The sequence below is a fragment of the Niabella yanshanensis genome, from assembly GCF_034424215.1.
GTDB classification, from domain to species: Bacteria; Bacteroidota; Bacteroidia; order Chitinophagales; family Chitinophagaceae; genus Niabella; species Niabella yanshanensis.
Genome location: NZ_CP139960.1, coordinates 2,076,170 through 2,133,840 on the forward strand (window position 1 = coordinate 2,076,170; position 57,671 = coordinate 2,133,840).

The 57,671-nt window shown below is 42.4% G+C and carries 55 protein-coding genes (2 of these 55 running past the window's edge); 20 read left to right on the forward strand and 35 right to left on the reverse strand.

Annotated elements, in window-relative coordinates; all coding sequences use genetic code 11:
• The 3 genes from accD to U0035_RS08320 form a co-directional block, all read left to right on the forward strand.
• Positions 1-448, forward strand: partial view of an acetyl-CoA carboxylase, carboxyltransferase subunit beta gene (gene accD, locus U0035_RS08310; protein ID WP_114789529.1) — the 3' portion only. The gene continues 461 nt to the left of window position 1, outside the view; only the last 448 of its 909 coding nucleotides appear in the window; its start codon lies beyond the left edge, outside the window; it ends in the stop codon at positions 446-448.
• Between the two features lie 84 nt (positions 449-532).
• Complete coding sequence (gene smpB, locus U0035_RS08315) at positions 533-979, forward strand: SsrA-binding protein SmpB (protein WP_114789530.1); 447 nt, start codon at positions 533-535, stop codon at positions 977-979.
• Between the two features lie 95 nt (positions 980-1,074).
• Positions 1,075-1,806, forward strand: a complete 732-nt coding sequence (locus tag U0035_RS08320) for a DUF481 domain-containing protein (RefSeq protein ID WP_162817761.1) — start codon at positions 1,075-1,077, stop codon at positions 1,804-1,806.
• A 14-nt stretch (positions 1,807-1,820) separates the two neighbouring features.
• Here the strand turns inward: U0035_RS08320 and U0035_RS08325 are convergent, their stop codons facing one another.
• The 8 genes from U0035_RS08325 to U0035_RS08355 form a co-directional block, all read right to left on the reverse strand.
• Positions 1,821-2,474: an MgtC/SapB family protein gene (locus U0035_RS08325; protein WP_114789532.1), complete on the reverse strand. Its 654-nt coding sequence runs from the start codon at positions 2,472-2,474 to the stop codon at positions 1,821-1,823.
• 39 nt (positions 2,475-2,513) lie between these two features.
• Complete coding sequence (locus tag U0035_RS08330) at positions 2,514-5,048, reverse strand: DNA gyrase/topoisomerase IV subunit A (RefSeq protein ID WP_114789533.1); 2,535 nt, start codon at positions 5,046-5,048, stop codon at positions 2,514-2,516.
• Positions 5,049-5,071: 23 nt separating this feature from the next.
• Positions 5,072-5,533, reverse strand: a complete 462-nt coding sequence (gene tnpA / locus U0035_RS08335) for an IS200/IS605 family transposase (protein WP_114789534.1) — start codon at positions 5,531-5,533, stop codon at positions 5,072-5,074.
• A 294-nt stretch (positions 5,534-5,827) separates the two neighbouring features.
• Positions 5,828-6,202, reverse strand: coding sequence for a DUF4260 domain-containing protein (locus U0035_RS08340; protein WP_114789535.1), 375 nt, complete (start codon positions 6,200-6,202; stop codon positions 5,828-5,830).
• On the reverse strand, positions 6,202-7,056 hold the full coding sequence (locus U0035_RS08345) for a DUF1835 domain-containing protein (protein WP_114789536.1): 855 nt from the start codon (positions 7,054-7,056) through the stop codon (positions 6,202-6,204). The genes U0035_RS08340 and U0035_RS08345 overlap by 1 nt, the downstream gene beginning before the upstream one ends.
• 121 nt (positions 7,057-7,177) lie before the next feature.
• The gene (locus tag U0035_RS22935; RefSeq protein WP_211316345.1) at positions 7,178-7,372 is read right to left on the reverse strand and encodes a four helix bundle protein; all 195 of its coding nucleotides are present in this window, start codon (positions 7,370-7,372) and stop codon (positions 7,178-7,180) included.
• Positions 7,373-7,394: 22 nt separating this feature from the next.
• The gene (locus U0035_RS08350) at positions 7,395-9,308 is read right to left on the reverse strand and encodes a DNA topoisomerase IV subunit B (RefSeq protein ID WP_114789537.1); all 1,914 of its coding nucleotides are present in this window, start codon (positions 9,306-9,308) and stop codon (positions 7,395-7,397) included.
• A gap of 315 nt (positions 9,309-9,623) precedes the next feature.
• The gene (locus U0035_RS08355) at positions 9,624-10,112 is read right to left on the reverse strand and encodes a hypothetical protein (protein ID WP_114789538.1); all 489 of its coding nucleotides are present in this window, start codon (positions 10,110-10,112) and stop codon (positions 9,624-9,626) included.
• Between the two features lie 101 nt (positions 10,113-10,213).
• Between U0035_RS08355 and U0035_RS08360 the strand changes: the two genes are divergently transcribed.
• A complete protein-coding gene (locus tag U0035_RS08360; RefSeq protein ID WP_114789539.1) occupies positions 10,214-11,197 on the forward strand; it encodes a bestrophin family protein in 984 nt (327 codons plus the stop codon).
• 4 nt (positions 11,198-11,201) lie between these two features.
• Here the strand turns inward: U0035_RS08360 and U0035_RS08365 are convergent, their stop codons facing one another.
• A complete protein-coding gene (locus U0035_RS08365) occupies positions 11,202-11,621 on the reverse strand; it encodes a type II toxin-antitoxin system VapC family toxin (RefSeq protein WP_114789540.1) in 420 nt (139 codons plus the stop codon).
• 9 nt (positions 11,622-11,630) lie between these two features.
• Positions 11,631-11,888: a DUF6364 family protein gene (locus tag U0035_RS08370; protein ID WP_114789541.1), complete on the reverse strand. Its 258-nt coding sequence runs from the start codon at positions 11,886-11,888 to the stop codon at positions 11,631-11,633.
• Positions 11,889-12,196: 308 nt separating this feature from the next.
• Between U0035_RS08370 and U0035_RS08375 the strand changes: the two genes are divergently transcribed.
• The 4 genes from U0035_RS08375 (at position 12,197) to U0035_RS08390 (ending at position 17,118) form a co-directional block, all read left to right on the forward strand.
• On the forward strand, positions 12,197-14,551 hold the full coding sequence (locus U0035_RS08375) for a 3-hydroxyacyl-CoA dehydrogenase/enoyl-CoA hydratase family protein (RefSeq protein ID WP_114789542.1): 2,355 nt from the start codon (positions 12,197-12,199) through the stop codon (positions 14,549-14,551).
• 184 nt (positions 14,552-14,735) lie between these two features.
• Complete coding sequence (locus tag U0035_RS08380) at positions 14,736-15,320, forward strand: MBL fold metallo-hydrolase (protein ID WP_114789543.1); 585 nt, start codon at positions 14,736-14,738, stop codon at positions 15,318-15,320.
• 123 nt (positions 15,321-15,443) lie between these two features.
• Complete coding sequence (locus U0035_RS08385; protein ID WP_114789544.1) at positions 15,444-16,724, forward strand: hypothetical protein; 1,281 nt, start codon at positions 15,444-15,446, stop codon at positions 16,722-16,724.
• Between the two features lie 10 nt (positions 16,725-16,734).
• The gene (locus U0035_RS08390) at positions 16,735-17,118 is read left to right on the forward strand and encodes a ribosomal maturation YjgA family protein (RefSeq protein ID WP_114789545.1); all 384 of its coding nucleotides are present in this window, start codon (positions 16,735-16,737) and stop codon (positions 17,116-17,118) included.
• A gap of 6 nt (positions 17,119-17,124) precedes the next feature.
• Here the strand turns inward: U0035_RS08390 and U0035_RS08395 are convergent, their stop codons facing one another.
• Complete coding sequence (locus U0035_RS08395) at positions 17,125-18,030, reverse strand: bestrophin family protein (protein WP_327138740.1); 906 nt, start codon at positions 18,028-18,030, stop codon at positions 17,125-17,127.
• Positions 18,031-18,084: 54 nt separating this feature from the next.
• Between U0035_RS08395 and U0035_RS08400 the strand changes: the two genes are divergently transcribed.
• A complete protein-coding gene (locus tag U0035_RS08400) occupies positions 18,085-18,750 on the forward strand; it encodes a peptidase M10 (protein ID WP_114789546.1) in 666 nt (221 codons plus the stop codon).
• A gap of 37 nt (positions 18,751-18,787) precedes the next feature.
• Here the strand turns inward: U0035_RS08400 and U0035_RS08405 are convergent, their stop codons facing one another.
• From U0035_RS08405 to mraZ, 14 genes are all read right to left on the reverse strand, one after another.
• On the reverse strand, positions 18,788-19,711 hold the full coding sequence (locus U0035_RS08405) for a TIGR01777 family oxidoreductase (RefSeq protein WP_114789547.1): 924 nt from the start codon (positions 19,709-19,711) through the stop codon (positions 18,788-18,790).
• A 188-nt stretch (positions 19,712-19,899) separates the two neighbouring features.
• Positions 19,900-21,888: a cell division protein FtsZ gene (gene ftsZ / locus U0035_RS08410; RefSeq protein ID WP_114789548.1), complete on the reverse strand. Its 1,989-nt coding sequence runs from the start codon at positions 21,886-21,888 to the stop codon at positions 19,900-19,902.
• A 189-nt stretch (positions 21,889-22,077) separates the two neighbouring features.
• Entirely contained in the window at positions 22,078-23,466 is a 1,389-nt protein-coding gene (gene ftsA, locus U0035_RS08415) for a cell division protein FtsA (RefSeq protein ID WP_114789549.1), read from the reverse strand.
• Positions 23,467-23,513: 47 nt separating this feature from the next.
• Complete coding sequence (locus tag U0035_RS08420; protein ID WP_245957613.1) at positions 23,514-24,908, reverse strand: cell division protein FtsQ/DivIB; 1,395 nt, start codon at positions 24,906-24,908, stop codon at positions 23,514-23,516.
• Between the two features lies 1 nt (position 24,909).
• Positions 24,910-26,298: a UDP-N-acetylmuramate--L-alanine ligase gene (gene murC / locus U0035_RS08425; protein WP_114789551.1), complete on the reverse strand. Its 1,389-nt coding sequence runs from the start codon at positions 26,296-26,298 to the stop codon at positions 24,910-24,912.
• A gap of 1 nt (position 26,299) precedes the next feature.
• Entirely contained in the window at positions 26,300-27,391 is a 1,092-nt protein-coding gene (gene murG, locus U0035_RS08430) for an undecaprenyldiphospho-muramoylpentapeptide beta-N-acetylglucosaminyltransferase (protein WP_114789552.1), read from the reverse strand.
• The gene (locus U0035_RS08435) at positions 27,384-28,700 is read right to left on the reverse strand and encodes an FtsW/RodA/SpoVE family cell cycle protein (protein ID WP_114789553.1); all 1,317 of its coding nucleotides are present in this window, start codon (positions 28,698-28,700) and stop codon (positions 27,384-27,386) included. The genes murG and U0035_RS08435 overlap by 8 nt, the downstream gene beginning before the upstream one ends.
• A 66-nt stretch (positions 28,701-28,766) precedes the next feature.
• Positions 28,767-30,104: a UDP-N-acetylmuramoyl-L-alanine--D-glutamate ligase gene (murD, locus tag U0035_RS08440; protein WP_114789554.1), complete on the reverse strand. Its 1,338-nt coding sequence runs from the start codon at positions 30,102-30,104 to the stop codon at positions 28,767-28,769.
• 2 nt (positions 30,105-30,106) lie between these two features.
• Positions 30,107-31,378 (reverse strand): phospho-N-acetylmuramoyl-pentapeptide-transferase, encoded by a 1,272-nt coding sequence (mraY, locus tag U0035_RS08445; RefSeq protein ID WP_114789555.1) that lies wholly within the window; start codon positions 31,376-31,378, stop codon positions 30,107-30,109.
• A 77-nt stretch (positions 31,379-31,455) separates the two neighbouring features.
• Positions 31,456-32,919: a UDP-N-acetylmuramoyl-L-alanyl-D-glutamate--2,6-diaminopimelate ligase gene (locus U0035_RS08450; protein ID WP_114789556.1), complete on the reverse strand. Its 1,464-nt coding sequence runs from the start codon at positions 32,917-32,919 to the stop codon at positions 31,456-31,458.
• 42 nt (positions 32,920-32,961) lie between these two features.
• Positions 32,962-35,094: a penicillin-binding protein gene (locus U0035_RS08455; RefSeq protein WP_114789557.1), complete on the reverse strand. Its 2,133-nt coding sequence runs from the start codon at positions 35,092-35,094 to the stop codon at positions 32,962-32,964.
• Positions 35,095-35,132: 38 nt separating this feature from the next.
• On the reverse strand, positions 35,133-35,471 hold the full coding sequence (locus U0035_RS08460) for an FtsL-like putative cell division protein (RefSeq protein ID WP_114789558.1): 339 nt from the start codon (positions 35,469-35,471) through the stop codon (positions 35,133-35,135).
• 57 nt (positions 35,472-35,528) lie between these two features.
• Complete coding sequence (rsmH, locus tag U0035_RS08465) at positions 35,529-36,500, reverse strand: 16S rRNA (cytosine(1402)-N(4))-methyltransferase RsmH (RefSeq protein ID WP_114789559.1); 972 nt, start codon at positions 36,498-36,500, stop codon at positions 35,529-35,531.
• A 69-nt stretch (positions 36,501-36,569) separates the two neighbouring features.
• Complete coding sequence (gene mraZ, locus U0035_RS08470; RefSeq protein WP_114789560.1) at positions 36,570-37,022, reverse strand: division/cell wall cluster transcriptional repressor MraZ; 453 nt, start codon at positions 37,020-37,022, stop codon at positions 36,570-36,572.
• A 611-nt stretch (positions 37,023-37,633) separates the two neighbouring features.
• Between mraZ and U0035_RS08475 the strand changes: the two genes are divergently transcribed.
• Positions 37,634-38,857, forward strand: a complete 1,224-nt coding sequence (locus U0035_RS08475) for an S-adenosylmethionine:tRNA ribosyltransferase-isomerase (protein ID WP_114789561.1) — start codon at positions 37,634-37,636, stop codon at positions 38,855-38,857.
• A 57-nt stretch (positions 38,858-38,914) separates the two neighbouring features.
• On the opposite strand, the gene trxA is transcribed toward U0035_RS08475, so the two are convergent.
• Entirely contained in the window at positions 38,915-39,235 is a 321-nt protein-coding gene (trxA, locus tag U0035_RS08480; protein ID WP_114789562.1) for a thioredoxin, read from the reverse strand.
• 154 nt (positions 39,236-39,389) lie between these two features.
• A complete protein-coding gene (locus U0035_RS08485; RefSeq protein ID WP_114789563.1) occupies positions 39,390-40,769 on the reverse strand; it encodes a nucleoside permease in 1,380 nt (459 codons plus the stop codon).
• Positions 40,770-40,957: 188 nt separating this feature from the next.
• Between U0035_RS08485 and U0035_RS08490 the strand changes: the two genes are divergently transcribed.
• From U0035_RS08490 to U0035_RS08505, 4 genes are all read left to right on the forward strand, one after another.
• On the forward strand, positions 40,958-41,671 hold the full coding sequence (locus tag U0035_RS08490) for a hypothetical protein (protein WP_114789564.1): 714 nt from the start codon (positions 40,958-40,960) through the stop codon (positions 41,669-41,671).
• 10 nt (positions 41,672-41,681) lie between these two features.
• On the forward strand, positions 41,682-42,026 hold the full coding sequence (locus tag U0035_RS08495) for an avidin-fold protein (RefSeq protein ID WP_114789565.1): 345 nt from the start codon (positions 41,682-41,684) through the stop codon (positions 42,024-42,026).
• 634 nt (positions 42,027-42,660) lie between these two features.
• A complete protein-coding gene (gene mqnE, locus U0035_RS08500) occupies positions 42,661-43,800 on the forward strand; it encodes an aminofutalosine synthase MqnE (protein ID WP_114789567.1) in 1,140 nt (379 codons plus the stop codon).
• A 72-nt stretch (positions 43,801-43,872) separates the two neighbouring features.
• Positions 43,873-44,304, forward strand: a complete 432-nt coding sequence (locus U0035_RS08505) for a CBS domain-containing protein (protein ID WP_114789568.1) — start codon at positions 43,873-43,875, stop codon at positions 44,302-44,304.
• Here the strand turns inward: U0035_RS08505 and U0035_RS08510 are convergent.
• The 4 genes from U0035_RS08510 to U0035_RS08525 form a co-directional block, all read right to left on the reverse strand.
• Positions 44,301-45,452 carry a carboxypeptidase-like regulatory domain-containing protein gene (locus U0035_RS08510; RefSeq protein ID WP_114789569.1) on the reverse strand — a complete coding sequence of 384 codons (1,152 nt, stop codon included), beginning with the start codon at positions 45,450-45,452 and terminating at the stop codon, positions 44,301-44,303. The two genes, U0035_RS08505 and U0035_RS08510, sit on opposite strands and share 4 nt — an antisense overlap.
• Positions 45,453-45,542: 90 nt before the next feature.
• Complete coding sequence (locus U0035_RS08515; protein WP_245957615.1) at positions 45,543-46,256, reverse strand: alpha/beta fold hydrolase; 714 nt, start codon at positions 46,254-46,256, stop codon at positions 45,543-45,545.
• Between the two features lie 102 nt (positions 46,257-46,358).
• Positions 46,359-47,681 carry an aspartate kinase gene (locus tag U0035_RS08520; protein WP_114789571.1) on the reverse strand — a complete coding sequence of 441 codons (1,323 nt, stop codon included), beginning with the start codon at positions 47,679-47,681 and terminating at the stop codon, positions 46,359-46,361.
• A gap of 280 nt (positions 47,682-47,961) precedes the next feature.
• Positions 47,962-49,047 carry an Ldh family oxidoreductase gene (locus tag U0035_RS08525; RefSeq protein WP_114789572.1) on the reverse strand — a complete coding sequence of 362 codons (1,086 nt, stop codon included), beginning with the start codon at positions 49,045-49,047 and terminating at the stop codon, positions 47,962-47,964.
• 167 nt (positions 49,048-49,214) lie between these two features.
• Between U0035_RS08525 and U0035_RS08530 the strand changes: the two genes are divergently transcribed.
• A complete protein-coding gene (locus U0035_RS08530) occupies positions 49,215-49,385 on the forward strand; it encodes a lmo0937 family membrane protein (protein ID WP_114789573.1) in 171 nt (56 codons plus the stop codon).
• Between the two features lie 103 nt (positions 49,386-49,488).
• On the opposite strand, the gene U0035_RS08535 is transcribed toward U0035_RS08530, so the two are convergent.
• On the reverse strand, positions 49,489-49,929 hold the full coding sequence (locus U0035_RS08535; protein WP_114789574.1) for a single-stranded DNA-binding protein: 441 nt from the start codon (positions 49,927-49,929) through the stop codon (positions 49,489-49,491).
• 226 nt (positions 49,930-50,155) lie between these two features.
• Here U0035_RS08535 and mnmA point away from each other — a divergent pair, with 226 nt between their 5' ends.
• Positions 50,156-51,259, forward strand: coding sequence for a tRNA 2-thiouridine(34) synthase MnmA (gene mnmA / locus U0035_RS08540; protein ID WP_114789575.1), 1,104 nt, complete (start codon positions 50,156-50,158; stop codon positions 51,257-51,259).
• A 201-nt stretch (positions 51,260-51,460) separates the two neighbouring features.
• A complete protein-coding gene (locus U0035_RS08545) occupies positions 51,461-52,201 on the forward strand; it encodes a hypothetical protein (protein WP_114789576.1) in 741 nt (246 codons plus the stop codon).
• A 49-nt stretch (positions 52,202-52,250) separates the two neighbouring features.
• On the opposite strand, the gene U0035_RS08550 is transcribed toward U0035_RS08545, so the two are convergent.
• The gene (locus U0035_RS08550) at positions 52,251-53,156 is read right to left on the reverse strand and encodes a ribonuclease Z (protein ID WP_114789577.1); all 906 of its coding nucleotides are present in this window, start codon (positions 53,154-53,156) and stop codon (positions 52,251-52,253) included.
• A gap of 30 nt (positions 53,157-53,186) precedes the next feature.
• On the reverse strand, positions 53,187-53,570 hold the full coding sequence (locus tag U0035_RS08555) for an STAS domain-containing protein (RefSeq protein WP_114789578.1): 384 nt from the start codon (positions 53,568-53,570) through the stop codon (positions 53,187-53,189).
• 178 nt (positions 53,571-53,748) lie between these two features.
• On the opposite strand from U0035_RS08555, the gene U0035_RS08560 reads away from it, so the two are divergent.
• The 3 genes from U0035_RS08560 to U0035_RS08570 all read left to right on the forward strand — a co-directional run bounded on the left by U0035_RS08560 (position 53,749) and on the right by U0035_RS08570 (position 57,471).
• Positions 53,749-56,277 (forward strand): ATP-dependent Clp protease ATP-binding subunit, encoded by a 2,529-nt coding sequence (locus tag U0035_RS08560; RefSeq protein ID WP_114789579.1) that lies wholly within the window; start codon positions 53,749-53,751, stop codon positions 56,275-56,277.
• Positions 56,278-56,447: 170 nt separating this feature from the next.
• A complete protein-coding gene (locus U0035_RS08565; protein WP_114789580.1) occupies positions 56,448-56,978 on the forward strand; it encodes a hypothetical protein in 531 nt (176 codons plus the stop codon).
• Between the two features lie 148 nt (positions 56,979-57,126).
• Positions 57,127-57,471, forward strand: coding sequence for a hypothetical protein (locus U0035_RS08570; RefSeq protein ID WP_162817762.1), 345 nt, complete (start codon positions 57,127-57,129; stop codon positions 57,469-57,471).
• A gap of 11 nt (positions 57,472-57,482) precedes the next feature.
• Here the strand turns inward: U0035_RS08570 and U0035_RS08575 are convergent, their stop codons facing one another.
• A protein-coding gene (locus U0035_RS08575; protein WP_211316346.1) for a M20/M25/M40 family metallo-hydrolase crosses the window boundary here: on the reverse strand, positions 57,483-57,671 show its end. Its footprint extends 1,392 nt past the window's final position; the window shows 189 of its 1,581 coding nt (coding positions 1,393-1,581); its start codon lies beyond the right edge, outside the window; the stop codon is at positions 57,483-57,485.

Below are 57,671 nucleotides of genomic sequence, written 5' to 3' on the forward strand. Positions count from 1 at the left end.
TGGGTCGCTGGGTAGCGTTATGGGAGAAAAATTCGCCCGTGCGGTAGACTATTGTATCAAACACAAGCTACCTTATATGGTCATTAATAAAAGCGGAGGCGCCCGTATGATGGAAAGTGCTTTTTCGCTGATGCAAATGGCTAAAACCAGCGGTAAGCTGTCTCAGTTAAGCGATGCCCAGTTACCTTATATTTCCTTATTAACCGACCCTACATTTGGTGGCGTATCTGCCTCCTTTGCTATGTTGGGAGATCTGAATATAGCGGAACCCGGAGCGCTGATAGGCTTCGCAGGTCCACGCGTTATTAAAGAAACCATCAAAAAAGATCTTCCGGAAGGTTTTCAGCGAAGCGAATTCCTTTTAGAACATGGATTCCTTGACTTTATTGTAAACCGTAAAGTTTTAAAAGAAAAGATAGGAACCGTTATCCGGCTTTTCAGAAATTAAAACGAGTTAACAGGTTGATAGGTTTACGGGGTAACAGGTTTTCCATCCTTCAACTTGTAAACTTTAAACGCTTAAACTTACCCCTTGGCTTCACCCATTTCCATAAAGAACCGTTCTGCATTTCATGAGTATTTTATTGATGATACTTATGTGGCGGGAATGGTATTGCTGGGGACAGAGGTTAAATCCCTGCGCGAAGGCAGAGCCAGTTTTAATGACAGCTATTGTATTATTCACAAAGGTGAAATATGGATCAAGAGCCTGCACATCTCCCCCTATTCACATGGCACGGTCAACAACCATGATGCAGACAGAGATAAAAAGCTCCTGCTTCAAAAGAGGGAGATCAGGAAAATACAGGCCAAGTTAAAAGAAAAAGGCTATACCCTTGTACCGCTTAAGATATTTATGAACGACCGGAACTTTATTAAAATAGAGTTGGGTTTAGGTAAAGGCAAAAAGCTGTACGATAAAAGAGAAAGCATTAAACAAAAAGATGTGGAGCGTGAAATGAAGCGCTTCTTAAAATAGTATTCCCTACCTTAGCGATATATCCGCAACAGTACAGTTGTATTCCTTTTTATTAGTCCCCGGTCATATCTTACCGGATCACCCTCAACATGTACATGAAAAAACTTTATATCCTATTCATCGTAATAGCTATCCAGTTTAAGCTGCAGGCACAATTTACTGATAGTACTACCAGGCTTGTAAAACTCACATCCGGAGGTTCGATTAATAAAACAAAAGATGGATCCAATTATCTCTTTAATAACAATGCACAGTTCAATGTTCGAAAAAGACGTACGGTTTTAAATTCTTCAGCTTCCTGGATTTATGGTATGAACCCCGAAAAGCTTACCAATAATGATTTTACCTTATCCAGTAATGTAAACCTGTATCGCCATTTTACTGACTTCTATTACTGGGGATTGGTCAATTATACAACCAGCTACTCACTTAATATTAAAGCACAGGGACAAGCGGGGATTGGTATTGCCTATAACTTTATCAATAAGCCTAACCTATGGCTCAACGTAAGCAATGGTATGATCGGAGAAACCAGCCGCATTATACAGGGCGACACTGCTGTTATCAATTATCAAACCATACGAAATTCTTTAAGGGTTCAGTTTATGTTCAAGCTGGGCGATCGATTAACCTTCCGTACCGGTAATTTTTTCCAGCCGTCATTAGAATACATCAGTGATCATATTATTTCCAGTGATACAGAATTTACTTACCAGCTCTGGAAAGGACTCAACCTCAATACCCGGTTGTTGTATAACAAGATCAGCAGAACAGAGAAAGAGAACCTGATATTTACTTACGGATTCGGATATCAGAAATATTTTTAAACCACACAGGCAGCTTACATTTCAAACTCAAGGATATTGGTTTCGTTAAGTAAAAAATCTTCCAACATCTTCATCTTCCGGCTTTTTACAGTGATGTCAAAATAAATACAAAGCTTATCGCCTTTTACCGATAATTTCCTTTCTTCAATTTTCACCAACATCGTTCTCATCCGGGCTATCAGCTCTTTACGATTCTCCGCATTTGACTTATGAAGAGAGATCATCAGCATACGGCTTACCTTATAGCTGGGAAAAAACCTGTTAGCGGTACTTCCGAAGTAGATAAATACGAGAGATACTCCCAGGAAAATTAACGCCAGGTATACTTCCCCAAAACCAATGGCCATACCCACTGCACTGGCCAGCCATATTACGCTGGCAGTAGTAAGTCCGCTTACGTTTACGCCATCTTTGAAAATGACACCGGCTCCCAAGAAACCAATGCCACTAACTATATAAGATGCAATACGGGTAGCCTCACTGTTGGGCTGCCCTACATTATAGGAGATAATAGCGAATAAAGCAGATCCAAGCGTAATGAGGGTAATGGTTTTAAGCCCGGCTGCTTTATCCTTCATCTCACGTTCCAGTCCGAGCACAATACCTGCGGCAAGTGCTATCAACGCTTTGTACAAATCGCTAATGTCCCAGAACTCAAACATGCGCATTCCTATTTATTTAATATGCTACTTCAAAAATGATACCTTTTAATCTGTAAAGAGCTCTTGCTGGGGCGACTCACTCTCTTTGGTCTCGATCCATTCCATTGATACGCTTTTGTTATAGTCGGTCAATTTCGCACCAATTGCTTTCCATCCCATCACATCTGTCACCTTAGCCAGTTTGAATTTGGCCTGACGCACCTGCTCGCCCCTACCGCTTTGCACCTGCAGCACCGGTTCAGCTGCCGTTGTCACGCATTCCAGGTAATTCCCATCACCTTCTTTAATAAACAGGAATTTATTCCGTAGCGTAGTTGTTTCAATTTTAAAGCGCTTTACGTTGAACTGCAACTGTTTCATATCCGCATAAACAGCAGTAATCGTGCTTTCCGGATTATAACGTTCAATCAGCAATACTTTTTCAGGATCGAACTTTTGCGTCATTTCCTGATCTGTTAATTCGTAGTGCCCGTCTGAGTAAATAACCAGTAACTGATCTGCAGGTTCAAACATTCCCAGGTACAGTCCTTTATCGTCTGTATTTAAGCGACCAAATTTATCATCAAACCAGAGCTTTTTCCCACTCAATGTAGCTCTCCCTGCTTCTTTAAATTTAACCGATTTAATGGCATACTTGGTAACCTGGTTCCCCATGCTGCTCCGCCCTTTAATGGCCAGTTCTTCAAAGTAAAAATCAAGATCCTTAATTCGGGCAGAACTATTGGGACTCAAAACAATCTTAACGATCTCCGCCTCTCCATTAGGATTAACCGTAAAATAATGAACTTTGCTTTTTTCATCGCCCTTTGTGAGATCGTATACCTTATCACGGGTAACACCTGTTACATTAAATCTTTTGGCAAAGCTAACCCCGGTTTTACCATCCACATAAATCATGTTGTAGGTAGTACGCTCATCATTTTTCTGGAATACGGCCACGTGTATAATGTCTTTACCAACAAAAGTTTTATCAGCAATTTTAATCACCTTCATGATTCCGCGCTTGGTAAACACAATGATGTCATCCAGGTCAGAACACTCAAATAGCAATTCGTCCTTTTTTAATCCGGTGCCTATAAATCCTCCTGAACGGTCTACGTACAATTTAGTATTGGCAATCACAACATGTTTTGCCTCGATGATCTCAAATTGCTTGATCTCCGTTTTCCTTTCCCGTCCCTTACCGAATTTCTTTAAAAGATTCTCAAAATAAGCCACGGCATAGTCTACCAGATTATCCAGATCATGCTGCGTTTGCTTTATATCGGCTTCTAACCCTTTGATCTGGTTTATCAGATCATCAATATCTGTTTTATGAATACGTCGAACAGGTTTATCTGTAAGCTTCAACACGTCTTCCCGTGTTACCTCTCTCTTTAATTTTTTCCGGTAAGGAACAAATGCTTTTTCAATGTTCTCTATAACCTTTTCCCAGCTTGCTTTCCGGTCTTCGAGCTCCTGGTAAATTTTTTCTTCAAAGAAAATCTTCTCCAGAGAAGTGTAGTGCCATTTATCATTCAGTTCACCTAATTTTATTTCCAGCTCCCTTTGCAAAAGGTTCTTGGTATTATCAGCTGAAATTTTTAATAATTCCTGGATAGATAAGAAAACAGGCTTGGGAATACCATCATCTTTCACAATTACACAGGCATTCGGCGAAATAGATATTTCACAATTCGTAAACTTATACAATGCATCAATGGTGATATCCGGAGAAATGCCCGCAGCCAGGTCTACCTGGATCTCCACATTGGCAGCTGTGTTATCGGTAACTTTTTTGATCTTAATCTTGCCCTGGTCATTCGCCTTTACGATAGATTCTATCAGCTGGTCGGTAGTTACTCCGTAAGGTACGCTTTTGATTAAAAGTGTTTTTTTATCAAACTCTTCTATATGCGCCCTCACTTTTACTTTGCCGCCTCTCTTACCCTGGTTATAATCGGCAACGTCGATCATACCACCGGTTTGAAAATCGGGAAACAGTTCAAACTTTTTACCCTTAAGGTATTTGATCGATGCTTCAATTAATTCACAAAAATTATGAGGAAGAATTTTTGTTGAAAGACCTACAGCAATACCTTCAGCTCCCTGCGCCAACAGCAAAGGGAATTTCATAGGTAATGTAACCGGCTCATTATTTCTTCCATCATAGCTTAACTGCCACTCGGTAGTTTTGGCATTAAACGCTACTTCTAATGCAAACTTGCTTAAACGTGCTTCAATGTACCTGGAAGCTGCGGCATCATCTCCTGTTTCAATATTACCCCAGTTGCCCTGCGTATCAATCATCAGGTCCTTCTGCCCCATATTTACCAGCGCATCGCGTATACTCATGTCACCGTGCGGGTGATAGGACATGGTTTGACCCACTATATTAGCCACTTTATGCAAGCGTCCATCATCCATTTGTTTCATGGAATGCAGAATGCGGCGCTGTACCGGCTTTAACCCATCTTCAATAGCAGGCACCGCGCGTTCTAATATTACATACGAAGCATAATCTAAAAACCAGGTTTTAAATTGCCCCTGAATCCCACTACTATCACTATGCTCAATGTTATCTACAATTTCTTCTTTCATATTATTCGTCAAAAACTTTTACCTTATTCTAAAAACTCAAATAAATATTTATTATCAAAATCGACTTCGAACTGATTCAGCAACTCAATATACTCTTCCCTGAATGTTTTCTCTTCATGATGTTCCCGTTGATTCAAAACGTAATTCACTACAGCCTTTACCTGTGATTCGCTGTAAGAAAATGCGCCAAAGCCACGCTGCCACTCGAAATATCCTTCAACCCACCCTTTATCGTTGATAAACGACGTGGCATTTGCTTTCACATCTCTCACCAGATCCGATATAGCCAACTCCGGCCCCATACTAACAAAAATATGAACATGATCAGGCATACAATAAATGGCATATAATTTCTGCTTCTTATTCTGAATGATACCTGTCATATATTTTTGCAACTCGTCTCTAAACTCCTCCCGAATTACTGATGCTCTACCCTTAACCGCAAACACGATTTGTATATACAATTTGGTGTAGGTATTTGCCATCTATTGATATTGCGCCGCTACGCGGCTATTAATATTTCACCCCTATGCGGTTATTTACATTTCGCCTACACACCTATTGATATTGCGCCGCTACGCGGCTATTAATATTTCACCCCTATGCGGTTATTTACATTTCGCCTACATACCGCTATTGATATTGCGCCGCTACGCGGCTTACATCGCGATGCCATGCGGCTCCATTAACCATCCATTTATATGTCAGCACCAGGCGCTAAATATAATAACTCCGGACTCAGCTACCTATAAGAGCCGCATAGCGGCGGGGCATCCTTTTCAAGCTACCTCATTCTGACCCTTATGCTTACCTATCACCCCCAAATGCGTAAACGCAAATCCCTTATTATACTTTAAACCGTAACCCACCATTCTATCCAGCGCAGCATGTCCGAATAATACAACACCTGCCCTCAAAAGCAGATCAATACTCAGATACATTCCTGCGAGAAAGATCAATATTGCCAATCCTTTATGATGAAAAAGATTATATAGAGCAGCTCCGACTTTGTCATTGACCAGGTATCCTACCATACTGATATCCGGTCCCAACAAAACCAGCAAATACCAATACCAGGCCGCATCACTATTCCACAATAAGAAAATACTCAACAGCAACATTACCAGCTCTTCTGTTTTTAATAGCCATTTCATTACTGTCCATTTTCATTTAATTCAGGTAATAATTCCATTTGCCTGCCAGGTCCGGGTAACTTAACATCAAATGATTTCCAGTCTTTGTTGATGTCGCCTTCTGTTACAATTCTACCTGCCTCTATCAGCATTCTGATGCGCCACATTAAAAACACATCCCCTGTTTTGATCTTCATCCGGTTCAACGTGTTTTGCAACACGCGCGACACTTTCTGCCATTCCCCCGTAATATTTTTCAATATCTCGGCATCGTAAAAACCATCTTCCCTGCTTACTATTTTTTTACCCCCTTCCAGTATCCGCACCAAAGCATTTTCCTGGGTCAATTTATTCCACTCGTCGGGGTCAACCTCGTATTCACTCAAAGTGATAGGTCTTGCCAGCTTTTTGGCTTTTAAGAATTCTGAAGGCTGTATTTCACTTAACCAGGATGGGTAAAAGATCTGTCCCTTTTCATTAATAAAAGGCAGATTGTTCATATATAACACCATCACTCTTCCCTGAAATTCTCTTAGCTGTGGCATCAGCCAGTAATAACCGCATACATCATGCTGATTTTGCCCCATCCAGATCCAAGCCCGCTCCTCTTCGTTCTCCTGCAAAGCCTTAATCAGGTTATGTACAGTGAGCTTATCATCTACCAGGTCAGACTGCTCTTTGTACGGTGAATTTTCAAGCAATTGTTTCCACCAATCCCGCCGCTGCTGATACCCTTCTGTCTCATAGATCTGGTCAACAGGCCCCACTGCATAGTCATCCTTTATCTGGATTACATCACCTGCAAGTGACTCGTCGAGCTCCTGCACTTTGCGCATCAGCTCCATCTCTACCTCATTGAATACAATATGTATCATTCTGGTTTAATTAAAAATTAATAACTTCATTCACCTTTTAAAGAATTCAAAATAGCAGTTAGAATTTTCAAGAGTTCTTCGCAATAAAAAATTAACGAGTAGCTAGTTTGGGTTCCAAAATTTAAGATTCCCTTAATAGTCGCAACCAATATCGCGCCTCCCTGTATGATTTTTCTAATTTATGTCCAAAATCTTTTCTCGAAGATTGCCCTATTGCCTCCTCCACGTTTGCACCTATAGAAGTTCCACTATTTAATACCTGAGAACATAATCCAAATGAAAAACTTTTATCTGCTATAAGATTATTTTCTTTCATCAGAGACTTCCATTATTCATCATTAATTAACAACGGCTTCTTCCAGCTCTTCTTCCTTATCAATCTCTACTACCAGGTTATTGATGATAAAGGCCTGGCGTTCCATTGTATTCTTACCCATATAATACTCCAGCAGTTGCTGAATATGGTCTCCATGCTCTACCCGCATTAATTGTTTACGCATGTCGGTTCCGATAAACTGCGCAAATTCGTCCGGACTGATTTCACCTAATCCTTTAAAGCGTGTCACTTCCGGCTTACCAGAAAGCTTTTTCAACGCCGCTTTCTTTTCTGACTCACTGTAACAATAGATGGTTTCTTTCTTATCACGTACCCTGAACAAAGGCGTTTCCAGCACATACACTTTTTCCTGTTTTACCAGGTCGGGAAAAAACTGTAAAAAGAAGGTCATGATCAATAAGCGGATGTGCATGCCATCCACATCGGCATCGGTGGCTATTACAATGTTGTTAAATCGCAATCCTTCCATCCCCTCCTCAATATTCAGCGCATGCTGCAGCAGGTTGAATTCTTCATTTTCATATACCACTTTTTTGGTCAGTCCAAAACAGTTCAACGGTTTACCGCGCAAGCTAAACACCGCCTGTGTTTCTACGTTACGGGCCTTGGTAATCGATCCGCTGGCGCTATCCCCCTCAGTTATAAAAATGGTGGTTTCCGCTTGCTTGGCCATGATCTCGTCTTTGTTTTTTGCAGGGGGCTCTTCATTCAGGTGATAGCGGCAATCACGCAACTTGCGGTTATGCAGGTTGGCTTTTTTAGCCCGCTCATTCGCCAGTTTCTTGATACCTGCAAGATCTTTCCGTTCACGTTCGCTTTGTTCAATCCGCTTTTTCAATGCATCGGCAACGGCCGGATTCTTATGCAGGTAATTATCCAGTTCCCTCGATAAAAAGTCACCCACAAATTGCCGCATACTGGGCCCGTTGATATCTACGTTTTGCGAGCCCAGCTTGGTTTTGGTCTGGCTCTCGAAAACCGGCTCCACTACGCGCACACTGATGGCGGCAACGATACCCGTTCTTATATCAGAAGTTTCATAATCTTTTTTATAGAAATCACGGATCGTCTTTACAAAACCCTCCCTGAACGCCTGTTGGTGGGTACCTCCCTGTGTAGTATGCTGCCCGTTCACAAAGCTATACAGCTCTTCACCATACTCATTACCATGTGTGATCGACAATTCAATATCCTCCCCCTTCAGGTGGATAATAGGATATCTTATTTCATCGGGGTTGGTTTTGCGCTCCAGCAGATCCAACAACCCATTGCGACTGATATATGATTTACCATTAAAGATTATTTTCAATCCCGCATTCAGGAAACAATAATTCCACAAAAGGTTTTCCAGGAACTCGGGGTGAAACTTAAAATTCTTGAATATGGTATCATCCGGTATAAAAGTCACCATGGTACCATTAGCTCCCGTAGTGCTGCTTTCTTTATGTTCCTTCACCAGGATGCCTCTTTCAAATTCCGCCACCTTTTCCTTCTGCTCCCTGATAGAAGACACTTTGAAATAATTACTTAGCGCATTGACGGCTTTGGTACCTACCCCGTTCAAACCCACTGATTTCTGGAAAGCACGGCTATCGTATTTGGCGCCCGTATTAATTTTACTTACTACATCCACCACCTTACCCAGGGGAATACCTCTCCCATAATCGCGAACCGTTACGGTTTTACCCTCAATCTTCAGCTCAATGGTTTTGCCGTGCCCCATGGTGTATTCATCTATACAGTTATCCATTACCTCTTTAACCAATACGTAAATACCGTCATCGGGACTGCCACCATCGCCCAGTTTACCAATGTACATACCCGGGCGCAGCCGTATATGCTCCTTCCAGTCAAGGCTTTTTATACTGTCCTCATCATAATCAGAACCTGGTGTACTTACTTTTTCCTTAGCCATTTATCATCTCCTTTTTTAATCAGTTTTAATGGGGCGTGCCCCTGTTTCCGCTCTGCTCCAACAGGGCCGGGCTATTCGCTGCAAGTCCGCCACATGCCCGCACACCGGCCTTCAGCGGGCTTTACGCTGCTATCCCTGTCCGTTATAAAAAAATAAATCAGCGGGATTCATATAATATTTATTATAAACCAGCAGTTTAGAATTAAAATCCTGCTAATTTATAAAATGAATGTAGCGAAACACGCAAATATAATAAAACTGAAATCCCGTAAGCCCCCGACTTTTATACACAGGGTGTGAAGAAAATAGATTGGTTTACTTCGGATCCAAATAATAAACCAGCGGACCGCTCAAAAAGAATGACTTAACTTCAAAAATGCGTTGTACTTCCGCAATATTATTGCCCAATACCAGTGCAGAATGGGCATACTTAATTTCCAGCGCTGATCCGCTAAAGTTGGCTTCAGGATCACGCCCGGGACTTATTTGTTCCAAAAGGCTGGTTATATCGGCCGACGATCCGGCAGGAATTTCAAACCGGCGGGCGCCATTTTCACTCCATGTCCCGGTAATCTTACTAACAAATACCCTGGCCAGGTCAGATTTTTTTAAGGGCACGATCTCCTCGGCGCGGGCTATTTCTAAATTGCCTCCTCCAATGCTGTCATTAACTCCTTTTACTGTAAGGATGACAGCTACAGGCGCCCTTGATGTATTCCGGATAATATACATGGGCCGGATAGAACAACTGTAAAGAAAAACAACAAGCAGCAACATGGAAAAACAGATACATTTTTTTTTCATAAGGCTGTTTTTTGATTAATACGCGCCCATGCAGAAAAGTAACCTGCTATCACACAGGGATTATAAGTTTTTACTAACTTCCATCCGGAAAAACCAATTACATGTACACTACCCGATTTATCCAATTAAAATACCTGGTACCTAATACCGTTTACACCATTTTCATCCCGATGGTATCCAGCTTGCTCGTATATATACTATATGTAGTGCTGGGCTATCATAATATAGCCATCCCCCTGCTGCCGGTTACATTAATAGGTACAGCCGTTTCTTTTTATGTGGGCTTCAAAAACAACTCGTCTTACGACCGTATGTGGGAGGCACGCCGCATCTGGGGTGGTATCACCAACTCCAGCAGGATGTGGGGCACCATGGTGTTACAATTAACAAACGACAAGGAAACCAGCAAAAAACTGATCCGCCGGCATATTGCGTGGTGCAATATGTTAAGGTTACAGCTCCGGAGAAACAAAGTGTGGTCTGAAACCTATTACCAGCGCTACACCTCTCCACTGCAACGAAATGATGAAGATAGCTTTGAGCAAAAAGCTGACCGGATACTTACCAAGTACCTTACTCCTGAAGATTATGCACAGGTAAAAAAGAAAGGGAATATTGCCAGCTATTTGCTAAATATGCAAAACGCAGATTTAAAAGCCCTGAAAGAAAACGACGTTATTGATGCCATGGAGTATATGACCATGTGCAATATTATACAGGAATTGTATAATAACCAGGGGGGATGCGAACGGATTAAAAACTACCCTTTCCCCAGGCAATATGCAGTATTTAGCCGGTTATTTGTGGATGTATTTATGTTCATACTTCCCTTTGGCCTCATTTCTCAAATTATTGAACTTACACCTACTGTCCCCTGGCTGATCTTCCCTGTTTGCCTGGTGGTTGCCTGGATCTTTAACTCGATGGAGCAGGTAGGTGATTTTAGTGAGAACCCTTTTGAAAATGCGGTAACAGATGTTCCCATGTCTGCCATGTGCCGAAGCATAGCGGTTGATCTGCAGGAAATGATGGATGAACAGGATGTACAGGAGCGGTTAAAACCCATTAACGGTATCCTGATGTGATCATCTATTTCCGGTAATATTTTAACAGGAAATTTTGCGCGCTTAATACGTCTACAGAAGAAAAATAAAAATCAGCAGTATTTTCTGTCACAATACAGGAGCAACCTGCATTAAGCGCCGAATAATATTGTAACCCATCTTCAAAGTCCTTTACCTTTTTATCGCAGGCAGCTAAAACTACCTCATCATTACCACAATCGGCTATTAAAACGTATTGCATCAGCAATACCATTCGTGCCTTAGCCGAAGTGGCCCCGTGTTTTTTCTCAGCAAAATAATAGGTAATCGCTAAAGCAACGGCACTTGTAACCAACTGGTGTTTGTTGGCTGTGGCCCAGCTTAATACCCGGGAAGCGTAGGTAAATACAGGATATTGCTTATTAACTACTGCAACTAAAATATTGGCATCTACGAAGATCTTCACCGAACGGAGTTATTTTTTGTCTTCGAAATATTTTGCTTTTTCCTTGTTCGAAAGAGAAGAGGTTTTATATTCGGCCGGGCCTTCGGCCACCATGCTTACCCATTCTTCAATTGGAATATGCTCAATATGCTCGTGCTGCCCCGTTGCAATTACTTTTTTCAAAAGTATTTCTGTAAGGCGCGATAAACTCAATCCCTGAGCCTCCGCATAATCTTTTGCTCTTTTTATTACAGCAGCATTAAAACTTAAAGTAACCTTGGCATCCATAGCAACATCTTTATACGACAAAGTTAAAAAATCTATACGTATAAATCCTAATTTCTTCAACCGCCGGCTGTCCCCTCAATAAATTGCTTACAATCAATCTGCGCAAAATAATTTTTCTATTCGAAATGCTTACCTTCATAGTAATAGTTGTTTAACTAACTAAATTTAAACAACCGGTTGCTATATCTGTCAGCTGAGTTTACCAGTATCTATCTTTTAAAAAGGAATGCCCGGTAATGCTACAGACAGTTGCAGGAAAAATAACATGCTGCTCAATATGGCACCGGTATTCATAAAACCGGATATTCATGAAACGTATCATCAAAAAAGTGGCGGTATTAGGTAGCGGTGTAATGGGCTCACGCATAGCCTGTCATTTTGCCGGAGCCGGCATACCGGTATTATTACTGGATATTGCAGCAGAAGGCAGGGACCGGAATAAGATTGTAAATGATGCGCTGACAGCCGCTGCAAAGAGCAATCCCTCCCCGCTTTACACGCCAGATATCGTAAAAAGAATCACTACCGGAAATTTTGATGACCATTTAAAAGATATCAATGGTTGTGACTGGGTAATTGAAGTAGTGGTGGAAAGGCTGGATATCAAGCGACAGCTTTTTGATAAAGTAGAGCAGTTTCGTAAGCCGGGCAGCTTGATTACCAGCAACACATCTGGAATTCCGATACACCTGATGGCGGAGGGCAGAAGCGAAGATTTTAAAAAACACTTCTGCGGCACTCATTTTTTCAACCCGCCCCGTTACTTACGCCTGCTGGAAATTATTCCAACCAAAGAAACCGGCAAAGAGGTGGTTGATTTTTTGATGGAATACGGCGACCTGATACTAGGTAAAACAACGGTGCTTTGTAAAGACACGCCGGCTTTTATTGCCAACCGTATTGGTGTATATAGCATCATGTCTATTTTCAGGCTGGTTGATCAGCTGGATCTCACCATTGACGAAGTGGAAGCCCTGACGGGACCGCTGATTGGCCGCCCCAAATCGGCCACATTCAGAACCGCTGATGTAGTAGGTATTGACACATTAGTAAAAGTGGCCAACGGCGTTTATGATAATTGCCCCGATGATGAGGCCAGGCAGATCTTCAAAATTCCTGAATGGTTAAATAAAATAACAGCTAACAACTGGCTGGGAGATAAAACAGGCCAGGGCTTCTTTAAGAAAGTAAAAACGGATAAAGGCTCTGAGATTCTGACGCTGGATTTAAAAAGCTTTGAATATAAGCCAAGAGTAAAGCCCCAATTTGCCTCAGTGGAAGCAGCTAAACCTGTTGAGGATTTGGCCAGCCGTATCGGGCTGTTGATTGCCGGTAAAGATAAGGCTGCAGATTTTTTAAGACAGTTCCATTATAGCTTGTTTTCCTATATCAGCCATCGTATTCCTGAAATAAGCGATGAACTCTATCGTGTAGATGATGCCATGAAAGCAGGCTTTGGCTGGGAAATAGGCGCTTTTGAAACCTGGGATTTACTAGGCGTAGCTAAAACTACCGAAGCCATAAAAGCAGCGGGCCATAGTGTGGCACCATGGATAGAAGAAATGATTGCTGCAGGTCATCCCTCCTTTTATAAGATAGAGAAGGGTAAAACACTGTTTTATGATATAATATCCAAAACCTATTTACCCGTTCCGGGAGGCGGGGCTTTTATTATTCTCAAAAATTATAGCGACCAACTGGTTTGGAAAAACAGCAGTTGTAAGCTATACAATATAGGTGATGATGTATTGGCGCTGCAATGGAATACCAAAATGGGAACCATTGGTGGCGATGTATTAAGCGGCATACAAACGGCTATAGAAAAGGCTGAGAAAGATTTTAAAGGGTTGGTGATAGCCAACGATGGCGCTAATTTTTCGGCAGGCGCCAATATAGGAATGATCTTTATGCTGGCTGTAGAGCAGGAGTATGACGAGCTCGACTTTGCCATACGTGCTTTTCAAAATGCCATGATGCGCGTGCGCTATTCGAGCATACCGGTAGTGGTGGCGCCCCATGGCCTGGCATTGGGAGGCGGTTGCGAATTAAGTTTGCACAGCGATAAGATATGCGCAGCTGCGGAAACCTATACCGGTTTGGTTGAATTAGGCGTAGGAGTAATCCCCGGCGGTGGCGGATCAAAAGAATTTGCATTGCGTGCTGCTGATGAAATGCATGCAGGCGAACCGGAAAACATTACCTTACAAAACAGGTTTTTAACCATTGCAACGGCTAAAGTGGCTACATCAGCCTACGAAGCATTCAACCTGGGCATATACAGGAAAGGACTGGATGAAGTGGTGATGAACCAGGACAGGCGTGTTGCCGAAGCAAAGCGTAGCGTTATCGACTTATATGATGGCGGCTATACCATGCCTGTACAGCGTACCGACATTAAGGTTTTAGGTCGTAGTGCGCTGGGGGCATTGCTTGCCGGAATACATGCGATGGAGCAAGGCCAATATGCAACGGAGCATGACGCTAAAGTAGCCCGCAAGCTGGCTTATGTCATGTGCGGCGGCGACCTGAGCGAGCCTACCCTGGTAAGCGAGCAATATTTATTGAACCTCGAGCGGGAAGCCTTCCTATCGCTGTGCGGCGAAAGAAAAACATTAGAACGTTTGCAGAGCGTCATTAAAACGGGAAAGCCAATAAGAAACTGATCAAACTTATATTAAATAAGTGGCTACGCGCATCAAACAAATATCGGAGGACATATATTGGATCTATAATCCTTCCTATTACAATTGCACCTACCTGGTAAAAAGAGGGGAGCGTATCATTTTAATAGACACCTGCATGCAGTCTGATGCAAGTGACATTAAAAAAGCACTCCAATAACTCTCCTTGCCCGTTCAGTCCGTCACAGACATCCTCCTTACTCACTGGCATAATGACCATTCCGCGGGTACAGCTGAGCTTAAAGCAATATCCAACTGTACTATTTATTGCCAGAACGAGGAAGCTCCTTATTTTGAGAAAAAGCCCAATTCGAAAATCAGGCAATTGGCAGAGTATATCCCGGAGCGGGGGATATTGGTGCTCTTTAAAGGTTTACTGGGTGAAGTGGTGCCACGTAACGTAAAAATCGACCAGCTTCTGAGTGACGGGGATACGATCCTGAATGATTTTATAGTGCTCGAATCACCGGGCCATACCCCTGGCCACATTTCCTTTTATGATAAAAAGTCGGGGACTCTTTTTGCAGGTGATGCCCTTGCTGTTATTCAACAAAAGCTGCGACTGATGGCAGGAGTTGTAACGCCGGATAAGCCGGCATCCATCACTTCTATCTTAAAACTGTTTAAAGACAGAGACATCAATATTATTTGTCCGGGGCATAGGGAACCTCTAATCGAAAATACAAAACCTGAAATCGCCCGTTTTATACGTTACATACAGGAAATGAAACGATGGCCCCTTCTAGGCTGACACTTCTTCCGTTATATCAAGGCAGCCAACATCATTTCCCGGTAAACTTTAAAATTCTTTTATCAGGCAGTTTAAAGTAAGATTACAATTTATTACCCGAAATTTGATGGCAGAAATTCATTTATGAAACTTTTTCTTTCCATACTGCTTACTGTTTTTCTTTATGGCTATTCTGGTTACGCTCAAACCAATAAAACATCTTCCAAAGAAAAGACGGACATTACTTTAACAAATGGCGGCAAAGCAGTATTCTTCGTAGAAAACCTTTCAAAAAAAGGAGATGCTTCCATACTGTCACTTCATAAAAAAAATAGCGACAGCATCTATAATATGTTTGGCGGAGCCACTACCACCCTGCTTGTTGGCCGCACCAATGCGCAGTCTTTTAAATCCGTTACCAGATTAAAAAGCTGGTATGTTTATGTAAAGGATCTGAAACACCGTACAGCAATGATCATGATTGATGGCAATACCGAGCCCACCATCGAGTATGACCCTGATAAATATATCCCGCTTGTCAAAAAGAAATTTGTGGTAGAGCTGACACAGCGAAAAAGCAGTATGAAGCAGGAACGGTGGGGTGAAGAGGCAGCCGAAAGTAGCCTTCAATTAAAGCTGGAAACAAAATTCATACCCGACGCTTCTTATGCTTCGGCATTGATCAGGAACGCCAATACCATGGAATATCCTTTACCGCCCTTTCAGGAAGACCCGGTAATGAAAGGCAGTTACAGTTTTGTCAGCTATACAGACAGCACACAGAAGACACCTACAGTTAAGGCATTATACGTTTATTTGAATGATGGAACCAACCGGCTCAAATCAACCGAAATGGATTATTTGAACGGTACCAAAAACAAAACTGTATACTACTATACCTCTTTAGGTTTACTCGACTCTATGAAAAGTTTCACCAACGGGAAATCAGATTATACCCTCAAATATAAATACCTGCACGACCGGTATATTTCTTACACCAATAACAATGACAATAGCAGGCGTGAATTCATCTGCAATACATTAAAACAGGTTGCAACCATAAAAGACTTTGATAGTGATAATAGCATTTCTATGTATCGTAGTTTTAAATTTGATGATAAAGGCCGGGTATTAACTGAAAGCCGTTATAAAGATTATTATACACTGGAAGGAAAAATGGAATACACTTACAATGATAATAACTCAAAAGTGTTAGCTACCTTAAAAACCTATGACGACAATAAACTCACTTATGAGCTTACCCGGAAAAAGCAAGGCAATCAATTTATCCAAAATAACAAATCCATATACGGATATGAAAACATAGGTATAGACAGCTATTCAAAGGATGGTGCGGGCCATAGTAAGAATTACACCAATGGGAAAATGAGCGGTTATTTTGTAACGCAGAAAGTATCTGACTAAAGTATATACAATGCTCATATTCAGGAAAAAATATTTCTTCTCTTTCGTCTTATTATTTGTTGTGGAAGTACTGATTGCGCTCTATATACATGATAATTTTGTACGACCTTATATCGGTGACGTATTCGTTGTGATACTGATTTATTGCTTTGTAAAATCTTTTATAAAACTACCGGTTCTACCTGCTGCAACCGGTGTACTGGTATTTTCTTTTATTATTGAAACACTTCAATACTTCAATATTGTGGACCGGCTGGGGCTGGGACATTCAAAACTTGCCAGAACGGTGATCGGTACCTCTTTTGCGTGGGAAGATATAGGGGCTTATGTTGCCGGGTTCATTATCATACTCCTCGCCGAAAGATCCGGCAGCATAAAAACAAAGGACCGCTGACAATCATTACATCTGGTAATAGGTATTATTTTCTTCTCTCACCGGCAGGTTCGGGTCTCCTATCATCTGTTTAATATTGATCTCAGTGGTAGTTGCCAAAGCCGTCATGGGTGTATCTACCGGTGTATTCTCGAAAGGGTCCTGCATAATTATAGCAGTTTTCTCAATAGCAATAAACATTACCGGTAACGCAATGGATAACAGAATTTCGGGTACAATAAAGTTATCGCTCAAGCCAAAGGGCAATATAAACGTGAATGCGAAAATCAAGGTATGTAACAGCATGCTGTACGATCGGGGAAAAACCGTTTTTTTAATACGCTCACACTTTCCCATCGAATCGCAAAGCCGTGCTATGGTGGTATCTAATTGCACCTGCCTGAATTCGCTGATTCGCCCCTCATCATACCAGCGTTTTATTTGAGCTGTATGCTGGTCTAACAGGGCATTGGGAATATTATCGGCCATTATATTATTGGAATTAATGTATGATTGAACGCGATCTGAAAAAGGCAGCTGCCTTAATGACTCGCCCAGTGCATAGTTCCAGATAACCTGCCGGTGGGCAAAGGCAGTTATTTCCTTTTCATTATCGTCTTTTATAAATAGCTGAACCTCCCTGATCAATGTTCTGGAATCATTGACAATGGCACCCCATACAATACGAGCCTCCCACCAGCGCTCGTATGATTGTGCGATACGAAAGGCTAGAAGCAGGGATACCGCCGTGCCTACGATAGAAGGAATCGCGATGGGGAAGGTAAGTTCCTTTAACAGTCGGAAATGATCCAGCCAGCCAACCAAAATAGCAAATACACTGATGGCCAGTATTTCATATTTGATCTGCCTGAGAAAGTAAGGAATGGAAATTTGCTTGTTCAGCAACATAGAATAATTATTTGTAATAATCATTTTCAAAAAAAATGCCACTTCCTGCGATAGGATTATCTTTAAAGAAAAATAATAATGGGCACTGTAGAAGTTCAGACCGGCAGCGTCATTTGCATTTCGTCGCATATTATAACTTATGGCAATGCCGCCAGCGAAGAGATCACGAACCAGATAAAGGAAGAAATAGAGACCATGTGGAATGAGCCTTTGGCCAGCATCTACTTCAACCACGATACCTATAAAGTGCAATTTAAAATAACGGCCGCTTACAATCCTGCAATGGAGCCCGAAGAGATACTGGCTAATGACAACCCTTTAAATAACTATTTCCGGATTGAAGAATTTGCCCACGGCAATATTTCTTTTGTAGACGGATTAGGTTGCAATACGGGATATTTCAAACTGGAAAACCTATACAAAGGTTCTACCACCGCAGCACATGAGTACGGGCATACATTGGGATTGGAGCACCCCTCTGATATCGACCTCAGAGGCAAAGGTGTGCCCGGCATCATGTACCCCCGGGGAACCCTTGTAGATGCTGCTTTTCAATATGATCCTGCACAACCTGCAGGTACCAAGGGCGGTACGATGCATCCTATGTTTCGAAAAGTAACACAAAATGATATTGACTTATTACAACTTCACCGCCTGGATCTCATCAATAATGTAGCCATCGTAGGAGATTTCAGCAGCGTATGGCATCCTGATCATAGAGATATAGATATTGGTTTTGCATAACCGGGTAATGTTGATCAACCTTTCCTGGCTTTTCCTCTTACCCCGTAAGTTGTAAGAGAGCCGAATGTAGGGTTGGATAGGAGAAGCTAAAACCGGCATCCTGAATTTTTTGTGAACTCACAGTAGTGCTTTTCAGTACCTCAACTGCCATTTCACCGAGAACGGTTTTTAACACCCATTTCGGAACAGGCATACTGAAGTAAAATTTCCCTTTCCCAACCCTGGCTAGCTGGGTTATTAACTCCCTGTTACTGATAACTTCGGGAGCTACTGCATTATAGCTGCCATTAAAAACACTATGCTCTATAGATTCTATGTATAACTGTACCAGGTCATCGATATGTATCCAGCTCACCATTTGCTTACCGGAACCTAATACAGCTGCTACCCGGAATTTTAACGGTTTTTGAAATTCTTTTAATGCACCACCCTCATTACTCAAAACGATACCCGTACGGAGCTGCACCAGCCTTACTCCCATTGCCCTGACAGGTTCTGTTGCTTTTTCCCATTGATAACAGGTCTCGCCGAGAAAATCGTGTACGTACGGGTCATTTTCATTAAAAGGGGTAGTATTTGGAATCATGGGATCAGTACCATACCAGCCAATGCCCGAGGCACTTACCAAAGTTTTTACTTTATGGTCCGATCGCTTTAAAGACTTTACCAGTAACTCACCGCTTTTAACGCGGCTATCCAGAATTACCTGCTTTCTTTTGTCCGTCCAGCGTTTCTCACTTATGTTGGCTCCCGCCAGGTGAATAATGTGATCAGCCGATGCTACGGCTTTATCATCTATTGTTTGCTTCTCAACATCCCAGTAGGCATATTGCACATTGGGATCCCTTGGACCTTTTTCGCCCCGCGTCATTACCAGAACTTGGTATTTTTTTCGCAATAGTTCTTCCACCAACACATTGCCTACCAACCCTGTTCCCCCGGTAATTAAAACAGATTCCATATACTGGTTATTTAAATAGCTCCAACAAATATTACTTTATTAAGTTCTGAAGAAACAGGTTAAATCTTCTATTTTGATTCAATGATGACAAATACCATGCAATAAAATATCAGCAACAAAAAACCCCCGCAAAGCGGGGGTTAACAACTATAAAACTAAACCAAACTCCACGTGAATTTCCACAGGGTCTAATCTGGCTTTTTACCATCTAAAAACGTGTTGATGGTATTGATCTGACCATGGTTTTGATCATCGGAAGAAACTTCAAATTTGCTATAGTAACTTTCTATATGAGAAGTGTTATTTTTCAGCTCCATGTTACGCCTGATATAAGCAGGCACATTCTCAAACTCATCAGTAGGATCATTGGAGTTGACGTTAAAAGAAAGATTACGCAGCTTTTGAATGCGTTCTAATTGCCTGCGTTTCCTCATCTCCTCTTCTTCGTAAGCATCATTCAATGCACTAATAGTTGGTTCCACCTCTTTCTCTTTCTCCTTTTCCATCGAAGAGATACTAATCGTTGTTTTTTCTATTTCAATCACTTCCTCTTTTTCGTAAACGGTAAAAGGATTTTTCAAAGGCTCTTCTGTTTTTACTTCCTTGGCAGGTGAAGCAGCTTCTTCTTTTGCCTCTGCATAAATATTTGCAGGTTTGGACAAATAGGTTCTCAATGGCTCCTGTTTTACCTCTTCTGCTTCTTTCTCCTGTTGTTGTGAATCCTCTTCTTTCTGAGTTGCGGATGTCGGCTCAAAAACCCTGTTCCCCGGAACAGCTGGAGAATAGAATATATCTTCAGCCTGGTCGTCAACCGCTACTTCTTTCTCAATATTTTCTACATCCTTAACAAATCGCAGGTCTTCCTCACCCGAACTCAATAAAAAAGTGCTGGTTTTTTCTTCTTTTACAACATCTTCTACGGTTGGCATGGGAGCATCCATAAATGAAAAATCATCGATCAATTTGGGCGCCATGGGATCGGGCTTCAAAGCGATAGGCTCGTGTGTCGCAGGAGCAGAAGCAACAGGTGCTGGTGCTGGTGTGGCTGCCGGGGCTACTACTGATATCGCAGTGACTTTCTCTTCAGTTACCGCAGGTACAGAAGCTACAGGTGCCGGTACTGACGCCGCCGGATTGTCACCGCTAAGGCGCATCACAATTTTTCCTTCAGCTGCTTCTTCTTTTTTCAGAACCGGTTTAACGAAAGGGTCTTTATTCTCAAAGCCTGTTGCGATCAATGTAATACCAATCTGATCTCCCAGGGAGTTATCATATCCCAAACCTAAGATTACATCCGTGTTATCACCTGCATGACTTAACAGGTAAGCCTGTATCACTTCAACTTCATCCATAGTAAATTCATGTTCACCTTCGGCAGAGTTGATATTAATCAGGATCCACTTAGCGCCTTTGATATCATTGTCATTCAGCAACGGAGAATTCAGCGCTTCTTCAATTGCATGCTGGGCCCTGTCTTCACCTCTTGCTGCAGCATTACCCAAAATAGCCCGTCCTCCGTTCTTCATTACTGTGCAAACATCCGCAAAGTCAACGTTGATCTGGCCGGTAGAGTTAATGACATCGGTAATACATTTAGCTGCAGTAGCCAATACATTATCTGCTTTTTCAAAAGCCTCTCTCATTTTCAGGTTACCATACTGATGACGTAACTTGTCGTTACTGATCACCAGTAAGGTATCAACATATTGCTTTAACTGGTTAATACCTTCTTCGGCTTGCTGCTGACGTTTTTTACCTTCGTAAGCAAAAGGCGTAGTTACGATACCTACCGTTAATACACCCAGGTCCTTACAAATTTTAGCAATAATAGGCGCACCTCCGGTACCGGTACCACCACCCATCCCGGCAGTGATAAAAGCCATTTTAGTGTTTACCTCTAAAATCTTTCTTATTTCTTCCAGAGATTCTACAGTAGCCTGGCGACCGATCTCGGGATTAGCGCCCGCACCTAAACCAGATGTTAACTGCGGCCCCAGTTGTATTTTATTAGGAATTTCGCTGTTAGCGATTGCCTGCGCATCCGTATTACAAATAATGAAATTTACGCCATCTATATCCTGACTGAACATGTGGTTTACAGCGTTACCGCCGCCACCGCCTACACCTATTACTTTCAAAATAGATGATTGCTCGGTTGGTAAATCAAATTGTATCATAATTTAAATTTTTAGTACGCCCTGGGGCGCACAATTTTGAAATGGGTTAGTGAGTTGTACAACCTTACTCCGCTCCCCCTCTCCAACCTCCGTCGTTTTCTGACAGATCTGGAGAAGGGAAACAAGGCTTAAGGAAAATGAAAAACTATTAAAAAGAACTATTATAAAACTAATGTGGATCATATCTGATTAGTGCAGCTGCTCATCGCCTTCTTCCGCAAAAATCTTGATCAATCCATCTTTAAACTTCCTCCAGAAGCCATCGTTCAATGTCTTCTTGGGCTTTGCTACTACTTGCGTCTCTTCCTGTTCCAATGATCCCGCCAAAGCATCTTCTACCTCGCTCTTACCATCTTTTAATCCTTCTGGTACTTCTACACTGATAAAGCTTTTTTCAAATACCTTACGGTTGTTCTCATAATCATCACATCCTTTTAATATCAATCCTAAACAGGTAGAATAAGTTGGTTTTGCCAACTCCTCTATATGACCAGCCGCCAGATGCTCATTTGGCAATCCAATGCGAGCCGGCATACCGGTTACATATTCTGTAAGTTGTATCAGGTGTCTTAACTGAGATCCGCCTCCTGTTAACACGATCCCCCCGTTCAACTGGCGGTTGTCCATGCCAATTTGTTTCAGGTGGTAAGTAACGAAGTCCAGTATTTCGCTCATGCGCGCCTGTATAATATTGGCCAGGTTTTTAACACTGATTTCCTTGGCAGGCATACCACGTAAACCAGGAATAGTAATGTAGGCATTAGCTTTTGCCTCATTGGCTAAAGCACTACCAAACTGCGTTTTCATTTGCTCCGCCTGGCTTTTCAATACACCCAAGCCTGTTTTAATATCATTCGTAATATTTTCACCTGCAAAAGGTATAACAGCCGTATGACGTAATACGCCTTCTGCAAAAACAGCAATATCCGTTGTACCGCCGCCGATGTCTACAATTGCTACTCCTGCTTCCAGGTCTTCCTGCGCCATTACCGCTGCAGCAGAAGCCAAGGGCTGCAATACCAAATCTTTGGTACGCAAACCGGATTTTTCTACGCTTCTGTTGATATTGCGGATGGCATTTTTATCGCCTGTAATAATATGAAAGTTGGCCCCGAGCTTCACACCACTATAACCAATAGGCCTTACGATATTGGGCATATTATCAATCGTATATTCCTGCGGAATCACATCAATGATCTGGTCACCTGCCGGAATATATGTTTTGTACTGTTTGCTGATCAGCAGATCTACTTCGGCCTGCGTGATTTCCTCTTCTTCTGTCTCGCGAACAATATCGCCGCGCGTTTGAAGACTTTTAATGTGATGACCGGCGATCCCCACATACACATCATTAATGTTCAGGTTGGGATTCAGAGAAATACAATTCTCTAAAGCCTGCCTGATCGCTTTGATCGTTTCGTCAATATTTAATACCTGGCCATGCTTTACGCCATTGCTATTGGCTTTACCAAAACCAAGGATCTCCAGCTTGCCAAACTCGTTCTTACGACCGGCAATTACGGCGATCTTGGTGGTACCAATATCAAGGCCTACAATAATGGGTTGTTCGGAATTCATAGTATATCGTTTTTTTAGTTGTTTTATCTTTAAGTACTTTATTGCTTCTACCGTTTTTTATCGTTGCTTTTTGACTGTGTCTTTTTCTCCGGATCGGGTTTCGCCAATAAGTTTCTTTTCACCTCCTCCTTTTTGGGTTCCGGCTTCTTTATCACCGCTTTTTTAATTGCTGTATTCTTCTTCGTACCCGTCGAAGACTTTGTGTTTGTTACTTTCTTCGCTTCAGTTTTCTTCGGCGATATTTTAGTACCCGATTTCTTCGTCTCCACTTTCTTAGCTGTTACCGTTTTTTTAGTTTCAGCTTTTTTATCAGTAGCTTTTGCAGGTTTCGTTATCGCAGGCTTTGCAGCAACTTTTACTACGGGTTTTGCTTCTTTCTTAGTGCCGTTTTTCGATTCTGCTTTTTTAGGAGCTGCTACAATCAACGGCTCTTCTTTCTTTACAGCCTCCGGTTTATCATTACCCAGGTACAACAACGAGTCTCCTGTTTCATCGTTTACATTATACACTTCCATTGCCTGGCTGGAAGAATCCAATGGAGGCAAGGCTGCATTCAATGAAGGCGCAATTTCCAGCATCTCATTAGATGCTCTTGACTGCTGTAACAAGCTTTCAATATTCTTTCTCAACTGCATTGAATCTACTTTTGAATAATGGCCTTTCACTCCTATTACCTGCCCGTTGTACTGCACATCGATTTTCTGGTACTTGTCAAAGCCGGTACGCTTCAATACCTGGTCATAAAACAGGTATAACCTGTGAAACTTGGAAGCGATATCTGTTCCATCGCCCAAGTCAACTTTATGATTTCCTACAACCGGTATCATCGACATGGTCCAGCAATCTGCACCACAATTATTGATATCAATCTGGGCTACCTGGGCATTCCAGAATGGATCTTCATTAATGAAAGATGCAGTAGCTATCACATTTTGCACTAACACGCTATCTGCCCCATTCATTATTTTTTTGGACGGATAACCTGTAAATACGGGCAGGTCGAGACTTACTTTATCTGAAAGGGGAATCTGCTTTGCGGCTTCGTCGATATAGAATGATGCTCCTAAATTCGTGAATACCCTGGCCAATGGCTTACGTTCAGTTACATTTGCATGCAACACATTATTATTGTCAAAATACAGGTCTGCATTATACACCCATGCACTCTGTTCCAACAGGTCTTCTATTACGGGTAAATTAAACTCTGATTTAGGCTGGCCTTTTATCCCACCCTTTGTAGCAGCTTTCAACAATTCTGCAATCTGTTCCTTCGATGTAAAAAGCATTCCCTCTTTAAAGCCTTCAATTTCGATACTATAGCCATTGCATACTCCTGCTTCCTGCGCACGCATAGCGGCTGTAATAACCGTGCCCATACCAATGGCTACACCCAACCACATTAGCGTCAAAAAAAATCTCTTTATGGCTCTCTTTTTTCTCACTTTACTTTGTTAAAATCTGTTTGATAGGTTCTATCAGTTTATCGATATCTCCTGCCCCTGCTGTTATGATCACCTCTCCCTGTTCCCTGTTTCGGTTCACCGAAAAGTCTGCTTCTATCCAGTCCAACAACTGTTCTTTCGTATACAACGCTTTACTTTTAGCATTCACATAATCCAGTACCAGGTTGCTGCTAACACCCTCGATCGGTAATTCTCTTGCAGGGTAAATGGGTAATAACACGACATTATCCACCCCACCTAGTACTTCGGCAAATCCTGCGGCGAAGTCCCGGGTTCGGGTAAATAAATGAGGTTGAAAAATAAGCGTACATCTCTTTTCCGGGAACAGTGTTTGTACACCATTTATCAACGCTTTTAATTCCTCCGGGTGATGCGCATAATCATCCACAAAAACCAGGTCTTTTTGATTAACGATATACTCGAACCGCCTTTTCACTCCTTTGAAAGTGGTTACCGCTGCTTTTATTTTTTCGGCCTCTATACCCAGGTCGCTGGCAACACCGATTGCGGCCATCATATTCTCTACATTATGCATCCCCCCCATATTCAACCTGATATCGCTGATCCGGTTCCCGGGAAGCACCGCATCAAAAGAATAGCCTCCTTCATGAACACGAATGTTTGTTGCATAAACTTCAGCGGTATCGTCCTGGATGCTATAAGAAACAGTCCGGTCTGCTACAATTTCCTGCTCCAGCCCCAACTTCTTCAATAACAAACCACCCTTTTTGGTTTTAGCAGCGAACTGGCGGAAAGCATCTTTTACATTTGCTTCGGTCTCATAAATATCCAGGTGATCCGCATCTGTAGCAGTGATTACCGCTACATCCGGGCTTAATTTCAGGAAACTCCTGTCATATTCATCTGCCTCAATAACACAAACATTGTTATCGCTGCTCCAGAAATTTGTACCATAATTTGCTGAAATGCCACCCAGGAAAGCATTACAACCATATCCGCTATGACGCAGCAAATGAGCTACCATTGTTGACGTAGTTGTTTTACCATGCGTACCGGCTACACAAATATTAAAAGAGCCTTCGCTGATCACCTGTAAAATATCACTACGTTTCACTACAGCATAGCCTTCATTTTGGTAAAATACCAGTTCTTTATGATCCTTGGGTATAGCCGGAGTATACACTACATAATCTGCTTCTTTAGGTATCAGAGTCAGGTCTTCGTTATAGTGTATGGCTATGCCCTCCTTTTCAAGCTGGCTCGTGATCGCCGTTTCCGTACGATCATAACCACTTACCTTTTTACCCAGGGAAAGAAAATACCGCGCAATCGCACTCATACCTATCCCACCTATACCAATAAAGTATACCGCCTGAACCTCGTTTATATGTTTGCGTACTGCGCTCATTTTATTTTATCGTATTCAAAATTTCATCAGCTACTCTTTCCGCCGCATTGGTTATAGCCAGCCTGGAAAGGTTGGCACTGATCTCTTTTCGTTTATGTTCATCTGCAGCCAAACCAACCGCCATCTTAACAACGCTGCTTTTAGCCTCAGCATCTTTAACCATTATTGCGGCATTTTTATTCACCAGCTGCTGCGCATTAACGGTCTGATGATCTTCTGCAGCAAAAGGATAAGGAACAAAAATCGCCGGCTTTTTTACCACGCATATCTCCGCTACTGTCATGGCCCCGGCCCTTGCTATAACCATATCAGCCGCAGCATAAGCGTATTCCATATTGGTTATAAACTCATTCGCCCAAACCTCTTTATGTAATACAGCCTGCTGTGCAGCTTCTGCCGCAAGGCTTTTACCGGTTTGCCAGATCACCTGCAGGCCCGCGTTCAATAATTCATCCAACCCCGTCAGAACCGCTTCATTTATAGATTTAGCACCAAGGCTCCCCCCAACCACCAACAGCGTCGTCTTATTAGCTTCCAGTCCAAAAAATGCTAATGCCTTATCCTTTGTAATCGCTGCTTCCACAATTTGTTTCCGTACCGGGTTACCGGTAACGGTTATTTTCTCAGCCGGAAAAAATCGCTCCATTCCATCCGTGCCTGTAAAAATGCGGGTTGCACCCTTTGAAAGCATCTTATTAGACTTGCCTGCAAAAGAATTGGACTCGTGAATAAAAGTGGGTATTCCCTTAGCCTGCGCTTGTTTTAAAACAGGAAATGTAGAATATCCACCCACACCAATCACCGCATCAGGTTTAAAGTCTTTAAATATTTTTCTTACCTGGAAAAAGCTCTTAATGATCTTTACCGGCAAGCCTATATTCTTGATCAAAGAACTACGATTCAATCCTGCTATGTCGATACCCACGATAGAATACCCTGCCTGTGGTACCCTGTCCATCTCCATTTTACCTTTCGCCCCAACAAACAAAAATTCAATACCAGGCTGCTTTTGCTTCAGCGCATTGGCTATAGCAATAGCCGGGAAGATATGCCCTCCCGTTCCACCACCTGCTATGATTATTTTTTTATTCACTTTCTTCTTTATTTTCTGTCACAACCGGCTCTGTTGCTTTAGTTGCAGGCTCGAGGTTTTCTACGTTCCTGGACACGCTTAAAATAATTCCTATCGCCAGGCAGGTAAACAGGAAACTGGATCCGCCCATGCTTACCAATGGGAGGGTTACACCTGTAACCGGAAACAGGTTAACTGTTACCGCCATATTTGCCAATGCCTGTATGGCCAATGTAAAACTCAGGCCTAAAGCCAGGAAGGCACCAAATGCAAACGGGCATTTTTTAAAGATCCTGATACAGCGATACAAAAAAACCAGGTATACAAAGACCAGGAAAGCACCTCCCAATATTCCATACTCTTCAATAATGATCGCAAATATGAAATCGTTATAAGCCTGGGGCAGATAGTCGCGGGTAGTACTATTTCCAGGTCCTACCCCCAGGAAGCCTCCTTTTGATATGGCTATCTTGGCCTGGTTCACCTGGTACATTTCATCATTATCAGCTTCCTTCCCTCCGTAAATAAAGTTCTCTACCCTGCCTACCCAGGTGCTTACACGAACCAGTATGCCGCCTGATTTCCTGGTCGTTCCCTCAACATGTTCTGTAGCTGTTGTGGTTTCAGCTGCATTTATCTCCGAACTATGCCTTGCAACAGCAGCTATAATAAGCATTGTAATAGGTATTAACGCCAACCCTATTACCATTAATAAATGTCGGGTATCAACCCTGCCAATGAACAACAGTATCATACAACTGGCGCCCAACAACAAAGCTGTAGACAAGTTAGCCGGCGCAATAAATAAACAGGTAATACCAATGGGCAGAATAACCGGCAAAAAACCTTTTTTAAAATCCTTTATTACCTGCTGTTTGCGGCTTAACAACCGGGCGAGATACATGAACAATGCGAGCTTGGCAAGATCAGAAGTTTGCATGGTCATGTTAATAATGGGCAATTTGATCCAGCGGCTACCTTCATTTATTTTGGCCCCGAAAAACAAGGTATAGATCAGGAGCGGTATGCTCAGCAAAAAAAGTATCTGAGCCACTTTAGAATACACCGTATAATTAACCCGATGCGCAAAATAAACCACTCCAAATCCCAGCAAAATAAATACAACCTGTTTAAAAAGATAGATTTCTGTATTACCTTTATAGTTTTTGTAAGCCAGAGAACCTGTTGCACTGTATACAGCCAGCAATGACACCAGTGTTAACAACACTACCAATGCCCATATAACTTTGTCCCCACGCGTATGGCGATCCAAATTATTGCGCCAGTCGGTAGAAGGAATTGTATTTGATATTTCGGACGTTACAGACATATACTATTGTTACTGGATGCAGGATGTCAGATATTTAATGCCGACACCCGCTCCCGGATATTTATATTAAAGATCAATAACCGCTTTCTTAAACTGCGTGCCCCTGTCTTCATAATTTTTAAACAGGTCGAAACTGGCGCAACCCGGACTCAACAACACCACATCACCTTTTTCGGAGTAGCTGAATGCTGCGGTAACTGCTTCCTGCGCACTAGCCGTATCCACTATTACAGGCACTACACCATCAAAAGCAGCATGAATTTTCTGGTTATCTAATCCCAGGCAAACAATGGCTTTTACCTTTTCCTTTACCATGTCCATTAAAAGACTATAATCATTTCCTTTATCAACTCCGCCTAACACCAGAATAGTTGGCTTATCCATGCTCTCCAGCGCATACCAGGTTGAGTTAATATTAGTAGCCTTGCTATCATTTATAAACTCAACCCCGCGAATGGTAGCCACATGTTCCATCCTGTGCTCCAGGTTCTGGAAGGTTTGAACTGCTTCACGGATTTTCTCCTTCCGGATTTCCATTGTGGTACCTGCCAGGCTTCCCGCCATAGTATTGTATTGATTGTGTTTACCCTTTAGCGTAAAATCATATACGCTCATTGACATAAAATCATCGCCTGTTCTAACATACATTTCGCCATCCTTAATAAAAGCGCCGTTGTTTTCGTGTGCCATACTAATCGGTAATTGGTTTGAGTTGATTTTAAATTGATCGATGTATCTCATTGTTACTTCATCATCCATATTGTAAATGAAGTAATCGCCCTTCTTTTGATTTTCTATTATTCTAAACTTGCTCCTGATATAATTCTCGAAATTGTAATCGTAACGGTCCAGGTGATCTTCGGTAATATTGGTAAGCACCGCTATGTCGGGCCTGAATGTAATAATATCATCCAGCTGGAAACTGCTCACCTCTACTACATACACAGGTTTGGGGTCTAAAGCTACCTGCCTGGCAAATGACTCCCCGATATTACCTACGAGCGCTGTATTCAGCCCTCCGGTATTAAGAATATGATAGATAAGAGACGTGGTAGTTGTTTTACCATTACTACCTGTTATAGCAACTATTTTGCTATCACCTTTATACCGGTAAGCCAATTCTATTTCACTGATAACAGGTATGCCTTTTTTACGAATCTGCTTTATCAGCTCATTTTTTTCGGGTATACCCGGGCTCTTCACCACTTCATCAGCTTCCAAAATCCTGTCTACACTATGTGCGCCCTGCTCCCATTCTATGCCGGCAGCATCCAGTTCGTTACGATATACTTCTTTCAAAGAACCTCCGTCAGAGACCAATACCTCGTAGCCTTTATGCTTAGCCAGTACTGCCGCACCAACGCCACTTTCTCCTCCTCCTAATATCACCAGTTGCTTCGCCACTATTACCTCAGTTTAAGTGTTACCAGACAAATTACAACCAGCATTACCTGTATGATCCAAAATCGGGTTACGATCTTTGCTTCGTGATACCCCTTCTTCTGAAAATGATGGTGCAACGGGCTCATCAGGAAAATGCGCCTGCCTTCGCCATATTTTTTCTTGGTATACTTAAAGTAAGTCACCTGTAAACTCACGCTCAATATTTCTACAAAAAACACCCCGCAGAAGATAGGGATCAGTAATTCTTTATGCACAATGATCGCTATGGCAGCTATAATGCCCCCTAAGGTTAAACTACCCGTATCTCCCATAAACACCTGTGCGGGATAAGAATTATACCACATAAACCCTACGCAGGCCCCGATCATCGCTGCCAGGAAAATAGATAATTCTCCCAGGTTGGGTATATACATGATATTCAGGTAATCGGCAAAATATAAATTACCACTGGCATAGGCGAAGATCCCGAGTAATACCCCTATAAGCGCCGAGGTTCCGGAGGCCAGTCCATCCAAGCCATCTGTAATATTTGATGCATTGGAAACCGCTGTTATAATAAATATTACCACAAGAATATAAAGCACCCAGGTATAATCTTTCAGAGAATCGGGCAATAGCTTCGAGTAATTAAACTCATGATTTTTTACAAAAGGAATAGTAGTAATGGGCTCTTTGGATTCAACAAAATATTTGGCTTTGCCGTTTACCATTTTGGTGATCACTTCAGGTTTGGAAGGATTTCCCGTGTATTCTCTCCATATCTTAACATTGCTGTTGAAATACAAAACAGAACCTACCAATATACCAATACCCACTTGCCCGAAGATCTTAAACCAGCCCGCTAAACCATCCTTATCCCCTTTTTTATAAGCAACTCCCTGCTCCTGTGCCAGGCGCTTGGCCCTCAGCTTTAAATAATCATCAATAAACCCGATAATACCTAACCAAATTGTACAAGCCAGCATCAGCAATACATATACAGTATTTAACCGGGCAAATAACAAGGTTGGTATCAGTATCCCCATGATGATAATGATCCCACCCATTGTTGGAGTACCTTTTTTGGCCTGCTCACCGGCTAATCCCAAATCACGGACAGTTTCCCCTACCAATTTGGCACTCAGCAGGTTGATCAGCTTTTTACCGTACACCAATGTAATGATCAAAGCAAGCAGCACAGCCATCATCACACGGAAGGTCTGAAACTCCATCAATTGCCTTCCCGGGAAATTAATCCCTTGTTGCTTAAACCATTCAAATAGGTGATATAACATAATTCAGTTGATTTGTTGACAAGTTGATCTGTTGATAAGGCACCTTACTGTTCATTTCAACTTTTCAACCTTTTAACTTATTTACTTAATAATTCGAACACCTCCCTCACTACTTCCTTATCATCAAAATGATGTTTTACTCCATCAATTTCCTGGTACTTTTCGTGGCCCTTACCAGCTATCAATACAATATCTTCTTTACCCGCCAGGGTGAGTGCCGTTTTTATCGCTTCTCTTCTATCTGTTATAGAAATACACTTTCTTTTGGATGCTGCCGGAACACCGGCCTCCATATCCCTGATAATTTCGGCTGCATCTTCAAACCTCGGATTATCACTTGTCAGTATTACCTTGTCACTATACTCGCAAGCGACTTCAGCCATAACAGGTCTTTTGGTTTTATCCCTGTTTCCCCCACACCCTGCCACTGTAATCACCTGCTCAAATCCCTTCTTTAATTTTTTGATCGTAGCCAACACGTTCAATAAAGCATCCGGCGTATGCGCGTAGTCGATAATCGCTATCACTTTTTCATTAGGAGAAATGATGTACTCGAAGCGTCCTTCTGCTCCATTCAAAATGCTGAGTGCTTGTAACACTTCATACTTATCCTGCTCCAAACAAATAGCCGCACCATATACTGCCAGAAGATTGTGGGCGTTAAAAGACCCAATCAACCTGAAATGCACCTCCTGCTCATCAATCAGCATGTGCAGGCCCATGATGCCGTTATCAAGAATCTTTCCTTTAAAATCGCTCACTGCTTTCAACGAATAGGTTTTAGCTATAGCCGCTGTATTCTGCAGCATCACCATCCCGCGCTTATCGTCTATATTCGTAATCGCAAAAGCTGTTTTAGGTAGCTGATCAAAAAACATCTTTTTCACCCGGATATATTCATCAAAGGTTTTATGATAATCCAGGTGGTCATGAGATATATTAGTAAAAATGCCGACGGCAAATTCGAGCCCTTCAATTCTACGCTGGTTGATAGCATGAGAGCTCACTTCCATAAACACATAAGCACAACCCTCTTCTACCATCTGCCCCAGCAACCGGTTTAGTTGCACCGTATCAGGCGTAGTATGGGTTGCAGCTATTACTTTGCTGCCGATATGATTTTGAACAGTGCTCAATAAACCACATTTATAACCCAGCGCACTAAACAGCTGATACAGTAGGGTTGCAACCGTTGTTTTTCCGTTGGTGCCGGTAACACCTATCAACTTTATCTGAGCAGAAGGGCGACCGTAAAAATTATGGGCGATAATTCCTGCTGCTGCAGCGCTATCCTCTACCTGGATATAAGTAACAGCCCCATCCATGGTTGCGGGCAATGCTTCACATACAATGGCTACAGCCCCGCCTTGTATTGCTTTCGAAATAAACTGGTGTCCGTCTGCAGCAACACCCTTTACTGCAACAAATATATTACCAGGCTGCACACTACGGGAGTCTATAGCAATACCAGTGACAGCGATATCTGTAGCTCCCGCTACCGACTGCAAACTGGTCTTATATAAAATTTCCTGTAGTAACACTGTGACTCTTTATCTTTTGTTTGATTAAAATACCTTCTTTTACTAAGCCAGGCTTAGTACGATCGACTGCCCTTTTCTAAATGGCGCACCCGGCTGAATCGACTGAACAGCTACCTTCCCACTACCTTTAGCATTTACCCTAAGCCCCATATCTTCCAGCAACCTGATGGCATCTCTCAATCCCATACCTCTCACATTCGGCATCAGGTTATCCTTCACCACATTGGTTTGTAAAATTCTCTTGTAGTTGGTAGCGTACATGGTAGCCCAGTTGTTTTGCTGCAAAGAGTCCACATACTTCATATCTAAAAAACCAAGCACACTTTTGATACCAGCAGCGTGTCCTGCATAGAAATAGCTGGTGCTATCTGCTGCACCTTCATACATCTTTGGCGTCTTGCGGTCTACATACATTGAGTAGATCTTGGTTGCAATTTCCCTGAATACGGGAGCAGCCAATTGCCCCCCGTAATACAAACCCGAACCCGCCTTAGTCCTTATCACTACGATACAGGAGTATTGCGGATTATTAGCCGGGAAGTACCCGGCAAAAGAAGCCTGGTAAATCCTATTGGCATATCCTATACCACGGTCAGCCACCTGCGCTGTACCGGTTTTCCCAGCCACCAGGAAAGGCATGTCTTTAAAAACGCCTTTACCAGAGCCCTCCGTAATAACCAGTTCCAATGCTTTTTTTGCGGCTTCCAATGTAGCAGGCTTGCATATTTGCTGTTCTAAAACCTTCGGTTGCATTTGCTTAACAACAACACCATTGTTTCGGATACTATTTACCAGATACGGACTCACCATTACACCATTATTGCCAATTGCATTATATAAAGTAAGTAATTGCATTGGGCTTACTTGAATAGCATATCCAAAAGCCATTGTCACCAGGTTCATCAGGCCTCCATGACTGGCTTCCAGCGGAGCTACGCTCGGGCGCGGAATAGCCGATAAATCTATAGGTGATTTTTTAGTCAGGTGGTATTTATCCAGGTATTCTTTAAACTCTGTTGGTTCTTTACCAAAGGCTTTCATTGCCACACGCCCCATACCTACATTGGAGCTATGAGCGATACACTCTTCAATAGTCAGCACGGGTTTGGGCATACGGTGTGCGTCTGTAATAGGACGAGGCCCCACCTGCATGCGACCGGTGCTACCTACTTCGAACAGGTCGCCGGGTTTTACGTTCCCTTTATCCAGTGAAGCCAGGAAGCTAACAATCTTAATGGTAGAACCTGGTTCAGTTACTCTCAGCGCATAGTTATCATTCTCCCAATAAGTAGTATCCTCACCATTGCGCCCCAGGTTGGCTATTGCTTTGATCTTCCCTGTTTTGGTTTCCATTACAATGGCAGTTCCATATTCTGCATGTATAGATTGCAGCATACGCAGCAGGGCCGTTTCTGCTACATCCTGCATGTTTATATCCAATGTAGTATAGATATCGCGGCCGTCTTCAGGCTCTACCTCAAACCCTTGTACGGGCACAGCGCCACCAGAGGCGTAACGTACCAGGCGCTGTCCGCTCCGGCCATTCAATAAACTATCATAGCTCATCTCCAATCCCACGTTCATCTTCTTCACCTTGCCATCGCTGTTAACATACTCGCGGCTCAGTCCAATGGTTCTATTGGCCAGTAAGCCAAATGGTGCTATACGCTTGCTGGTTTGTTCTACAACAATACCACTCTTGTTTTTTCCCAGCCTGATCAGCGGAAATTCCCGCAAGGCCTTATAATCCTCGAAAGAGATCTTTTTCTTAAGCGAATAATAACGATTCCCTTTTGCATAAGCTTTATCAAATTCAGCCCTGTACTCCTTGGCAGTCTTATCTTTAAAATAACCAGCCATAGCGATAGCAAAAGAGTCGATATAAGTATTATATACTTTGCCGCCCTTATCTCTTAAACCATCGGCCTTGAAGTCCATATATATATCAAACTGCGGAAGCGAAGTGCTCAGCATCTGACCGTCTTCACTAAATATGGTGCCCCTGTCTGCATTAATCTCTACAATCTTCTGATGCATACTATCACCCATGCTTCTCCAATGCTCTCCCTGCAGCTTCTGGATCACTACGGCTTTTCCCAGAATCATTACAGACAGCACCACTATGCCGATAAAGCATAGATACACGCGCCATAATATATCCTTTTTAACCTCCATATTATTTCAACTGATGAAGAATGATATTAGTCAACTATTTATTCCTGAACACCCGCCAGATAATCTTCCAGCGAGTCTTTAAGTACATACGGTGTTTCGTTCAATTCGCTCAAACCCAGTGGCTGCAAAGCTTTCGATAACTGGCTGGGTTTGCTGCGAAACATCACCTCACTTTTCAAACTCTTATATTCCCACTGCAATTCCTTCACCTCTTTGGCCATAGCATTGATCTTTCGAACGGTTTTATCCGCCATGTGTCCATTGTAGATATATACTACTGCCAGAAAAGCAAGAAAAAAAAGGAAAGGCACCTGTTTTACAATGGATTGATAATTCAACCATTTCTTCCAATTAAACTTCACCTGCCCTTCTTTCATACCAAATGTTTTTATGGGTTTACTGATCAAATACTTCTGCCAATACCTGAAAAGGCGCTACAGACGTTCGGCTACCCGCAACTTAGCACTCCGCGATCTCGAATTATTCTTCAACTCATCCTGCCCCGCTGTGACCGGCTTACGGGTTATCACCGTAAATATTTCCTGTCTTCGTGTATTTATAAACGGATTCTCTTCTATTTCTTCAAAACTTCCGTCCCTGAAAAAGTTCTTTACCACCCTGTCTTCTATGGAGTGAAACGTAATAATTGCTATTCTTCCTCCGGGATTTAACAAGGATACAGATTGCTCCAGCATCTCTTTTAACACCTGTATCTCTTCATTCACTTCCATGCGCAATGCCTGGAACACCTGCGCAAAGTATTTATTCGGATTGCCCTTCACAACATCTCTTACTGCATTCTTAAATCCATCTATCGTTTTGAGTGATACCACATTTCGAACTGACACAATTGTTTTTGCCAGTGTTTTTGCGTTGGTCACTTCCCCATATTGTTCAAACAACTTATGCAATTGGGTTTCCCCATATTGCTGCACTACTTCGAATGCTGTTACCGATTGCCGCCTGTCCATTCGCATATCCATATCTGCATTAAACCGGATGCTGAACCCACGATCTGCTTCATCAAACTGGTGACTGCTTACACCCAAATCAGCTAAAATGCCATCTACCTTAGCTACCTCCTGGAGTCGTAAAAAGCGCTGGATATGCCTGAAGTTCTGCTGGATAAAAACCACCCTTTTATCATCGGGTACATTCTTAGCTGCATCTCCATCCTGATCGAAAACATATAGCTTCCCGTTTTCATTCAACTGCTCCAGTATTGCGGCAGAGTGCCCGCCACCACCAAACGTACAGTCTACATAAACACCATCTGGCTTTATTGCCAATCCCTCTATCGTTTCGTGTAAAAGAACTGGTATGTGGTAGCCGGTTGACTGGTTGATAGGTTGACTGGTTGACAGAGATTCTTGCTGTTGGCCCTCTTTGCTTTTTTTGTTATTCATACCTATTCAACTTTTAAACCCTGTCTGCTCCAAAGGAGTCCTTAGACCGACAGGCAGGTTGTAAACCGATCAACTAACAGAACCCATTACCATGCTTGCCAGGTCACTAAATGATTCAGGTGAGAAAGAATCAAAGAACTCTTTATATTTAGCACTATCCCAGATCTCCATCTTATTACCTGCAGGTACCAGTACAATATCTTTTTGAAGCCCTGCATACTCCTTTAAAGTGGGAGGCAATAACAACCTGCCCGCGCTGTCCGGCTCTACCATGGTAGCTCCATTTAGAAAGTAACGCTTAAACTGCCGAACCTTCGGATCAAAATCATTCAGCGCATTTACTTTTTCAGCAATAGGTTTCCAGGAACTGAGCGGGTACAGACTCAGGCATTTTTCAAAACCCCTGTTAATTACAAACTTCTCCCCATCTCCTTCCGCCAGCTGTTTTTTAAACCCAGCTGGTAAAAGAAAGCGGCCTTTGGCATCAACCGTAGCCTCAAATTCTCCGAGGAAGCCTGTCATAAATGAAATAACTGTTATTTAATGCACTAAACTAACACAAAGTAACACTTTTTCCCACTTACCTACCAAATTTTAGCATTTTTGATTTATCCACAAATCAAATCACCCTCAAATGCCCTACTACAAAGGATTTCAGCCGTTTTTCGGCCTTAACATAAAAAAAAGATGTGAATATAATGTGAATTACTTTCCCTGAAACGTGGAAAGGTTCAAAAAATGCTGCGTTTAGCGGGAATTCGCGTGTAGTTATCGCCAAAAAACTGGAAATTTGCTGTTTCTATTGGGGAAAGTTTGCAGGTTGAACGATTGACGGGTTTACCAGGAGTTAGTAGCAAACAATGTAAAAAGTAAAATTTAAATGCGAAATCGCGTATTTCTGTTATTTCTCATTTCAACTTTCAAAACTTTTGCTCAAATAAAAAAAATAGTACCATATATAAAGTTAATAGCACAATCATTTTTGAATTTACGCAGGTTGATTAGACTTTACAGTTGAAAAGCGCAGCACCCACCTGAATGGGAAGGGGCAACTTTTCAACCTTTAAACCCTGCCTGCTCCAAAGGAGTCCTTAGACCGACAGGCAGGTTTTCAACTTGTTAACTTACTCTGCATGCATCCCAAATATCTCTCTATAAAAGATTTCACGTACAACCTCCCCGAAGAAAAGATAGCCTTTCACCCCCTGGATAACAGGGACGATGCACGGCTGCTCGTTTTTAAGAATGAAAAGATACAGGCGAATACCTACCGGAATATCGCCGCACATATACCTGAAGAAACCTTAATGATCTTTAATAACACTAAGGTGGTTGAAGCGAGGTTATTATTTAAAAAAGATACCGGAAGCGTTATCGAAGTTTTTTGCCTGCAGCCACACGAAATATACGCAGACATTACAACCGCTATGAATCAAACCGGGAGTGTTCAATGGCTTTGCCTGGTGGGCGGTGCCTCTAAATGGAAAAAAGAGCAGGTATTACAACTTCGGTTTGAAGCAGATGCAACTGCTTACACTTTAGAGGGCGCACTTATTGAAAAAAGAAGTGATTGTTTTGTTGTTGAACTGAGTTGGAATGGTAATTTCAGTTTTGCTGAAGTTTTGCATCATGCCGGGCATGTACCCCTACCACCTTATATTAAAAGGCAGGATGAAACAGCCGATAAAAGCCGCTACCAGACTGTTTTTGCCAGGTACGACGGATCGGTAGCCGCACCTACAGCCGGATTACATTTCACCGAAAATGTATTGTCATCGCTGCGGCAAAAAAATATCAATACAGCCTTTGTCACGCTGCATGTAGGCGCCGGCACATTCAGACCGGTTAAAGCAGATACCATGCTGGAGCACGATATGCATTCGGAGTTTATTGAAGTGGAAAGAGCGCTGATTGAACAGTTGATTGAACAGGGCAATAAAGTCCTTGTGGCTGTAGGTACTACATCTTTAAGAACATTGGAAAGCCTTTACTGGCTGGGTGCCCGGCTCATTACTAATCCACAGGCTTTTGAAAATGAGCTGCCTTTTTTAAGTCAATGGGAAGCTTACGAGCATACAGATACTCCGCACAAGACTGACGCACTTAAAGCCTTGCAGGTATATTTGTCAGAGACCGGCAGCAGCAGGCTGGTTGCTAAAACCCAGATCATTATCGCGCCCGGCTATACGTTTAAAATGATTGATGGGCTGGTAACCAATTTTCACCAACCCTCCTCCACTCTCCTTTTACTGGTAGCCGCCCTTATCGGAGACAACTGGAGAAAGGTTTATGATTATGCGCTGCAGAACGATTTCCGTTTCCTGAGTTATGGGGACGGTAGCCTGCTCTGGAAGTAATTAAACACAAAAGCCCCACCTGTACAACAAGCGGGGCTTTTAAAAAACTAAAAAAACTTAGTTCAGATGCGATTCGATCTTTTTTACAAAATTACCTTTTGGCTGCGCACCTACCAGTTTATCTACCACCTGGCCATTTTTTATAAATAAAATTGCGGGAATAGAAGTAATACCGTAATCCATTGACACCTGAGGATTTACATCCACATTCACTTTACCAATATTTACTTTACCGTCGTATTCTTTTGATAATTCTTCAATTACCGGCCCAATAGCACGGCAAGGACCACACCATTCTGCCCAAAAATCCACTACAGTTAATTTATCTGAATCCAAAACTTCCACCTGGAAGTTTGCGTCGTTAAATTCTTTTGCCATTATTGATAGTTTTTAAAAGTTTTTAATTATTTAATGCTAAGTAGATAACAAATTTAGCACCTAAAACTAAATAACAGCAATTGTGGCATTTTGTTGTGCAGAAAATGTCAATTGCAAAGACCCGCTACTGACAATTCACCGCTAACAACTGTTACTAATGTACAACCCGCCCGATTTGTTCCGGCTGATGCTGATGTCTGAAAAATATGGCAAACAAGACAGCCACTACCATGGCATAAGCGGCAAAAGTAAACCAGATAGATGGCCAATCCCTTACTGCTATGATGCTGCTCAACATGCCATCGCCCCCAACATTTACTTTAAACTGATCATTTAGTATGGCCACAAATCTAGGATCAGACGGTGTAGTATGGAGAAAATCAGCCAAACCTGGCGCATTATCAAAGCTCCTGGTAAAAAACCGGTCGATCAGCCAGCCCGAGGTAAGACTGCCAAAGACAGCGCCAAACCCATTGGTCATCATCATGAAGAGGCCCTGGGCGGAGGAGCGGATCTTCCGATCGGTATTTGTTTCTACGAACAATGAACCTGAAATATTGAAAAAATCGAAGGCCATGCCGTATACAATACAGGAAAGCAAAATCATCCATAAGCCGCTGGTAGGATTTCCGACACCAAATAAGGCAAAGCGAAGCACCCAGGCCAGCATAGAAATCAACATTACTTTTTTGATACCATACCGCTTTAAAAAGAACGGAATTGCCAGGATAAAAAGGGTTTCTGAGATCTGGGAAATAGACATAATGATAGTAGAGTACTTTACCACAAAAGAATCAACGTAACTGGGATAATGTTTAAACTCATCTAAAAAAACATCCCCATATGCATTGGTGAGCTGCAAAGCGCCTCCCAGGAACATGGAGAAAATAAAGAATACGGCTATCTTATAATTGGCGAATAACTTAAAAGCATCTAATCCCAGTATCTGGAAAATGCTTGACCCGCGATTGATCTTTTTCTGGGGAGGACATTTAGGCAAAGTAAAAGCAAAAATGCCGATAAACATCGCAGCAGCCCCCGCAATGTAGAACTGGTTGGGACTGGCTTTGCTGCCTGATAAATTGGTCATCCACATGGCTACAATAAAACCAATCGTTCCCCAAACCCTGATGGGAGGAAAATCTTTGATCACATCACCACCATTCGCCTTTAACGCTGTGTACGAAATGGAATTGGCCAGCGCAATGGTTGGCATGTAAAAGCCCATGGCCACCAGCATCACCCAAAAGAAAGTATCCGGGTTATCGACCTGGGGAATATAAAACAGCACCGCTGCATAAAGTATCTGCAACAAACCATATAATCGTTCCGCATTCAACCACCTGTCGGCAATAATGCCGGTAAGTGTAGGCATGATGATAGAAGCAAAACCCATCGTACTGAACACAGCACCAAACTTAGCTCCCTCCCAACCCCTGGTGCCAAACCAGTAATTAGCTATGGTAATCAACCAGGCGCCCCAAACAAAAAACTGGAAAAAGCTTAATACAGTCAGTTTAAATTTTATCGACATAAAATGTTTTTATTGAACCGGCGACAGTACTATTACTGATCGATTTTGTTACTTCCAAGAATCCTTCGGACGCATGGCTTTTCGGTTGGTATTGCTACTCAACAACCCAACGAATCTAAAGAAAATTACAATTAAATAATCATAACTAAAATCAATTCTTAAATTGTACCTGCTAATTCATATCACCCATGGACGACAAATTGAAACTACTTATTGAATACTTTGAAAGCGAAGTGTCCACCTTACAGCAATTGATACAGGAAGAATTGGACGCTGAAGAAAACTACCAGGCCGCAAGCTGGTATCAACGGGGCTTATCCGCTGCAAAATCTGAACTTCGCATACTACATAGCTTTAATGAGCCATTCTATTCTCAAAAAGATCGCATCTTACAACGAATTACACGGTTCAAACAAAAGCTGTCCGAATACAAAGAGGGTGACGAAAACTATTTAAAATTTTCCACCCTTGTAAAATTTACAGAAGAAGAATATGAAGCATTGTCGCTTCAGGATCTACCGCCTGTACCAGACCCGCGACCGCATCTTTTTGAAGAAGCCGTAGATAAAGTATTCAAAAAGGAAATCAAAGGCGTCCATCTCATCATTAATGAAAATAGTGGCTTTCGTTTCGAAATCATTCGCAAACGCAGCCAGGTAACCGTTACTGTCCCCTGGTGGATAAAGCCGAAAAGAGCTGAAAAGCTTGATGAATACCAACTAAAGCGCCTTGCACAGTTTGGTTTTGAGGTAAAGAAACAACCATTGAGACTGGTAAAATCTTTTTCATTAAGGCAGAAAGAAGCAGAAGCTGATTTAAAAATGTTCCTCGCCCGTTGCTATTTTGAAATACTGAACCCGCACGCTATAAAAAATCAAGGCTATATTGAGTATATTCATTAAACGACGAAATATGAGTTCAATCAATTACAATAACAAAACATTTAAGCCCATAAGCAATACGGAAAACGGAGAAACTTCAGCTGATACACTGTTTCATTATGTACAAAAAGACAATATTCTTACGGCCAGCTACAGCGGTGGGAAAATAAAATCGGGACATTTAATCGGATTGGTGAGTGAAACTGGCGAAATAAACATGAGGTATCACCAGGTAAATGACCAGGGCGAGTTAATGACCGGAATTTGCTCCTCAGTGCCGGAAATATTATCCAATGGAAAGATCAGGCTGCATGAAACCTGGCAATGGACATCCGGGGATCTTTCCTGCGGCAACTCTATAATCGAGGAAATTTAATTTCGGTGCGACACAGTAGAAGTAAAACTTCGGCCTAATAACGTCAAACCGAAGGTTAATATACCACATGCCAACGCCCACAACCCCACAACGCCGGTTGCACATCTTAAGCCCTTATCCCGGATCCAATCCAAAAACAAGCTGGAAGCGTAACCTGCTGCCAGTATTTCTGTCCCAATAAATAATATCATCATTAACAACCGCTGGTATAAGACCAGGTTCCCGCGTTTACGGCAGTAAATAAATAATTGCAAAAGGCCCAGAGGAACATAAAGAATGAATAACCACAGGAGCAAAAACATTAGTAATGATTTAGGTATTAAATATACAATTTGTACATCGGGCAACCATTTAAAATCTTCGGCTGAATACCCTAATCACCAGGTTGTTCAGGACCACCTTGTCTCCCGCAACTATGCAACAGTGAGCGTTTACAGCCGTCAGCCGCGTGAGCGATGGAAGCGGTAGCCCGCAGCGAGGAGGAACGACGGAGCGAGGACTACAAGCGCACAGCGCGACCCGCCGTGGAGCACAGCGCAACAAGGGGCACGCCATAAAACTGAGCATAATCATGAAAATTTGAACCTTTCTACCCCTAAACCGTTTTATCTTTGCACCTCATTTAATTTAGCAGATGATCGCGAATACCCTACCCCATGTTGATAGTGCACTTCAGGAAATTGCCGGCAAAGTATATGACGGACAAAGAATCAGTGATGCAGACGGTTTGTATCTTTTTGAGCATGCCAGCCTGGCATTTGTTGGCGCTTTAGCCAATTATGTACGCGAGCAAAAGCACGGGGATATTACTTATTTCAACAGGAACTTTCATATAGAACCCACCAATGCCTGTATTTACTCCTGTCATTTTTGTAGCTATAGTAAATTGTATGCCCATCGCGATGAAGCATGGGAGCTATCGTTGCAGCAAATGATGGATATTGTAAAAAAATACGATAATGATCCGGTAACTGAAGTACATATTGTAGGAGGCGTTCACCCTAAAATGAACCTGGAGTTTTTCGCTGAATTATTGCGCAGTATCAAAGCACACCGGCCTGAACTGCATATTAAAGGCTTTACCGCGGTGGAGCTGGATTACATGTTCCGCAAAGCCAAAAAAACAGTACTGGAAGGCATGCAATACCTGAAAGACGCCGGTTTAGAGAGCTTACCAGGCGGTGGTGCTGAAATATTTGCGCCCGAAGTAAGGGAACAAATCTGCGCTGATAAAATTGACGGAACCGGCTGGTTGCATATTCACCAGACCGCACATGAGCTGGGCATGCAATCCAATGCCACCATGCTTTTTGGACATATTGAAAAATACGAACACCGTATTGATCACATGAGCCGGCTACGCAATCTGCAGGATCAAACCAATGGCTTCAACACCTTCATTCCGTTGAAGTTCAGAAATGGCGATAATGATATGAGCCATGTAGCAGAATCCTCATTGATTGAGGACATGAAGATGTATGCTATTGCCCGCATCTATCTTGACAATTTTCCGCATATCAAAGCCTATTGGCCGATGCTGGGCCGACAAAATGCGCAACTAGCACTGTCATTTGGCGTAAACGATATTGACGGTACTATTGATGATACCACCAAGATCTACTCTATGGCTGGCTCAGAAGAGCAAACGCCCTCTATGAGTACTGAAGAGTTAGTTGTACTGATCAAACAAGCCAGGAGAAGGCCGGTAGAGAGAGGAACGCTGTATAATGTGATCAAAGATTACGGAACAGTTGAAACGACGGCAACTGCTTAGTTCATCTCTGCCAACTGATTTGCAGCTGTAATTTTTTTTAAGTATATTAGCCATACTTAAATCAATTCTATTATGGGCAAAGTATCCACCATTCTTGCCAGGAAGGGAAACAATGCTGTTTCTGTGCAAAAAGACACCAAAGTTTACGAGGCATTAAAGGTTATGTCTGATAAAAATATCGGTTCGCTGGTTGTATTGGACGATGAGGGGAAATATGCGGGTATATTGACTGAAAGAGATTACTCCAGGAAAGTAATATTGGAAGGCCGTCATTCAGATGAAATAACAGTGGGTGAAATTATGTCCACTGATTTGCCCACAGTAAAACCCGATGACACAGTGGAGATTTGCATGCAATTGATGTCGAATAAAAACATCCGGTACCTGCCCGTTTTTGATGGGGACCAATTGTCAGGCATTATTTCCATAAGCGATGTGGTTACAGAAACCATTCTTCAGCAAAAAGAAACCATCAGCCAGTTACAGAATTATATACAGGGTTAATTTTTGTTAACAATTGCTGTGGAAGGCCGGTAATTAAGAGGTAACAGGTCGCCTACTTTTTCGCCCCAGCCCCAGTACCACTCCGATAGTAGTCCCTGAGCAGGATACCAGTTGCCGTTGGCATCGAGCAGCAGCGCGGGCTCATTTTGCAGCATAATTAATGACCGGGCCGGGTAACGCGACCTGCGTTCCATGTGATGATCGAGATAGCCTTGTTCTTCTATTTTGTGCTTGTTTACTACCTGCAAATAATCAGGCCAGTAAATGAACTTTTGGCCATCCTGTACAATGCGGAAGCTATCTACCGTCAGTGTAGCGCCATATTCATAGCTAAAATCTTTTTGAGATAGTATTTTCTGATAATACTCCGAAGAGTCGCTAAGCCGTTGATCCGGGTTATGACGATACAATGCCCTTACCCTGTCTTTTTCTACATTACGAAGCTTTTTTACCCTCCTGATTTCAAAGCCCTCATCGAGGCTATTGCCTTCATAAACTGACCTAAAAAAGTGCATCATGGACCCGGTATAAGCTTCCCGCCTGCTTTCCTGCCACTTCTTAACCTGCCGGCTATTGCCCTTCATATCGGTAAACAAAATATGGCCTGCAAAAAAATTGGTTCTTTCGCTAAAGTTAATCTCAAAATGCTCCAGCTGGTAGGCCAGTTGGTATCCCAGGCCTTTGTTTTCGATTATGATCGGTTCATCAGCAACCACTTCCAGCTTATTCAATTTCTTATAAAAGCGAAACCGGAGTGTTTTATGGTTTTTAATAACCGTTTTCATGGAGTTATTTGAAAGACCTATAAAATAATCTGTAAAGGTCTTGCCCCATTTCTCCCAGGTTTCTTTCACGTAGCCACCCACCACTACAGCTTCCATAGCTACCACCTTTGGCGTTACCACCACCTTCAGCTTTGGCGGCATTTTTTCTGTAGAAAAATCATAGGTAACGGTTTCAAACCCCACATGTGTAATAATGAGTTTGTATATACCTGCGGGAATGTCGGGTATCTCAAAATATCCTTCCTTGTTAGTGATGCTGGCCAGCGAAGTGTTGGTGATAAATACGGAGCTTCCGGCCACCGGCATATTGGTTTCGCCATCAATTACATGCCCCAAAAGCCGGTTTTGAGCAGAAGCGATCATCGCCAGCAAGATTATGCTAAACGTCAGAAAGTATTTCACCGTATAAATATATACGATTCTTCAGACAATCTACGAATAAATCGTAGATCTTTATTTAACGTCTTTCACTACTTTATTGATAATAGCGCTGATTTCCGCAGCACGGTTCATAATCATCATATGAGTTCCCCCGTGGATGATGTGAGTAGGCTTTAAAGGCTTTATCGGAAAAATGAGATCCGCATCGCCATGAATGTGTACTACATTGGCCGGAACCTCTGCATTACGCCAGTTGAGGATCTGGTTCAATGCCCATATCATATATTCCTTGTCAATAATTCTCCGGTAATGATTGGCAAAGTCCTGTTCTTCCTTAGTAAGAGCTCCCAGGCGCTTATTGGCCATTGCAAAAAAACGCTCGTTGGCTTGTATTCTTTGAATAGGGAAAATATGATTTAATCTCAGCCGTCCGATCAGCTTCCATTTACCAGGCAACTCATCTGTATTTTTAATACTGGACACCAGTATCACCTGCTTTACGGGCCGTGTTTTGGCAATCTCCAGGGCCACCATACCTCCAAAAGAAACGCCTATGATAACAGGGGCAGGCTCCTGTATCTTTTCAGCCATTCGTAGCACATAATTCTTATACGATTCTTTAGGTAATGGCTTCAGCCAGTTAATGAAAATGAGTTCGGCATTATCTATACTAAGGTTAGTAAAAATTTTATCATCGGCTCCGAAACCCGGGATACAATAGATTTTTCTTTTCGGCAGTTCTTGTTTTTGTTTCTTTCTCCTGAAAATATTTAGCAACCCATTCACCTTCGTATGTTTTATTAGTCTCAATTTATAAAACATACTGCATAAAACAAAAGTGCGGGAAGCCCCGCACCATTAAAAATATACCCGCAATCGTTTCGGCTTTTAATTTAACCCAAACATACCTTTGTTAAGTTGTTGCAATAACTGGATCTTATGTTCAGCCGCAACCAATAAAGAAATATTATGCCTGCTGCCACCATAAGATACCATACGGATAGGTATGTTTCTGATAGAACCAAACAGCTTTTTAATAATTTCTTCCGTTTCGTTAATGTTATGTCCTACTACCGAAATGATCGCTTGTCCCTCGTCTACCTCAACAGTTCCCAATACTTCCAGTTCTTTAATAATTGGTTTCAGGAACTCAGGGTTATCGATAGTAAGCGATACTGCTACCTCAGAAGTAGTGATCATATCGATTGGTGTTTTGTATTTTTCAAACACTTCAAATATTTTTCTCAAAAATCCATAAGCCAACAGCATACGACCGCTCTTTACCTTAATAGCAATGATATTGTCCTTAGCTGCTACAGCTTTTACACCGGAAGCGGCTGCTTCCTGAGTGATCAAAGTACCTTTTGCATCAGGCTCCATGGTGTTCAATAGCTTCACCGGTATTTTATACTGCTGTGCAGGCCAGATAGAAGCAGGATGCAGGATCTTGGCACCAAAATAAGCCAGCTCAGCTGCTTCATCAAAACTCAATTGTTCAACCGGCACCGTTTTATTAACGATACGCGGGTCATTATTGTGCATACCGTCTATGTCGGTCCATATCTCACATACCGAAGCGTTAATAGCTGCAGCTACCAGCGAAGCTGTATAATCACTTCCGCCACGCTTCAGGTTATCTACCTCACCTCTTGCATTACGGCAAATATAACCCTGGGTCACTAATACCTTTTTATCCTTATTCTGGTTGATCAACTGAGTCAGTCTTGTACGGATAGAACCAATTTGCGGCTCTTCATTTTCATCAATGCTCATGAATTCCAAAGCAGGTAATAAAGCAAAAGACTCTCCTATTTCTTCCAGATAGCAGGAAAATATTTTGGTAGACAATAACTCACCCTGGGCCAGAATATCTTTGCTCAACGCCTCGCTGAAAGATATTTTTAAAATGATGTTCAGAAAATCGAAATGTTCGTCTACAATAGCTTTTGCCTTATTGTAGGTTGTTTCCGACTGTAACAGTTCTTTTAAAAAATTGTAATAATGCTCCTGCAGTGTGTTGATCGTTTGCAGTGCAGAATGCCTGTCGTTAGCCGCAATATGGTTACCGATAGATACCAGGGCATTGGTGGTTCCGGATAGTGCAGACAACACTACTAAAGCAGGTTCGGTTTCTTTTTGCAGCAGCGACGCTATATGCTTCATGCGCTCGGGCTTACCAACGCTTGTGCCGCCAAACTTCATTACTTTCATTCGTATAGTTTTTGTTTGCGGCAAGGTGCCGCAATAAATTTTGTCGAATGCCCGCCTGAACGGACGGGCAGGTAACGCTTCAAAATCCTCTTTTTATGAGCATTGTATCCGGCGTTTCATTTCTGTGAAATATCGTTGTTTAAAAAACTTTTTGATAATTGGGTTGCAAATATACGCCAGTAGTCACTTAACCGCGCAAAAATCATTGTCATACAAGCGTCTTAAGTTTAACCGGTCTCATTGTGTACTAACTACATTCATACAAACCCATTAAAAAGGTTTAAGCAATCCAGTCAACTCCCATTTTGCCGGCCAATTGGTGCAGGTCTTCCACAACCGCCGGTAACAGCGGTATACCGTTTTCTCTCCGTTCCTGTTCCATTTCCCGTTCGGGGTCGCCAGGCACCAATACCTTATCATAACCCGGCAAGGTGGCTGCGGTTCTAAAACCATTGATCCAGTCATCCATATCCCTCTTAAATTCGGCTGCCGGCCTGAAGGCATCTACCCGCATGGCCCCAAAAAAATGCCCGATTCCTTTGCCCGGCTGTTTGGCAGGCATCGGTACATAGGCTGGAAACGGCGGTACCCAGGGCGCATAATTGGCACCGCTTAATAAAGCAGAGAAGATGTCTACCATTGCTCCCAACGCATAACCTTTATGGCTTCCATGATCCCTGTCGCCTCCCAGCGGCAGCAATGCGCCTCCCTTCTTTAAAATATTAGCATCCCGGGTCGGATTCCCGTCTGCATCCTGCACCCATCCCTCCGGTGCTTCCTGGTTTTTCCTTTGTAAAATCTCCAACTTGCCATTGGCTGCAGTGGTAGTTGCCAGGTCCATAACAAACGGAGGCTGCTCCCCTGCCGGGGCTGCCACACAAATAGGATTGGTGCCCAGCATTTTGGCTGTGGAAAATGTAGGAGCTACCAGCGGACTTGCGTTGGTCATTGATATACCGATCATATCCTGCTCTAAAGCCATCATGGCATGTACTGCAGCAATACCATAATGGTTACTGTTTTGAACACTTACCCAGCCCGTACCCACATTACGGGCTTTTTCTATGGCTATCTTCATAGCAAATGGCGCCACCACCAGGCCCAACCCTCTATCGCCATCGACTACAGCGGTTGAAGGGGTTTCATGCACCACTTTTATTTGCGGTACTGCGTTAACCCGGTCGGCTTCCCAAAGCCTTATATAGCCGCTCAGGCGGGCCACACCGTGCGAATCTACACCGCGGAGATCGGCAGCAAGTAATACTTTGGCAGCCGACTCAGATTCCTCCGTGGAGCTGCCCATTCTATTAAAAATATCTACCGTGAAATTATATAATGTATCGTATTGGAATGTTTGCGTTTGCATCGAACAAAGAAACAATAAAATAACGAACACAGAGTCAGGTTGTCAGATGGGGGATTATATTACCGCCTTGTTTTTATCAGATATCTGCAAGCCACCAACAGACATAATTAAAAAAAGGCATAGAATATGCTATTATCTATTATATAAACCTTTTAAATAAATAAGTCATGAGAAGTATCCTATGGTTAGTTGCAGTTATTTGCATTGTTATATGGTTGTTAGGTATGCTTAATATAGTGCCCGGAATCAGTACCGGATACCTGTTGCATATCCTGCTGGTAATTGCCATTATTGTTATTCTATACAACCTGATCTCCGGAAGAAAGCCCCTTGATTAGAAGTAACGACTCCCCAGGGCAGGTCTGGTAACAAATCCGGCATGGTCTAAGCAAAAAAATGCTCCGCGATTGCGGAGCACTAAGCTATTTTACCGTCACTCTTTTAGAATGGCAGATCATCTACCGGTTCGCTGAAATCATTCACTGATGAAGCGTTGGAAGATGCTGTGTTAGACGAAGCCGGGCTGTAACCCGAAGATTGCGGCTGTGCCGGCGCCCCGCCCTCTGCCTTGCTACCCAGCAATTGTACTTCTCTAACCCGCATAGACAACGCAGCACCTGCCGTGCCATCACTTTTGGTAAAAGTTCTTACTTCTGGCTGCCCTTCTACAAATACCTGTGTGCCTTTTACCAGGTAAGGTGCTACTGCTGTGCGATCTGTCCAGTAAGCGCAATCTACCCAAACTGTTTTTTCCTGCTGGTTTCCCTGGCTGTCTTTAAATCGCTCCGAGTGGGCCACTGTGAAATTGATCACACTTCTCCCGTTCACATTATTTACCAAACAATCTTTCCCCAGTCGGCCAATAACCTGCATTTTAATCATAGTACTCAGTTTAATTAATATTTTAAAAATTGGACAAGCAATTTAAGAACAAAAAGCAAATATCCCGATACAAACACCAAAATACCCTAAAAATTATGCCGCTAAACAAAATATCCATTTTTGTGTTAAAGAAAACCGGGTATCTACTGATATGACGATATACGGGGTATAGTTGGAAGACAAATTTGATCGAAATCGTATCTTTGCCTATTAATTTTTTTAGAAAATGAGCAAAAAAGGGAAAGTTTTGGTGGCTATGAGCGGCGGTATCGACAGTACCGTAGTGGCCCTTATGCTACACCACGAGGGTTATGATGTGGTGGGTATTACCATGAAAACCTGGGATTATGCCCAAAGCGGGGGTAGTAAAAAAGAAACGGGCTGCTGCAATGTGGATAGCTTTAATGATGCCCGTATGGCTGCCGTTCAGCATGGTTTTCCGCACTTTATATTAGATATACGTGAAGAATTCGGCGATTTTGTGGTGAATGATTTTGTAGAGGAATACCTGGCCGGCCGTACGCCCAACCCCTGCGTGCTGTGCAATACCCATATAAAATGGCGGGCATTATTGAAACGGGCCGATGCATTAGGCTGCGAATTTATTGCCACAGGCCATTATGCCAAGATCCGTCAGCATGATAACGGACGATATGTAATCAGTAAAGCAGTGGATCATACCAAAGATCAGAGTTACGTACTTTGGGGACTGCAGCAGGACCTTTTAAGCAGAACCCTGCTTCCGCTGGGCGGCTATCATAAAACTGAAATCCGCCAGATGGCCATTGATTATGGCTATCCCGAACTGGCTAAAAAGAGTGAGAGCTACGAAATATGTTTTGTTCCGGATAATGACTACCGCGGATTTCTGAAACGCCGGGTAGAAGGACTGGAAGAAAAAGTAAACGGCGGCAACTTTGTTGACAAAGATGGTAAAATACTGGGTAAGCATAAAGGTTATCCTTTTTACACCATTGGGCAACGTAAGGGTTTGGATATAGCGCTTGGCAAACCGGCTTTTGTAACCAGGATCGACCCTGTTGATAATACGGTTACGCTGGGTGACGAAAGTGACCTGGACAAGAACGAAATGATGGTGGGAAAGCTGAACATGATCAAATACAACATGATAACTTCGGGAATGGAAGCCACTACTAAAATACGTTACAAAGACAGCGGCGCACTAAGCAATATTTACCAGGAGGGGTCTAACATGCGTGTAAGCTTCTACCAGAACGTAAAAGGTATTGCTCCGGGCCAAAGTGCTGTTTTTTACGAAGGAGACGATGTAATTGGCGGAGGCATTATACAATCAGGCAGCATTCTCTAACTGAGAATAAGATATATCATCTGCCATGCGATATCAATTCAGAATCCGCCAACCGGCGGATTTTTGTTATTGCTATAAGTTTTAGAACAAAAAAATTCATGTAGGTTTGCAACAATTGAGAGACGAGCGATAAAGCGACTATGAAACCAACAGCTATCAGGCAATTCAACTGTAAATCATTATCAACTTAAAAGATATACCTTGTTCAAACATCTTTATCTCCTGTTTTTAACTGCAGCCCTTTTTTCCTGTACCAATAAAAAAGAAACGCTTGACGTAGAGCCCATTAATGATTATGTTACTTTACAGGTTGGGAAAAGTATTACCTACCGGCTCGATTCTACTGTTTTTACGTTTAATGGCACCAGGATTGAAACACACAAATACCAGGTTAGGCACACAGTACTAAAAGAGGTCACTGATGATGGGCAAAAGTCATTTATGATTCAAAGATTGCTCAATAATGAAACAGCTACCGGTAGCTGGGTAAACAATGGCACTTACCTGGTTACACTTCACGAAAATAAAATAGAAGTAATCACCGATAACTTACGCGTCATTGCTCTTCAGAGCCCCCTGAGAAAAGGATTTAGCTGGAAAGGAAACGGTCAACTTCCTTTTGCGCCCTATAAACAACTATTTGACTTCAGCCTTATCGGCTATGACATGAATTCCTGGAACTTTTCTTATACAGATTTTGGAGACGAGACGATAGAAGGACAGAGCTATAAAAGTGTGTGGACGGTAGCGCAAAATAATGAGGTACTGAACATGCCTCCTACCGCCAATACGGAGTTCGCGACCAAAGAAGTATCCATTGAGAAATATGCTAAAGGAATTGGCCTGGTTTATAAAGACTACCAGATGTACGAGTATCAGAAAGGCACTTCAGCCTTTTACATGGGTTTTGGCATTACCATGTGGATGATCAGCCATAATTAACATTCCTGAAAAGTTATTTGTGACTTGTTATGTTGGTGCTCAGGTCTCTTTAGGGTAAGAGATAGCTCACCCCCTCCAACGCCAGATCTGTATTGGGAAAAACTTCGCGCGTTTCCTTTTCAAACTCATCCAGCTTATCATACTTACTGCTAAAATGCCCTATCAGCAATTTTTTGACGCCGGCCAGCTGCGCAATTCTACCGGCCTGCCTGGTGGTTGAATGAAAGCGGGTAATCGCCATTTCAGCAAGAGCATCATGATAAGTAGTTTCGTGGTAAATCATATCGGCACCCTTTATGTGCTCAATGATCCTTTCGTCGTAACGCGTGTCAGCGCAGAAAGCATACGCTTTCGGATGCGGGGCAGGAATCGTCAATAAGTCATTACTGATCACATCACCGCTGTCTGTTTTATAATCTTCTCCTCTCTGCAGGTTATCATAAAAGCTTACGGGTACATTCTGCTCCTTCACTTTTACTATATCCAGACGTCTCGGATTACGTAGTTCTTTAAACACAAAGCCATAGCATTCAATCCGGTGATCCGTTCTGAAACAGCTAACCTCGATATCAGGCAGTTCAAGTAAACGGCAGTTTTGGGTGATGGAAATAAAGTGCAGGTTGAAACACAGTTTGGTATCAGCTACTTTTAACTGCAGCTCTATGATCTGTCGTAAGGGCTCCGGCGCTACGATGGTAAGATCCTGCTGACGCCCTAATAATGCAAACGAATTAATCAGTCCAATGAGACCGAAATAATGATCGCCGTGCAGGTGAGAAATGAATATATGCGAAATGCGGCTTCGCCGAACTTTATAATTAATCAGCTGAATTTGTGTTCCCTCCCCGCAATCTATCAAAAAGCTTCTCGATGCCGTTGTCAATACCTGGCTGGTAGGATGCCTGTCGAACGCAGGCACTGCAGAATTATTACCCAGTATAGTTACCGCAAACATTGGTTGTAAAACTAAAGTTTAAATTTAACATCATTCCAACACATCGTCATCCATTAACTCTCTTTCGATTTCTTCCATTTGTACGATATCTGCTGCCTCGCTTTGGGTGGGCGCAACATTCAAAAGCTCTAAAAGTTCATTATCTGCCAAAAAAGCCTCTACTGTTTCGTTAACACCGCAGCATACAAACGATGCATTAGCCTCATAAAAATCATGCTGAATTTGTAGTATCAGCTCGGCTGCATCTACATCTACGGCAGTTACAGCACTCATATCGAACACTATATTTTTCACATCATTTTGTAAAAAAGGAAGCAACGCTACTTTTATTCCATCTGTCATTGTAGCAGAAAGTATCGGCTCAATTGGCGTGATGACGTGAAATTTCTCTTTGGTATCTATTTTGACCTGCATGTTAAGTACGAATTTGGACTAATGGTATTTGATAAACAACGCGCTAAAAACTTCGGTCCTAATGCTCTTTAAAGAGAGGTTGGGTTTAGCTAAAGTCTGGTGCTTATGTTTACAAATAACGTAAACCAGTACCAAATATATTTGTTAATATTGTAACTAATCACTTTATCTACAAAATATGGATAATAATTTTTCAACTCAGGTAAAAGAAATCATTTCATACAGCAGGGAGGAAGCCCTCCGGTTGGGGAATGATTTTATTGGCACAGAACATTTGCTGCTAGGTTTGATACGTGAGGGAGATAATACAGCTATACGAATTCTGAAAGGTTTTAATATAGATATTTTTGAACTGCGTAAGGAAATTGAATTAGCGATCAAAGACAAAACAGGAAAGAATATCGCTAACATCAACAGCCTCCCGCTCACCAAACAGGCTGAAAAAGTGATACGCGTAACTGTGCTTGAAGCAAAGGCTTTAAAAAGCAACCAGGTAGAAACAGAGCATCTCATGTTATCTATCTTAAAGAACAAAGAAAACATTGCCACACAAATTTTAAATCAGTTTGATTTGGACTATGATATGTTTCGCCAGGAATTAGGCATTGTAAAATCAAACGAGCCCCGTGCAGAATTTGGTGATGAGAATGATGATGATTTTGAAGACGACAAGAAATATTCTCAGCAGTCAAAGGGATCGGCGTCAAAATCAAATACCAAAAGCAAAACACCGGTACTTGACAATTTTGGCCGCGATGTAACCAAGCTTGCGGAAAGCGGCAATCTTGATCCGATTGTGGGTCGTGAGAAAGAGATCGAAAGGGTATCTCAAATTTTGAGTCGCCGTAAAAAGAACAACCCTATTTTAATTGGTGAACCAGGTGTGGGTAAAACCGCCATTGTGGAAGGCCTGGCCCTGCGCATAGTACAACGCCGGGTGAGCCGTGTGTTGTTTGATAAAAGAGTTATTTCACTGGATCTGGCATCCTTGGTTGCCGGTACTAAATATCGCGGACAGTTTGAAGAAAGGATGAAAGCCATCATGAACGAACTGGAGAAGAACCGTGATGTGATTTTGTTCATCGATGAGATGCATACCATTGTTGGGGCCGGCGGCGCAAGTGGTTCATTAGATGCGAGCAATATCTTTAAACCGGCTTTAGCAAGAGGTGAACTGCAATGCATTGGCGCATCTACGCTGGATGAATACCGTATGCACATTGAAAAAGACGGCGCCCTGGATCGTCGTTTTCAAAAAGTGATCGTAGACCCACCGAGTGTAGATGAGACCATTCAGATCCTGAACAATATCAAGTCGAAATACGAAGAATTTCACAGTGTAACCTATACCGATGAAGCAGTGGAAGCCTGTGTAAAATTGAGCGACCGTTATGTTACAGACCGCCTTTTACCTGATAAAGCCATTGATGTAATGGATGAGGTAGGTGCAAGGGTACATCTGAAAAACATCAATGTTCCGGATAATATAGTAGAGCTGGAGAAGAAAATTGAAGATGTAAAAGAAGAAAAGAACCGGGTGGTTAAAAGCCAGAAGTTTGAAGAAGCTGCATCTTTACGGGATACAGAGAAAAAACTGGCAGAAGAGCTGGAGCGTGCCAAATTACAGTGGGAAGAAGAAAGCAAACATAAGCGCTACCCTATTACTGATGAGGATATTGCCGAAGTCATTAATATCATGACAGGTATACCTGTCAGAAAAATGGTTGAAGCCGAAACCGAGAAGCTTCGCAAAATGTCTGACGACATGAAAGGCATGGTTGTAGGACAGGATGATGCAATTTTGAAAGTGGTAAAAGCCATCCAGAGAAATCGTGTAGGTCTGAAAGATCCGAAAAAGCCTATTGGAAGCTTTATCTTCTTAGGCCCTACCGGTGTTGGTAAAACGGAGCTGGCTCGTTCACTGGCGAGATACCTGTTTGATTCGGAGGATTCACTGATCCGTATAGATATGAGTGAATACATGGAAAAATTCACTGTAAGCCGTTTAATTGGTGCGCCTCCCGGATATGTAGGTTATGAAGAAGGCGGACAGCTTACTGAAAAAGTACGTCGTAAACCTTACAGCGTTATTTTATTGGATGAAATAGAAAAAGCGCACCCTGATATTTACAATATCCTGTTGCAGGTACTGGACGATGGTCAATTGACTGACGGTTTGGGCAGAAAGGTGGACTTCAAAAATACCATCATTATCATGACGTCTAATATTGGTGTACGCCAGTTGAAAGATTTTGGTGCAGGTGTAGGTTTTGCCACACAATCGCGTTTACAAAATGAAGACGAAGAGAATAAAGCGGTAATAGAAAAAGCGCTGAAACGTACTTTCTCCCCTGAGTTTTTAAACCGTATTGACGATGTTATCATTTTCAATAGCCTGACCAAAGAAGATATCTTCAGCATTATTGATATCTCTATGAAGGGTGTGTTGAAACGCATTGAAAGCCTCGGTTACGGACTTAGCTTAACAGAAGATGCCAAAGCATTCCTTGCAGACAAAGGCTATGACCAGCAATTTGGAGCCCGTCCGCTTCACAGGGCCATCCAGAAATACCTGGAAGACCCACTGGCAGAAGAGATCCTGAATATGAATGTAAAACCGGGCGACGTGCTGGAAGTTGGTTTTGACAAGGAGGCTGATAAACTGGTATTTTCCATAAAGGAAAGAGCAGATGCACAGAAAGCATAAAACAAATATTTATTAATAGCACACCCCGCAGAAATCTGCGGGGTGTTTTTATTTTCAGCCCTTTTGTAGCGCCACTAATTGTTAAATTTTACACAATAGGAATAGCCAATCTTATTTATTACGAACAACATCGTACTTTTAATTCGTAATTATTCATCAAATAATAAATCATGCAAATCTCAAAACCAAAAAACAGTACACTAGCTCTGTTTGCTATAGCCATTGTAAGTATTATTACATTAGCCTCCTGGAGTGTACCTATGACATCCGGTATGTTTAGCAGGTTCTTTAATGAAACGGATACCGTTCCCAAAAAATGTGATTCCAAAATCGGCGAACTAAATGAGGCTATCGCTCAATTGCAAAAGGCAACCGAATCCTTAAAAGAGCGTGATATTTCCCGGGAAGTGGCAAAGGCCATTGAAAGTATTAACCTGGAGGATATTCATAACAATGTGGAAGATGCGATGCTGCAGGCCCAATCAGCATTAGCAAAAGTAGATGTACAAAAGATAAAAGAAGAGGTAAGCCTGGCGCTTGCAAGGATTGATAGAGAAAAAATTGAAGAGCAGGTAAAATTGGCTACCGCCAACCTCCAACCGCAAATACAGAAGTCGCTGGAGGAAGCCAAAAGAGAACTGGAACAGGCAAAACAGGAATTAGAATCAGCAAAACAAAGAATAAGAAAAGAAAAAATATAAAAATAGCGGCTGTGTCAAGGCTACCAGTTGATACAGCCGCTATACTATCGCTGTTCATAACGCTCCCTTTCAACACGTATATATTAATGAAGGCCAGCTAGTTTGCGCAACTATTAAACCTTTCTCACTCGTCATGCTTCAAAAAGGCATGAAGAAAATTACTACCCTTGCTCTGCTAACGATAATGCTGGGCGCAAACGCTCAAAAGCCAGTTCTGGTAGAACAGTATTGCGAGTTAATAGCTAATCCACGACTCATTACCAGCAATCCCAATATCTGGCTAAACTTTGGCAGTAAAGTTTTACAGCAAAAGTTTAAGCCCCTATCTGACAGTGTTCACAAAATGTCTCAGCCGGTTGAAGCTTTAAACTACATGGCCCAAAACGGGTGGACACTGGTAAAATACTACATCGAAGAAGAAGGCGCTTCATCTTCCCGCTTTTACAGGATATACCTACTCAGAAAGAAATTTCAGTCGAAGGATCTCCGCTGATAGTACATTAGCTAATCAAGTCCGCCACGCCTGGTCGGTGAAACTGGTTTTGGCCACTCTTTAGGTTTGCCCGTTCCGGGGTCAATGGGTAACACTATTTTTTCACGGGAGGTTTTCTGAGCCTCTTCGCTTGCTGCATAAGCAAGGATGGCTGTAAGAATCGCATTGTTGCGTAAATCATCAAATACAATTTTATCATA

Bases quoted from the DNA above. Each gene is read 5' to 3' on its own strand.
- U0035_RS08320 (WP_162817761.1), top strand. From the start codon at position 1,075: ATGAAAAAACTTTATATCCTATTCATCGTAATAGCTATCCAGTTTAAG.
- U0035_RS08325 (WP_114789532.1), bottom strand. From the start codon at position 2,474: ATGCGCATGTTTGAGTTCTGGGACATTAGCGATTTGTACAAAGCGTTG.
- U0035_RS08330 (WP_114789533.1), bottom strand. From the start codon at position 5,048: ATGAAAGAAGAAATTGTAGATAACATTGAGCATAGTGATAGTAGTGGG.
- tnpA (WP_114789534.1), bottom strand. From the start codon at position 5,533: ATGGCAAATACCTACACCAAATTGTATATACAAATCGTGTTTGCGGTT.
- U0035_RS08340 (WP_114789535.1), bottom strand. From the start codon at position 6,202: ATGAAATGGCTATTAAAAACAGAAGAGCTGGTAATGTTGCTGTTGAGT.
- U0035_RS08345 (WP_114789536.1), bottom strand. From the start codon at position 7,056: ATGATACATATTGTATTCAATGAGGTAGAGATGGAGCTGATGCGCAAA.
- U0035_RS22935 (WP_211316345.1), bottom strand. From the start codon at position 7,372: ATGAAAGAAAATAATCTTATAGCAGATAAAAGTTTTTCATTTGGATTA.
- U0035_RS08350 (WP_114789537.1), bottom strand. From the start codon at position 9,308: ATGGCTAAGGAAAAAGTAAGTACACCAGGTTCTGATTATGATGAGGAC.
- U0035_RS08355 (WP_114789538.1), bottom strand. From the start codon at position 10,112: ATGAAAAAAAAATGTATCTGTTTTTCCATGTTGCTGCTTGTTGTTTTT.
- U0035_RS08360 (WP_114789539.1), top strand. From the start codon at position 10,214: ATGTACACTACCCGATTTATCCAATTAAAATACCTGGTACCTAATACC.
- U0035_RS08370 (WP_114789541.1), bottom strand. From the start codon at position 11,888: ATGGATGCCAAGGTTACTTTAAGTTTTAATGCTGCTGTAATAAAAAGA.
- U0035_RS08375 (WP_114789542.1), top strand. From the start codon at position 12,197: ATGAAACGTATCATCAAAAAAGTGGCGGTATTAGGTAGCGGTGTAATG.
- U0035_RS08385 (WP_114789544.1), top strand. From the start codon at position 15,444: ATGAAACTTTTTCTTTCCATACTGCTTACTGTTTTTCTTTATGGCTAT.
- U0035_RS08390 (WP_114789545.1), top strand. From the start codon at position 16,735: ATGCTCATATTCAGGAAAAAATATTTCTTCTCTTTCGTCTTATTATTT.
- U0035_RS08395 (WP_327138740.1), bottom strand. From the start codon at position 18,030: ATGATTATTACAAATAATTATTCTATGTTGCTGAACAAGCAAATTTCC.
- U0035_RS08400 (WP_114789546.1), top strand. From the start codon at position 18,085: ATGGGCACTGTAGAAGTTCAGACCGGCAGCGTCATTTGCATTTCGTCG.
- U0035_RS08405 (WP_114789547.1), bottom strand. From the start codon at position 19,711: ATGGAATCTGTTTTAATTACCGGGGGAACAGGGTTGGTAGGCAATGTG.
- ftsZ (WP_114789548.1), bottom strand. From the start codon at position 21,888: ATGATACAATTTGATTTACCAACCGAGCAATCATCTATTTTGAAAGTA.
- ftsA (WP_114789549.1), bottom strand. From the start codon at position 23,466: ATGAATTCCGAACAACCCATTATTGTAGGCCTTGATATTGGTACCACC.
- murC (WP_114789551.1), bottom strand. From the start codon at position 26,298: ATGAGCGCAGTACGCAAACATATAAACGAGGTTCAGGCGGTATACTTT.
- U0035_RS08435 (WP_114789553.1), bottom strand. From the start codon at position 28,700: ATGTCTGTAACGTCCGAAATATCAAATACAATTCCTTCTACCGACTGG.
- mraY (WP_114789555.1), bottom strand. From the start codon at position 31,378: ATGTTATATCACCTATTTGAATGGTTTAAGCAACAAGGGATTAATTTC.
- U0035_RS08455 (WP_114789557.1), bottom strand. From the start codon at position 35,094: ATGGAGGTTAAAAAGGATATATTATGGCGCGTGTATCTATGCTTTATC.
- U0035_RS08460 (WP_114789558.1), bottom strand. From the start codon at position 35,471: ATGAAAGAAGGGCAGGTGAAGTTTAATTGGAAGAAATGGTTGAATTAT.
- rsmH (WP_114789559.1), bottom strand. From the start codon at position 36,500: ATGAATAACAAAAAAAGCAAAGAGGGCCAACAGCAAGAATCTCTGTCA.
- mraZ (WP_114789560.1), bottom strand. From the start codon at position 37,022: ATGACAGGCTTCCTCGGAGAATTTGAGGCTACGGTTGATGCCAAAGGC.
- U0035_RS08475 (WP_114789561.1), top strand. From the start codon at position 37,634: ATGCATCCCAAATATCTCTCTATAAAAGATTTCACGTACAACCTCCCC.
- trxA (WP_114789562.1), bottom strand. From the start codon at position 39,235: ATGGCAAAAGAATTTAACGACGCAAACTTCCAGGTGGAAGTTTTGGAT.
- U0035_RS08485 (WP_114789563.1), bottom strand. From the start codon at position 40,769: ATGTCGATAAAATTTAAACTGACTGTATTAAGCTTTTTCCAGTTTTTT.
- U0035_RS08490 (WP_114789564.1), top strand. From the start codon at position 40,958: ATGGACGACAAATTGAAACTACTTATTGAATACTTTGAAAGCGAAGTG.
- U0035_RS08495 (WP_114789565.1), top strand. From the start codon at position 41,682: ATGAGTTCAATCAATTACAATAACAAAACATTTAAGCCCATAAGCAAT.
- mqnE (WP_114789567.1), top strand. From the start codon at position 42,661: ATGATCGCGAATACCCTACCCCATGTTGATAGTGCACTTCAGGAAATT.
- U0035_RS08505 (WP_114789568.1), top strand. From the start codon at position 43,873: ATGGGCAAAGTATCCACCATTCTTGCCAGGAAGGGAAACAATGCTGTT.
- U0035_RS08510 (WP_114789569.1), bottom strand. From the start codon at position 45,452: ATGATCGCTTCTGCTCAAAACCGGCTTTTGGGGCATGTAATTGATGGC.
- U0035_RS08520 (WP_114789571.1), bottom strand. From the start codon at position 47,681: ATGAAAGTAATGAAGTTTGGCGGCACAAGCGTTGGTAAGCCCGAGCGC.
- U0035_RS08525 (WP_114789572.1), bottom strand. From the start codon at position 49,047: ATGCAAACGCAAACATTCCAATACGATACATTATATAATTTCACGGTA.
- U0035_RS08530 (WP_114789573.1), top strand. From the start codon at position 49,215: ATGAGAAGTATCCTATGGTTAGTTGCAGTTATTTGCATTGTTATATGG.
- U0035_RS08535 (WP_114789574.1), bottom strand. From the start codon at position 49,929: ATGATTAAAATGCAGGTTATTGGCCGACTGGGGAAAGATTGTTTGGTA.
- mnmA (WP_114789575.1), top strand. From the start codon at position 50,156: ATGAGCAAAAAAGGGAAAGTTTTGGTGGCTATGAGCGGCGGTATCGAC.
- U0035_RS08550 (WP_114789577.1), bottom strand. From the start codon at position 53,156: ATGTTTGCGGTAACTATACTGGGTAATAATTCTGCAGTGCCTGCGTTC.
- U0035_RS08555 (WP_114789578.1), bottom strand. From the start codon at position 53,570: ATGCAGGTCAAAATAGATACCAAAGAGAAATTTCACGTCATCACGCCA.
- U0035_RS08560 (WP_114789579.1), top strand. From the start codon at position 53,749: ATGGATAATAATTTTTCAACTCAGGTAAAAGAAATCATTTCATACAGC.
- U0035_RS08565 (WP_114789580.1), top strand. From the start codon at position 56,448: ATGCAAATCTCAAAACCAAAAAACAGTACACTAGCTCTGTTTGCTATA.
- U0035_RS08570 (WP_162817762.1), top strand. From the start codon at position 57,127: ATGAAGAAAATTACTACCCTTGCTCTGCTAACGATAATGCTGGGCGCA.